Origin of the sequence: Pseudomonas sp. PICF6 (assembly GCF_009831705.1) — a bacterium.
Taxonomy (GTDB): domain Bacteria; phylum Pseudomonadota; class Gammaproteobacteria; order Pseudomonadales; family Pseudomonadaceae; genus Aquipseudomonas; species Aquipseudomonas rhizophila.
On record NZ_WUUD01000032.1, the window covers coordinates 376,074 to 417,284 of the forward strand.

Here is a 41,211-nt window from a genome sequence, read left to right on the forward strand (position 1 = left end):
TGATCTCGACCAGCTCAAGCTGCATCTGCGAGCGCAGCTTCTTGTCCAAGGCACCCATCGGTTCGTCGAGCAGCAACAGCTTGGGCCGTTTGGCCAGGGAACGGGCCAGGGCCACACGTTGACGCTGGCCGCCGGAGAGCTGATGCGGCTTGCGCTTGGCGTACTGGCTCATCTGCACCAGCTTGAGCATTTCGGCCACGCGGGCGTCGATCTCGGCTTTCGGGATTTTGTCCTGCTGCAGGCCGAAAGCAATGTTCTGCGCCACGGTCATGTGGGGGAACAGGGCGTAGGACTGGAACATCATGTTGATCGGCCGCTCATAGGGCGGCATGTCGGTGATGTCTACACCGTCGAGGAAAATGCGCCCCTCCGTGGGCCGTTCGAAACCCGCCAGCATGCGGAGCAAGGTGGATTTGCCCGATCCCGAACCGCCGAGCAGGGCGAAGATTTCGCCTTTCTTGATTTCCAGGGACACATCGTCCACGGCAATCGTCTCGTCGAACTTTTTCGTGACCCGGTCGATTTTGACCAACACCTGCTTGGGTGTCTGGTCGCCCTCGAGGGCTTTCTTATAGGCGCCGGAGGCAACTGCCATTTACGAAACTCCCACAAAATTTGCAGCTCGCCCTGCGCGGACGAGCCTTGGAATAGTTAAAGCGCTTGCGCTATTTGCCTGACTTGACCCTGGTCCAGCTGCGGGTCATGACGCGCTGGATCTTGGGCGGCAGCTCGGAGTTGACGTACAGCTTGTCAACGACCGCTTGCGGTGGGTAAACCGCTTCGTCGGTGCGCACTTGCTGGTCCATCAACTCGCCGGCCTTGGGATTGGGGTTCGCATAGCCGACGGCGTCACTGACTTGGGCGATCACTTCAGGCTTGAGTAAATAGTTGATGAAGGCGTGGGCTTCTTTGACGTTGGAGGAATCGCGCGGGATCGCCAGCATGTCGAACCAGAGGTTGGCGCCTTCCTTGGGAATCACATAAGCGATCTCGATGCCCTTTTTCGCTTCTTCAGCACGTTCGCGGGCCTGGAAGATGTCACCGGAAAAACCGGCAGCCACGCAGATCTCGCCATTGGCCAGATCGGAGATGTATTTGGAAGAGTTGAAGTAGGTGACGTAAGGCCGGATCTTGAGAAGTTGAGCCTCGGCCTTCTTGTAGTCTTCAGGGTTCTGGCTGTTGGGGTCCAGGCCCAGGTAATTGAGCATCGCCGGGATCATCTCGTCGCCCGAATCGAGGAACGAAACGCCACAGCTGGAGAGTTTCTTGATGTTTTCCGGTTCGAACAGCATGGCCCACGAGTCGATCTTGTCGACGCCCAGCGCAGCCTTGACCTTCTCGACGTTGTAGCCGATGCCGTTGGTGCCCCACAGATAAGGCACGGCGTACTGATTGCCCGGATCATTCTTTTCCAGGCGCTTGAGCAGCACCGGGTCCAGGTTGGCGTAGTTGCTCAACTGCGACTTGTCGAGCTTCTGGAACGCCCCGGCCTTGATCTGTTTGCCCAGAAAATGGTTGGACGGCACGACCACGTCGTAGCCGGTACGACCGGCCAGCAGTTTGCCTTCCAGGGTTTCGTTGGAGTCGAAGACGTCGTACACCGGCTTGATCCCCGTGGCCTTTTCAAAGTCCGCCAGGGTGGTCTCGCCGATGTAATCCGACCAGTTATAAATATGCACGGTGGAGGCAGCCTGGACGCTGACCGCAAGCGTCAGTCCGGCACCGATCAGCATGGCATTGCGTAACAAAGAAAAAACAGGCACGTGGAGGTCCTCTTAAATAGTTGGGCCCAAGTTGCCCCCGTTACCTGGCAGCGATGTGCCCTGCAACAAAACCGGCGCGCAACTTACCCTCGATAAACCGATCCAGCAAAACTTTTAGTCATTTAATTATTCCCGTTGCCGCCGCCGCGATGCCGGCGACAACAGGAAGATGCCTCAGACCGGCTTACTTGCCAGACTTGATCTTGGTCCAGCTGCGGGTGATCAGACGCAACGTGCCGGCATCCAGATCACTGATTGCATACAGCTGCTTCTTCACTTCGTCAGACGGGTAGATGCTCGGATCGCTGGTGATGTCCTTGTCCACCAGTGGCGTGGCCGCCTTGTTGCCGTTCGGGAAACGTACGGCGTTGGTGATTTCAGCCATGATCTGCGGCTGCATCAGGAAGTTCATGAACTTGTAGGCAGATTCGACGTTCTCCGCGTCCTTGGGAATGGCGACCATGTCGTAGAAAGTGCCGGCGCCTTCTTTTGGAATGACGTAGCTGAGCTTGACCTTGTCTCCCGCTTCCTTGGCGCGCTCCTTGGACTGCTCCAGGTCGCCGGAGTAGCCCACGGCCACGCAGATGTTGCCGTTGGCCAGGTCCGAGATGTATTTGGAGGAGTGGAAATAGGCAACCGAAGGACGAATCTTCAGGAACAGGTCTTCAGCGGCCTTCAAGTCAGCCTTGTCCTTGCTGTCGGTCGGCTTGCCCAGGTAATGCAGTGCCGCCGGGATCATCTCGGTCGGTGCATCGAGGAAGCTCACGCCGCAGCTCTTGAGCTTGGCCATGTTTTCCGGTTTGAACACCACGTCCCACGAATCGATCTTGTCGATACCCAGTGCAGCCTTGACCTTCTCCGGGTTGTAGCCAATACCGATGGAGCCCCACATGTAGGGGAAGGCATATTTGTTGCCCTTGTCGCTGGCATCGCCCACGGCCTTGAGCAGGTCGGTGTCCAGGTTCTTCCAGTCCGGCAGCTTGGACTTGTCCAGCTCCTGGTAAACACCGGCCTTGATCTGCTTGGCCAGGAAGTTGTTCGACGGCACCACGATGTCATAACCGGACTTGCCCGCCAGCAACTTGGCTTCCAGGGTCTCGTTGCTGTCGAACACGTCGTAGACGACCTTGATCCCCGTCTCTTTCTCGAACTTGGCGACCGTGTCCGGTGCAATGTAATCGGACCAGTTATAGACGTGCAGCACTTTGTCGTCCGCCTGAACAGCACTCGCCATCACGCCCGTCAGGGACATGGCGAGGAGGGTCTTGCCAGCCATCTTCATACCTAATGTCTTCATGCCTAATGCCTTCATGAAAAATGCTCCAGTTATTCTTCTTAGCCGTCGTTCAGTAGCCGGCTCGCGGGCAACTTGAACAGCCGGTAGTCTGGCAAGTTACAGGCCAGCCTTTCAACAAAAGCCCAGCCTTTTGTTTACGCTGGACGAGGCCCGTACGGGCGCCTCGCTCAGAGCCTAGCACTTAGCCTTGCAACGCACTGAGCGTCAGGTCCAGGCAGTGCCGCGCCTTGGTCACCAGTTCATCGATCTCGGCCTTGCTGATCACCAGCGGCGGCGCAATGATCATGGTGTCACCCACGGCGCGCATGATCAGCCCGTTATCAAAACAGAACTGCCGGCAGATCATGCCCACACCCCTGCCTTCGTAGCGCTTGCGCGTGGCCTTGTCCTGTACCAGTTCGATCGCCCCCAGCAAGCCGACACCGCGTACCTCACCCACCAGCGGATGATCGTTCAGTTCCCGCAGGCGCTGTTGCAAATAGGGTGCCGTTTCGCCATGAACACGCTCGACGATCTTTTCGTCGCGCAGAATGCGTATGTTTTCCAAGGCCACCGCAGCGGCTACCGGGTGACCGGAATAGGTAAACCCGTGGTTGAAGTCGCCGCCTTCGTTGAGCACCGCCACCACATCGTCACGCACGATCAGGCCGCCCATGGGGATGTAACCGGAGGTCAGGCCCTTGGCGATGGTCATCATGTGGGGTTTCAACCCGTAATGATCGGTACCGAACCACTCACCGGTGCGACCGAAACCACAGATCACTTCATCGGCCACGAACAGGATGTCGTACTTGGCGAGGATTTCCTTCATGCGCGGCCAGTAGCTGTCCGGCGGCACGATGACTCCGCCCGCGCCCTGGATCGGCTCGGCGATGAAGGCACCGACATTGTCCACGCCGATTTCCAGGATCTTTTCTTCCAGCTGGTTGGCCGCACATACGCCGAACTCTTCCGGGCTCATGTCGCCGCCCTCGCCGAACCAGTACGGTTGGGCGATGTGGACAATGCCGGGGATCGGCAGGTCGCCCTGCTCGTGCATGTACGTCATGCCGCCCAGGCTCGCGCCGGCCACGGTCGAACCGTGATAACCGTTCTTGCGGCTGATGATGACTTTTTTGTTCGGCTGGCCCTTGATCGCCCAGTAGTGGCGGACCATGCGCAGCATGGTGTCGTTGCCTTCGGAGCCGGAGCCGGTGAAGAACACGTGGTTCATGCCTTCAGGGGCGATGTCGGCGATGGCTTTGGACAATTCCAGCACCGGCGGGTGAGCGGTCTGGAAGAACAGATTGTAGTACGGCAGCTCGCGCATCTGCTGACTGGCGGCGTCGGCCAGTTCGTCGCGGCCGTAGCCGACGGCCACACACCAGAGGCCGGCCATGCCATCGAGGATCTTGTTGCCTTCACTGTCCCACAGGTAAACGCCCTTGGCGTGGGTGATGATGCGCGGGCCTTTCTCTTTGAGCTGCTTGAAGTCGCTGAATGGCGCCAGGTGGTGATCGTTGCTCAGGGCCTGCCATTTACGGGTTTGCGGATTGTTGCCGGTCATGCGAATTCTCCTTGTAGATCGGTGGGGACGGAACTGCCTGAAGCAGTCCCGTCCGGCGCTTCAGACGGCAAAGAGCAGGAATTCCCGCTCCCACGAACTGATGACGCGCTTGAAGTTTTCATGCTCGGCCCGCTTGACCGCGACGTAGCCTGTGATGAATTTCTTGCCCAGGTATTTCTCGATGGTGGCGCTGTTTTCCATGCGCTCGAGGGCATCTTCGATGGTCAGTGGCAGGCGCAGGTTGCGACGTTCATACCCTCGCCCCACCACCGGCGCGCTCGGGTTGATGCCTTCGACCATGCCGATGTAGCCGCACAACAGGCTGGCGGCGATCGCCAGGTACGGGTTGGCGTCGGCGCCCGGCAAACGGTTTTCCACCCGACGGTTCTGCGGCCCGGCTTCCGGCACGCGCAGGCCCACGGTGCGGTTCTCTTCACCCCATTCCACGTTCACCGGCGCCGACGTATCCGGCAGGAAGCGGCGGAACGAGTTCACGTTGGGGGCAAACAGCGGCAGCAGCTCGGGGATGAACTTCTGCAGACCTCCAATGTGATTCAGGAACAGCGTGCTCATGGTCCCGTCTTCATTGGAAAAGACGTTCTTGCCGGTGTCTTTGTCGATGATGCTCTGGTGCAGGTGCATCGCACTGCCGGGCTCGCCGGTCATGGGCTTGGCCATGAAAGTGGCGGCTACGTTGTGCTTGAGCGCCGCTTCGCGCATGGTGCGCTTGAACACCAGGATCTGGTCGGCCAGGGACAAGGCGTCGCCGTGACGGAAATTGATCTCCATCTGCGCCGTGCCGTCCTCATGGATCAGCGTGTCGAGGTCCAGCTCCTGCAGTTCGCACCAGTCGTAGACGTCTTCGAACAACGGGTCGAATTCGTTGGCCGCTTCGATCGAGAACGACTGACGGCCGGTTTCCGGGCGACCGGAGCGGCCAATGGGCGGCTGCAACGGGAAGTCCGGGTCGTCGCTGCGCTTGGTCAGGTAGAACTCCATTTCCGGCGCGACGATCGGCTGCCAGCCCTTGTCGGCATAGAGCTTGAGCACTTTCTTGAGCACGTTGCGCGGCGACAGTTCGATGGGATTGCCATGCTTGTCGTAGGAGTCGTGGATAACCTGGGCGGTGGGCTCGATGGCCCAGGGCACAAGGAACACTGCGTTTTCGTCCGGGCGGCACATCATGTCGATGTCGGCAGGGTCGAGCAGTTCGTAATAGATGTCGTCTTCGACATAGTCGCCCGTAACGGTCTGGAGCAGAACGCTCTCGGGCAGGCGCATGCCTTTTTCGGCAATGAACTTGTTGGTCGGCGAAATCTTGCCCCGGGTGATGCCGGTCAGGTCGCCAATCATGCATTCGACTTCTGTGATCTTATGGTCTTTCAACCAATCGGTGAGCTGGTCGAGGTTGTTACTCATAAATGCCTCTAGGCGTGAGTTTCCTGGCTGCTATTTAGTAGTCAGGCGTTGTTTGACGCATCGGCGTCGCGTTGTGTTGCCCTTGCCCGGCAGGCATCGCCAAATGCCTGGAAAATCGCAAGGTAGTACGGGTTGGAGCTTACCTCCCATTCAGGGTGCCATTGCACACCTAAAGCAAAAGCCTTGCCTCCTGGCACCGAAACAGCCTCGATCAGGCCATCCGGCGCCACCGCTTCGGCCTGCAACCCAGGTGCCAGACGCTCGATACCCTGGCTATGGATCGAATTGACCTGAATCGCCAGCGGCAGCCCCAGCCCTGCCAGAATACCGCCAGGCTGGATATGCACAGCGTGGGCAGGACCGTATTGGACATCCACCGCTTGAGTGTCGTCTTCACGATGATCGATGAACGTTCCGACTTCATGAACTTTCTGATGCAGGCTGCCGCCAAAGGCTACGTTCATCTCCTGGAACCCACGGCAGATACCCAGCACCGGGATGCCGGCCGCTACAGCGGCACGGATCAACGGCAGGGTGGTGGCATCCCGTGCAGGATCATGAGCAGTGCCCGGCGCGCTGGCGGGGCCCTGATAGTGAAAAGGTTCTACATTAGAAGGAGAGCCGGTAAAAAGAATGCCGTCCAGGGCGTCCAGAATATCGGACGGCGGGAACAGATCCGCCAGGGACGGAATCAGCACTGGCAAGCCCTTGGCGGCTGTCGCGACAGCCCGGGAATATTTATCGCCACTGACGTGATACGCATGCAGACCCATCTGCCTGGAGCAGGTGGTGACGCCGATTAACGGCAGGCGAGACATGAAGCACCCCGGTATTATTGCTGTTATGGGTTTGAATCGAGCTTAGCCTTGTTCATTTTTTTACACAACACCCCCGTAAAAAATACAACACGGCCCGCTCAAGCCTGCGGGCGCCATCTCCTCCAAAGGGAAAAAAACGCCCCAAATTGCCTCAAAAAAGCCCCGCAGGTGCTTTTTTAGAGCAAAAAAGGCCCAGCTTGACTTCGGCATGCCGTTCGGGTTGACTGGGTTTAGAAGAGATCAATGATTGATATTTTTAACAACAAAGGTGTTGCATCATGTCGGTACCCCCGCGTGCCGTTCAGCTTAACGAAGCGAACGCGTTCCTTAAGGAACATCCTGAGGTTCTGTACGTTGACCTTCTGATTGCGGATATGAATGGTGTGGTGCGCGGCAAGCGCATTGAACGCACCAGCCTCCACAAGGTTTACGAGAAAGGCATCAACCTGCCGGCCTCTTTATTTGCCCTGGATATCAACGGCTCCACGGTGGAAAGCACCGGCCTGGGCCTGGACATCGGCGACGCTGACCGGATCTGTTATCCAATCCCTGACACCCTGTGCAACGAGCCATGGCAGAAGCGCCCTACCGCGCAACTGCTAATGACCATGCACGAACTTGAAGGTGACCCTTTCTTCGCCGACCCTCGCGAAGTCCTGCGCCAGGTCGTGACCAAGTTCGATGAGCTGGGCCTGACCATCTGCGCGGCATTCGAACTGGAGTTCTACCTTATCGACCAGGAGAACGTGAATGGACGCCCACAACCGCCCCGCTCGCCGATCTCCGGCAAACGCCCGCACTCGACACAGGTCTACCTGATCGACGACCTCGACGAATACGTCGATTGCCTCCAGGACATTCTGGAGGGAGCCAAGGAGCAAGGCATTCCCGCCGATGCCATCGTCAAGGAAAGTGCCCCGGCGCAGTTCGAAGTGAACCTGCACCACGTGGCCGACCCGATCAAGGCCTGCGACTACGCGGTACTGCTCAAGCGCCTGATCAAGAACATCGCCTACGACCATGAAATGGACACTACCTTCATGGCCAAGCCGTATCCGGGCCAGGCGGGCAATGGCCTGCACGTCCACATTTCGATCCTGGATAAAGATGGCAAGAATATTTTTGCCAGCGAGGATCCCGAGCAGAACGCCGCACTGCGTCACGCGATCGGCGGTGTGCTCGAGACCCTGCCGGCGCAGATGGCTTTCCTCTGCCCGAACGTGAACTCCTACCGTCGTTTCGGCGCACAGTTCTACGTGCCGAACTCGCCGACCTGGGGCCTGGACAACCGCACCGTGGCCCTGCGCGTACCCACCGGCTCCGCCGATGCGGTGCGTCTGGAACACCGCGTGGCCGGCGCCGACGCCAACCCGTATCTGCTGATGGCCGCCGTACTGGCTGGCGTGCACCATGGCCTGGTCAACAAGATCGAGCCCGGTGCGCCGGTGGAAGGCAACAGCTACGAGCAGAACGAGCAAAGCCTGCCGAACAACCTGCGCGATGCCCTGCGCGAGCTGGACGACAGCGAAGTCATGGCCAAGTACATCGATCCGAAATACATCGATATCTTCGTGGCCTGCAAGGAAAGCGAGCTGGAGGAGTTCGAACACTCCATCTCCGACCTTGAGTACAACTGGTACCTGCATACCGTGTAAGCGGGTTGCAGTAAAAAAACGCCGCAGGCCTTCGAGGCTGCGGCGTTTTTTTATGCCTTGGGGTGGATGGCCGCCTTCGGCGGATCGCGAGCAGGCTCGCTCCCACAGGGAACTGTGGTGAGCATGATTAACTGACCACCAAAGATCCAATGTGGGAGCGAGCCTGCTCGCGATGACGGCCTTGAAGACAACACTGAACCCGGCTCGTACAATGCCCGGCAGCCCCGCAGGAGACACCGATGACGCGCACCGCCACCCCTCGCAAGCCTCGCGCCCGCAGCCAGGCCCGGATCGACTCGATTCTCGATGCCGCCCGCACGCTGCTCGCTGCCGAAGGCGTGGCCAGCCTGTCGATCTACAGCGTCGCCGAACGCGCCGGGATACCGCCCTCCTCGGTGTATCACTTCTTCGCCAGCGTCCCGGCCCTGCTGCAAGGGCTGACCGCCGACGTCCACGCGGCCTTTCGCGCCTGCCTGCAAGTGCCGATCGATCATGCGCGACTGAACCACTGGCACGACCTGTCGCGGCAGGTGGAGCAACGCATGCTGACCATCTACAGCCAGGACGCCGCCGCCCGCCAACTGATCCTGGCCCAACATGGCCTGACTGAAGTCATCCAGGCCGACCGTCAGCACGATCTCGAACTCGGCGAATTGTTGCACAAGCTCTTCGCTCGCCATTTCGAACTGCCGGCACTGCCCCATGACGTTGATGTGTTCGCCCTGGCCATGGAACTGGGCGACCGCGTGTACGCGCGCTCGGTGCAGCAACACGGCCAGATCACCCCGCGCATGGCCGAAGAAGGCATGCGGGTGTTCGATGCTTACCTGGGGTTGTATCTGCCGCCGTATTTGCCCAAGCGCTCTGATTGATCGAACGCGGAGCATCCGCAGAGGCGTTAGCACGCAGAGCGTGGGAACGATAAGCCCCGAAGGGCTCATGCCGTCCGGGGCTGTGGGTGAAACATCGCTCACAACTTGGCGATAGACACCTCCGTGGATTTGACGAAGGCGATCACTTCGCTGCCGATCGCCAGCTCCAGCTCCTTGACGGAACGAGTGGTGATGACCGAGGTGACAATACCCGAGGCAGTCTGGACGTCGATTTCCGACAGCACGTCGCCCTCGACGATTTCCTTGATGGTGCCTTTGAACTGGTTGCGTACGTTGATGGCTTTGATAGTCATGGTGTCGATTCCTGTCTGGATGAAGTTATTGCGCCCAACGCAGTTGCGTGGGCAGGGGTGAAATCGGTTCGGGCTCCGGCGGTTGGCCGGGCAAGGACAGCACGCGGTTGAGGACTTCGGTTTCCAGGCTCGCCAGCCGATGAGAGCCGCGAGCCCGTGGGCGTGGCAGGTCGATGGCCAAGTCGAGGCCGATCCGGCCGTCCTCGATCAGGATCACCCGGTCGGCGATGGCCACCGCCTCGCTGACGTCATGGGTCACCAGCAGCACGGTGAAGCCGTGTTGCTGCCACAGGCGCTCGATCAATTGCTGCATCTCGATCCGGGTCAGGGCGTCCAGCGCCCCCAAGGGTTCGTCGAGCAGCAACAGGCGTGGCTGATGAATCAGCGCGCGGGCCAGGGCCACCCGTTGTTTCTGTCCGCCAGACAGCGCCGCCGGCCACTCATGAGCGCGGTCGGCCAAACCGACGGCTTCCAGTGCTTGCAACGCCTGCGGGCGCCAGTTGCCCTTTAGGCCGAGGCCAACGTTGTCGATGATTTTTTTCCAGGGCAGCAAACGCGCCTCCTGGAACATCAACCGCGTGTCCTGTTGTGCGGCACTCAACGGTGCCGAACCCGCCAGTAATTGGCCGTCAGTGGGTTGATCGAGGCCAGCCAGCAAGCGCAGCAAAGTACTTTTGCCGCAGCCGCTGCGCCCGACCACTGCCACGAACTGCCCGGCCGGTATATGCAGGTCAATGTCACGCAGAACCTGGCGCGAACCGAAGTTTTTTTGCAATTTGCGCACGGCCAGCGGGATACCGCGCAGCAAGCGTGGAGGTTGTTGGGCGGTCATGCGGGACCTCCCTTGCTCACTTGATACGCCGGGTGCCAGCGCAGCCAGACCCGCTCAAGCCCGCGGGCGGCAAGGTCGGCCAGCTTGCCGAGCACGGCGTACAGAAGAATAGCCAGGACCACCACGTCGGTCTGCAGGAATTCCCGGGCATTCATTGCCAGATAACCGATGCCGGCACTGGCTGAAATGGTTTCCGCCACGATCAGCGTCAGCCACATGAAGCCCAACGCAAAGCGCACGCCCACCAGGATCGAAGGCAAGGCGCCGGGCAGGATCACTTGGCGAAACAGGCTGAAGCCGGACAAGCCGTAGCTGCGCGACATTTCCACCAGCGCCGGATCGACGTTACGAATCCCGTGGTAGGTGTTGAGGTAGATGGGGAACAGCGTGCCCAGCGCCACCAGGAAAATTTTCGCTGACTCATCGATGCCGAACCACAGGATCACCAGCGGAATCAGCGCCAGGTGCGGCACGTTACGCACCATCTGCACCGAGCTGTCCAACAGTCGCTCGCCCCATGTCGACAAACCGGTGATGAAACCCAGGGTCAGGCCGATACCGCCGCCGATCAGGAAGCCCACCGCTGCGCGCCAACCGCTGATGGCCAAGTGCGTCCAGATTTCGCCGCTGCGCACCAGGTTGACCCCGGCTTCGATGACGGCCACGGGGGCCGGCAGGATCCGCGTGGACAACCAGCCTGCCGATACCGACAGTTGCCACACCGCCAGCAACAGCAGCGGCACCGCCCAGGGCGCCAGGTTGTGGATAATTTTCTTCATGGCCGCCTCAGCTCTGGGACGCGGCTTTGGGAAGAATGTCGTTGGCGACCATTTCACCAAACGGGCTCACATAGCCCTGGCTCTTCGGCAACTCCGGGCGCTCCACGTCCAGGTGTGGGAACAGCAGTTCCGCCACGCGATAGGACTCTTCCAGGTGTGGATAACCGGAGAAGATAAAGGTGTCGATACCAAGGTCGGCGTACTCCTTGACCCGGGCCGCCACGGTCGGGCCATCGCCCACCAACGCCGTTCCGGCGCCGCCGCGCACCAGGCCGACACCGGCCCACAGGTTGGGGCTGACTTCCAACTTGTCGCGTCGGCCGCCATGCAACGCGGCCATACGTTGCTGGCCCACCGAATCGAAACGCGCCAGGGAGGCCTGGGCACGGGCAATGGTGTCGTCGTCCAGGTGGGAGATCAGCCGGTCGGCCGCTCGCCAGGCTTCGGCGTTGGTTTCACGCACGATCACATGCAGGCGGATGCCGAAGCGCACGGTACGGCCAAGCTTCGCGGCCTTGGCCCGCACTTGTTCGATTTTTTGCGCGACGGCTGCGGGCGGCTCACCCCAGGTCAGCACCATTTCCACCTGTTCGGCCGCAAGATCCTGGGCAGCTTCCGACGAGCCGCCGAAATACAGCGGCGGACGCGGTTGCTGAATTGGCGGATAGAGCAGCTTGGCGCCCTTCACACTGATGTGCTCACCGTCATAATCCACGGTTTCGCCTTCCAGCACCCGGCGCCAGATGCGGGTGAATTCCACCGACGCCTGGTAGCGTTGCTCGTGGTCCAGGAACAGGCCGTCGCCAGCCAGTTCGTCCGGGTCGCCGCCGGTCACCAGGTTGAACAGCGCACGTCCACCGGACAACCGGTCGAGCGTCGCGGCCTGGCGCGCCGCCACCGTCGGGGAAATGATCCCGGGGCGCAGGGCGACGAGGAACTTCAGGCGCTGGGTCACCGGAATCAACGAAGCGGCCACTAGCCAGGAGTCCTCGCAGGAACGCCCGGTAGGAATCAGCACACCGCCGAAACCCAGTCGATCCGCCGCCTGGGCTACCTGCTGCAGGTAGCCGTGATCGACGGCGCGGGCGCCTTCAGCAGTGCCAAGGTAATGGCCATCGCCGTGGGTGGGCAGGAACCAGAAAATATTGAGGCTCATGGAGTGGTCTCCTAAGGGATCGAATTACTGCGCTTTCGCAACGGCCGCCGGCGGCGTCCAGATCACGTCCTTGATGCTCAAGGGTTTGGGGATCAATTTGAGCTGGTAGAAGCGGTCAGCGATTTTCTGCTGCGCCGCCACCACGTCCGGCGTGAGGAACAACGCCCCGTAGCCTTGGCGTTTCACCGCCGTCAGGGTGATGTCCGCCGGCAGGCCGAGCAGCGGCGCTACCTGCTGGGTCACCTCTTCAGGGTTGGCCTTGGACCACTCCCCCACCGCGCGCACTTCTTCCACCAGCGTCGTGATGACCTGGGGATTTTTTTGCGCATAGGGTTTGGTGGCGAGGTAGAACTGGTGGTTATCGACGATGCCTTTGCCGTCACGCAGGGTGCGTGCCTGCAACTGTTGCTCAGCGGCCGCCTGATACGGATCCCAGATCACCCAGGCGTCCACGCTGCCACGTTCGAACGCCGCACGGGCATCGGCCGGTGGTAGGAAAACGGTCTGGATATCGGCGTACTTGAGGCCTGCATCTTCGAGTGCCCGGACCAGCAGGTAGTGGACGTTGGAGCCTTTGTTCAGCGCGACTTTCTTGCCCTTGAGGTCCTGCACCGACTGGATGGGCGAGCCCTTGGGCACCAGGATCGCCTCGCTGTCAGGCGCGGGCGGCTCGTAAGCCACATAAAGCAGGTCAGCGCCGGCCGCCTGGGCGAATACCGGAGGGGTTTCGCCGGTCACACCAAAATCGATGGAGCCGACGTTCAAGCCTTCAAGCAGTTGGGGGCCGCCGGGAAACTCGGTCCATTGCACGTCCACGCCCTGGGCGGCGAGGCGCTTTTCCAAAGTACCCTTGGCCTTGAGCAGCACCAACGTGCCGTATTTTTGGTAACCGATCCGAAGGGTCTCGGCTTGAGCCTGGGTGATGGCGCCGAAGGACACAGCCGCAGCAAACAGAGCGACCAGCCCGCGACGCAAAATGACAGTGCGCATGGCGCCTCTCCTTTTGCTGTGGGGTTTTGGCTGCACCTGCTTGGCCGTTGGCGGCTGAGTAAGGTGGAGTTGAATCAGTGATGTATCGGGTCAGATGCTCCAGCGAGCACTCAATAGGCGTTCATTCAATACGCTGGGGTCCAGCGGCTTTGGCCGGCGAGCCATGGCGCTGTAGAACTGCTCCAGCGCTTCGCTCAGGCGCGCTTGCAGGGCCGGGGCCAACTGCGCCTGGGCACTGCCTTCGCCATAAGCGATCTGGCTGTCTTCGGCGAAAATCCCATGGAGCATTTCCTGGGCCTTGAGCGCCGACAGCACCGGCTTGAGGGCGTAATCCACCGCCAGCATATGGGCGATGCTGCCGCCCGTGGCCATGGGCAATACCACCTTATGGGCCAGGGCACGTTCCGGCAGAAGGTCCAGCACTGTCTTCAATGCACCGGAAAAAGACGCCTTGTAGACCGGCGTGGCGATCAACAGCCCGTCGGCGTTTTCGATCTGGGCGAGCAGGTCCACCACCTTGGGGCTGCCGAAGCGGGCATGGAGCAAATCCTCGGCGGGAAAATCCCGCACCTGATAGCTCACCACTTCCACCCCCTGTTGCTGCAACCAACGTTGTGAGCGCTCCAGCAGCACTCCTGAACGGGAGCGCTGGCTAGGACTGCCGCCGAGCGAGACAACCAACATACCAACCATTCCTTAACTGTCACGTGCGATGCGCAGTGGGCGATCTCGCGGGATGGAGCAAACCATAACAGCCGGTTTATATATCTTTAAATCATATTTTTTCATTTGTTTATTCGATAAAGAGATATAAACATCAAGACGTAAAAAAGGCCGTCGGAACGGCCAAAACCCTTAGTGCACAGAGATCCTCTTTGTGGGAGCGAGCCGCTCGCGATGGCGGCGGATCTGCCGGCGGCGATGTCGACTGATAGACCACTATCGCGAGCAGGCTCGCTCCCACAGGTTCAGGTTTTGCGTCAGCGATTGGGCTGCGGAGTGAGGCGCAGATAAGGTTTTACCGCGCGGTAACCCTTGGGAAAGCGCTGCTTGAGTTCTTCCTCATCCTTGAGCGATGGCACGATTACCACTTCATCGCCATCCTGCCAATTGGCCGGTGTCGCCACCTTGTAGTTGTCGGTCAATTGCAACGAATCGATGACCCGCAGGATTTCATTGAAGTTGCGCCCGGTGCTGGCCGGGTACGTGATGGTCAGGCGAATCTTCTTGTTCGGGTCGATCACGAACAGGGAGCGCACGGTCAGCGTGTCACTTGCGTTGGGGTGGATCAGGTCATACAGGTCTGACACCTTGCGGTCGGCGTCGGCCAGGATCGGGAAATTGACCACCGCATTCTGAGTTTCGTTGATGTCCTCGATCCACTTGTGGTGCGAGTCCACCGGGTCTACCGAGAGAGCAATGGCCTTGACTCCACGTTTGGCGAACTCGTCCTTGAGCTTGGCGGTCAGGCCCAGTTCGGTGGTGCACACCGGTGTGAAATCCGCCGGATGGGAAAACAGCACTCCCCAGCTATCGCCGAGCCACTCGTGGAAGCGAATCTTGCCGGCGCTGGAATCCTGTTCGAAATCGGGGGCGATGTCGCCGAGTCTGAGGCTCATGGTGCGGCTCCTGATGGTTTTTGTGAGTCCAAACTGTGCACCGGTTTTGATTGCTTTAAAAAGAATCAATATCCATTTATCTAGATCAATAGCGAATATAAAAAACTGTTCACTGGCGGCTTCGGGCCTAGCCGCTCATGATTATTTCCGAGGTTTCGAGAAGGCCTCGAGTTGCTGAAAGAGGAGAAGGTTCGGAGAAGGCTACAGGGGTGGGCCTGATCCGAAGACGCAAAAGCCCCGCCCGGCGTGCTGCCGGGCGGGGCTTCTTTACTTCGCTACGTCTTACATGAAGTTGTAAGTGTAGTTGAAGATCACGCGAGTCTGATCCTGATCATCGCCAACACCGCTGCTGCGGTAGGAGCCGTGACGCACGGTGGTACCGAAGCCTTTCAACGCACCCTGCTGGATGACGTAATCCACACGCATGTCGCGTTCCCACTCGGAGTAATCGCTTGAGCCGCTGACGGTTTTAACGTCATCACCACGCAGGTAGGAAACCGAGGCTTTCAGGCCTGGAACGCCCAAGGAAGCGAAGTCGTAGGAGTATTGGCCGAAGGTGGTATTTTCACCGGCACGGACAAACCCGTTGATCATGCTGTCGGTGAACAGGTAGAAGCTCGCACCACCGGCACCTTCGGGGCGACCGTTGCCATCAACTACGTTGCCCTGGTTCAGGTAGACAAAACCACCGTCATCGCCGACTTGCTGGTGACCCAACAGGAAGGCACTGCCGCCGAGGGTGTAAGTGAACATCGCGCTCCAGGTCTTGTTATCGACCTCGCCCGGGTTCTTGGCATAGCCACTGTTGTTGTTGAAGCGATAGCCCGCGTCGCCGTTACGGCCATCCGAGCTGCTGTCGAAATAGCGCAGGTCGGTCTTGAAGGATTGCCCCTCGCTGATCGGGAAAACGTGTACCGCGCCCAGGAAGTGCTGCTTGTAGTAATCCTGCAGGTTGGCGTAGTAGTACTGCAGGGTCAGGTCTTTGGTGACCTTCCAGTCAGCACCGGCGTAACGGAACTGGTTGCTTTCCTCGGTACCGCCCGCCACTGCCAGACCCGTGCTGTTGCTCGATGCACGACCTGTGGCGTGTTCCAACTGACCAGCGTTGAAAGTAACGTTGTCGATTTCCTTGGAGGTGATGGTGCCACCTTCAAAGGTCTGTGGCAGCAGACGGCTGTCGTTGGCAACCAGGATCGGCAGGTTTGGTGCCAGGGCGCCACCCACGTGAGCTTCGGTTTTGGAGAAAAGTGCCTTTACGTTGCCGGACAAACGGCTCCACTCATGCACAGCCGAACCATCAGTATCGGCTGGCATATAGGAGCCGGCGTTACGACCTCTCCCCCCATCGAGACGAATACCAACCAGCGCCTGAGCGTCGATGCCGAAACCAACCACACCCTGCGTGAAGCCAGATTTGTAGTCGAACTTGAGGCCGGTGCCCGTTTCGCGCAGATCTTCAGTGCCCGTTTCACGGTTATCGTTATTGAAATACAACGTACGAGAACTGACAGACGCCTTGCTGTCCTCGATAAAACCCGCGGCGCCTGCCTGCTGCGCCAGAACCCCAACGGCCACAGCCAGGGCCAAGGTGGACTTGTTCATGCTTCGCTCCTCTCGTTTTCTAATTCTTGTGTGTCTTTGGTTCCGGGTCGAACGCCCGGAATCCGCGGATGCGTGATTAGCGCCAGACCGTGACTGGCAAGTCAATCGTAAGCATTTGTGATTACGACCATCGTCTAACCCCGCGACACCGGCCCGCAGAATAATGGTTTGTTTATAAATCTAAAAAGAATTGTTTCATAAGTTTTCAGCTCATTTGGAAATATCACCGCCATCAAAGCGTCATCCAACCGTGACATGGCATATCGGCCAGTCTGTGAATTACTGAATGTTTTTATTGATGGCGGTTCTGCACTGTGGCGATCCTGGGAAACGCAGCAGGCTCCCAAGCATTCCAAATGCAGCACTCATGGACAAAACAGCGTAGCTGCGATCTTGATGGATTCCAGCCTGACGGATCATTGTCTGGAATCAAGAAGGTCGCAGCTACGCGGTTCGCTCCGATGTGCGGCTCCCCCAGGCAGGACGCCTAGAGGGCTTTTTCGAAGATTTTCGAGTTGCGCTGATAGTTGTACAGCGATGCCCGCGCCGCTGGCAGGCGCTCGACACTGCTGGGCTCAAAGCCCCGCTCGCGGAACCAATGGGCCGTACGGGTGGTGAGTACGAACAGCGTCTTGAGCCCTTTGGCCCGAGCCCGGGTTTCGATCCGCTCCAGCAGCTCATCGCCACGACCGCCGTGGCGGTATTCCGGATTCACCGCCAGGCACGCCAGCTCCCCGGCATCCGAATCGGCGATCTGATAAAGCGCCGCGCAGGCGATGATCATGCCTTCGCGTTCGACCACGCTGAACTGCTCAATCTCACGCTCCAGCACTTCGCGGGAACGGCGCACCAGAATCCCCTGTTCTTCCAGCGGGCTGATCAGGTCCAGCAAACCGCCGACATCCTCGATGGCCGCTTCGCGCACCACCTCGAATTGTTCCTGGGCCACCAGCGTACCGCTGCCATCGCGGGTAAACAGTTCGGCCAGCAACGCACCGTCTTCGACGTAGCTGACGATATGACTGCGCGCCACACCGCCGCGACAGGCCTGGGCCGCCGCATCCAGCAGCTCGGCCTGATAGTCGCTGCCCAGCCGTTGCATGTGGGCCGGGACCTGTTGCGGGCGCAACTCGCGCACCAAACGACCGTCTTCGCCGATCAGCCCCTGCTCGGCACCGAACAGCAGCAGTTTGTCGGCTGCCAGGTCGATGGCCGCCCGGGTCGCGACGTCTTCGCAAGCGAGGTTGAAAATCTCCCCGGTCGGCGAATAGCCCAATGGTGACAGCAGGACGATGGAGCGTTCGTCCAGCAGGCGATTGATGCCCTTGCGATCGACCCGACGGACTTCGCCGGTGTGGTGATAATCCACGCCTTCCAGTACGCCGATGGGCCGTGCCGTCACCAGGTTGCCGCTGGCGACCCGCAGGCGCGAACCCTGCATCGGCGAGGACGCCATGTCCATCGACAGGCGCGCTTCAATGGCGATGCGTAGCTGGCCGACAGCGTCGATCACGCACTCCAGGGTTGCAGCGTCGGTGATGCGCATACCGTGGTGGTAATGGGGCGTCAGGCCCCGCGCGGCGAGGCGGGTTTCGATCTGTGGACGCGAACCATGAACCAGCACCAGGCGCACGCCAAGGCTGTGCAGCAGCACCAGGTCGTGGACGATGTTGCCGAAGTTCGGATGTTCCACACCATCGCCGGGCAGCATGACGATGAAGGTGCAATCGCGGTGGGCGTTGATGTAGGGCGAAGCGTGACGAAGCCAATTGACGTATTCGGGCATGAACCTGGGCCTGTAAATAAATAGCAGCCGAAAAAAGACGAAACGGAACGCACAGCGGGCTGATGGTTATCGTCGGAACAGGCTTGGCGACACGCGCGCTCTCCTCATGAATACGGGCCCGGATGTGGGCAATTTAGCCGGCCGTGGCCGGTGTCAGGCAGTAATGTTCGATCAGTTGCCGCAATAGCTGCACGGTAGGTTGCAAACGTGACATTTCAAGGTACTCGCCCGGTTGGTGGGCACAGGCGATATCGCCGGGGCCAAGTACCAGGGTTTCGCAGCCAAGACGCTGAAGATAAGGCGCTTCGGTGCCAAACGCCACTGCTTCGGCACGATGGCCGGTGAGTCGCTCGGCCACTCGCACCAGTTCGCAGTCTTCGGCCTGCTCGAAGGGGGGCACTTCGGGGAACAGCGGTGCGTAGTCGATCTTGACTTTATGACGCTCGGCGATGGGATTGAGCTTCTGCTGGATCGCAGCCCGCAAGACATTCGGGTCCATGCCGGGCAATGGCCGCAGATCGAACTCCATGGAGCACTGGCCGCAAATCCGGTTGGGGTTGTCGCCGCCGTGGATGCAGCCGAAATTCAGGGTTGGCTGTGGCACGGTGAATTGCGGGTTACGAAATTCGCGCTGCCATTGCAGGCGCAGGCCACGCAACTCGCCCATAGCGTCGTGCATCGCTTCAAGGGCGCTGTGACCCAGGCTCGGGTCGGAGGAATGACCACTGCGCCCGAGAATGTCGATGCGCTCCATCATGATGCCTTTGTGCATCCGAATCGGCTTGAGGCCGGTCGGCTCGCCGATCACCGCCGCACGCCCCAACGGTCTTCCGGCATCGGCCAGGGCACGGGCGCCGGCCATGGAGCTTTCTTCGTCGCAAGTGGCCAGGATCAGCAAGGGCTGCTTGAACGGTTGCTCCAGCAAGGGCTTGACCGCTTCGATGGCGAGGGCGAAAAAACCCTTCATGTCGCAACTGCCCAGGCCAACCCAACGGCCATCGACCTCGGTGAGCTTCAGCGGATCGGTCTGCCACAACTGGCCGTCGAACGGCACCGTGTCGCTGTGCCCAGCCAGTACCAGGCCTCCGGGACCGCTGCCGAAACTGGCCAGCAAATTGAACTTGCCGGGGCTGACCTGCTGGATATCGCAGGAGAACCCCAGATCGGCGAGCCAACCCGCCAGCAGCTCGATCACGGCACTGTTGGACTGGTCCAGCCCAGGTTGGGTACAACTGACCGAAGGCGCGGCGATCAGGGCAGCGAACTGATCTTTCAGGGTGGGCAAAGGCATCGCTGGCTCCGGACTTACAAATTGATGTCCATCATAGAACCATCTTGCGCGAGTGTCCTGTCTCACCAAAAAGGAACAGTATTGGTGAGACAGGACACTCCCATAAACCGCCGCGGCGCGTAGAACGGATGAGTCCTGTACACTGCACGGCCTTGGCAGCCACACCTTCCCCCGGCTGCGCACCCGATCCCTGGATTTTCCGGCCATGCAGAAAGAAACCGAAATCAAACTCCGCGTCAGCCGCGAGACCCTGGCAGCCTTGCGCGAGCACCCATTGCTCAAGAAACGCAACAAAAGCGGCTGGGAACGCCACGAACTGATGAACCAGTATTTCGACACGCCAGAGCGTGACCTGGCCGGGGCCAAGGTCGCCCTGCGCCTGCGTCGCGACGGCGAAGAGGTGATCCAGACCCTCAAGACTCGCGGCCAGAGCATCGCCGGCCTGTCCGAGCGCAACGAGTACGACTGGCACCTGCCCAAAGCCAAGCTCGACCTGAAGAAACTCGATGGCGAATGCTGGCCAGAGGCGTTGGCCGAACTGGACAAGAAAACCCTCAAGGCCATCTTCACCACCGATTTCGTGCGTGAACGCGCGGAAATCGCCTGGGGCCGCGGCAAAAGCAAAGTGGTCATCGAGGCCGCGCTGGACCTGGGCCACGTCGTGGTCGGCAAGCAGAAGGAAGAAATCTGCGAGCTGGAGCTGGAATTGCGCGAAGGTGAACCCGCTGCCCTGCTGGAACTGGCCGCCGAGCTGGCCGCGACCCTGCCCTTGATGCCGTGTGATATCAGCAAGGCCGAGCGTGGTTATCGCCTGCATGATGCGAACAGCTATGCCCTGAGCCTGCCGGCCCCGCAATTGACCGCCGAGATGCCACTCGATGATGCCTTTGCCGCGCTGAGCTGGCATTTGCTGGGCAGCAGCCAGCGTCTGGCCGAACAGTATCGTTTCAACGGCCACTGGCGCCTGCTGCAGGATTGGGTGGAAAACCTGGCCGAATTGCGCGCCCTGCTCAGCAGCCTCGGCCAGGCCGCACCACGCCAATCGACGCATGACTTGCGCGTCGCCCTGGACGCACTGCTGGAAGACTGGCGCCCGTTGGTCCAGGCCGGCCTGGATGACGAAGACGTGCGCAAGGCCGCGCCGGAACAGTTCCTTGAAGAGCTGCAAGACCCGCGCTGGGGCCAATTCTCCCTCAACACCTCACGCTGGCTGCTGGCCCGCAGCTGGGCTGCCGAGCGCAACACCCGCGGCAATCGCCAGGGTGCCGCCCAACTGGCTAGCTGGCTGCCGCGCCTGCTGGGCGAAGAGTCCTCGTCGCTGCAACTGCAACGCTATCAGCAACAGCCGGAAGACCTGGCCGAACAGCTGCCGCGCATTGAACGCATCCAGGCCTGGCTGCACCACGCTCGCCATGTGCTGGAAATCCCGGAAATGGACCGCCTCTACGGTGAGCTGAACAAACTGGCACAACTGGCCAACGAACCGATTACCGAAGAAGCCCTGGAGGCGCGCAAGCAACAGGCGATCGCGGTTTATCAGAATCGGGCCTGGAAGACTTTGCTGCGCCTGTAACATCGCCATCGCGAGCAGGCTCGCTCCCACAATGGATCTTCGGCGAACAGAGATCCCATGTGGGAGCGAGCCTGCTCGCGATGGGGGCCAGCACAAACACCGCAAAAACAAGCTCAGCGCACCACCGGCAAACTCGTCGTCGATTTGATCTCCGACAGCGCCACAATCGAGTTCACTTCCTGGATCCCCGGCACCATCGACAGCTTTTCGAAGAAGAAGCGTTCATACGCCTCGATGTCCGCCGTGACGATGCGCAGCAGGAAATCCACCGACCCCATCAGCACGTAGCATTCCAGCACCTCGGGAAAACCGCGAATGGCTTCGGTGAACTCGGTGAAGTTCGAACGTCCGTGCGCGTTGAGTTTGATTTCGGCGAATATCTGCGTGTTGAGGCCGATTTTCTTGCGATCGAGCAAGGTCACCTGACCGCGAATAATCCCCTCCTCCTTCATCCGTTGAATCCGCCGCCAGCAGGGTGATTGGGACAAGCCCACCTGTTCGGCGATCTGCGCGCTGGACAGCGAAGCATCCTCTTGCAACAGCGCCAGGATCCTGCGGTCGTAGCCGTCCAACTCTCCGTGCATAAATAAACCTCTTCTAGGCTGAATCCAGAATCATACGATTCACCGAATCTGAATAATCATTCATATTAGATAAGAAATACCCCGTCGCGCATGTAAACATTTCTCCACATCCCCGGAGACCGTCCATGCCCCCTCTCGAAGCCGTCACCCCCAACCGACCCGATGTCTGGCACGCCCAGAATCGCCATTGTCGCGCCCACTACCATCTGCGGGCCGAAGCCGAACCGGATCTGCTGTGCCGGGCGCTGAATCTATTTGCCCTGCAAGGCCTGACACCCCGGCAGGTCCACGTCGAACGCGACGACGATCTGCTGTCGATGGAGATCCTCATGGACGGGTTGAGCTGGCACCGTGCCCAAGTGCTCGCTGAAAAATTACGTAACCTGATCAGCGTGTGTTCCGTGGACCTGCAAGACGCTGACAGTGCGCGCCTTGAGCCGGCCCAGGCGGCAGGCTGAACGGCTGCCGGCAAGAATTCGAAACGCATTGGTCGGGTAGTGGCCCAACGGTCCATAGTGTCGGGACTATTCTTTTGCAGACCGAGCGAGGACGCCGAAGCGTCTGTATCGCGGCTTTGCTGCAATTGTCCAATAGGAACCCGCATGTCCACCAAACACGCCACTCAGGACCGCTGGCTGGACCTCAATGATCTGCTGCGCCAATTGGTCGCCCAGGGCTTCATCAGCCAGGACTGCGCCGAAACCGCACTCAATGCGCGCCGGCGCCATAGCGCCAGCGCCCAGCTGCACCCACTGGAGTTCATCGCCAACCAGCATCTGGACGATCTCAGCCGCCCCGGCAAGCGCCTGGACCTGGAAAGCCTGACCCTCTGGCTGTCGCAGCAGGCCGGCCAGCCCTACCTGCGCATCGACCCGCTGAAAATCAACGTGGCGGCCGTCACGCCGCTGATGTCCTACGCCTTTGCCCAGCGCCACAAGATTCTCGCGGTGGCTGTAGACCGCGACGCAGTCACGGTGGCCAGCGCCCAGCCTTACGTCAGCAGTTGGGAAGCGGACCTGACCCATGTACTCAAGCTGCCAATTCAGAGGGTCGTTGCCAACCCGGTGGATATCCAGCGCCTGAGCGTGGAGTTCTATCGCCTGGCCAAATCGGTCAGCGGTGCCACTACGGTCGATCAACAACCGAGCAATCTGAGCAACTTCGAACAACTGCTCAACCTGGGCGCCAGCGATCAGGAGCCGGACGCCAACGACGCCCATATCGTCAACATTGTCGACTGGCTGTTCCAATACGCCTTCCAGCAACGTGCCAGCGATATCCACATCGAACCGCGTCGCGAGCAGGGCACGGTGCGCTTTCGCATCGACGGGGTGCTGCACACCGTCTATCAGTTCCCGCCGCAGGTGACGATGGCGATCATCAGTCGCCTCAAGAGCCTGGGGCGGATGAACGTCGCGGAAAAGCGCAAGCCCCAGGACGGTCGGGTCAAGACCAAGACTCCGGACGGTGGCGAAGTGGAATTACGCCTGTCGACGCTGCCCACGGCGTTTGGCGAAAAAATGGTCATGCGGATCTTCGATCCCGAAGTACTGCTCAAGGACTTCGACCAGCTCGGCTTCTCCGCCGATGACCTGCGCCGCTGGCAAGACATGACCCGTCAGCCCAACGGCATCATCCTGGTGACCGGCCCCACCGGTTCGGGCAAGACCACCACCCTCTACACCACCCTCAAGAAGCTGGCGACGCCAGAGGTAAACCTTTGCACCATCGAGGACCCGATTGAAATGGTCGAGGCGTCCTTCAACCAGATGCAGGTGCAGCACAACATCGACCTGACCTTCGCCGCCGGGGTCCGGGCGCTGATGCGGCAAGACCCGGACATCATCATGATCGGCGAGATCCGCGATCTGGAAACCGCTGAAATGGCGATCCAGGCGGCGCTCACCGGACACCTCGTCCTCTCGACCCTGCACACCAACGATGCACCGAGCGCCATCAGTCGCTTGCTGGAGCTAGGCGTGCCCCATTACCTGATCAAGGCCACGGTGCTCGGCGTCATGGCCCAGCGCCTGGTACGCACGCTGTGCCCGCACTGCAAGGCTCCTCTGACCCTGGATGAAGACGATTGGCAGACCCTGACACGCCCCTGGCAGGCCCCGTTGCCGGCCAATGCCCAACAGGCCGTCGGCTGCCTGGAATGCCGTGACACCGGCTATCGCGGCCGCGCCGGGGTCTACGAAATCATGCAACTGACCGACAGCGTCAAAGGCTTGATTCACCCCGACACCGACCTGCTGGCGGTGCGTCGCCAGGCATTCAAGGAAGGGATGCGCAGCTTGCGGTTATCGGGCGCACAAAAAGTCGCCGCAGGGCTGACGACCGTTGAGGAGGTCCTGCGCGTGACCCCGCAGAGTGAGCAGAAGTAGCTGTGGGGAGAGGCTGTGGGAGCAAGGCTTGCCCGCGATGAAAATGACGCGGTCTCCCAGGGAAGCAAGGCGCCTGCATCGCGAGCAAGCTTTGCTCCCACTGAGTGATGACAATGGCCGTTTGCCCTACACTCAGGGCGCGCAAGTCATTTTCAATCAGAACAGGGAACAGTCATGCAGATCGGTAGCGTACTTTTACTTTTTATCGGCCTCGTGGTCGCCATTCTATTCATGGGCTTCAAGGTCGTGCCCCAGGGCTACCAATGGACTGTCGAACGGTTCGGCCGCTACACCAACACCCTCAAGCCCGGCTTGAACATCATCATCCCAGTGATGGATCGCATCGGCCGCAAGATCAATGTCATGGAAAGCGTACTGGACATCCCACCTCAGGAAGTCATTACCGCCGACAACGCCACGGTACAGATCGACGCAGTGTGCTTCTTCCAAGTGGTCAATACCGCCCAGGCTGCGTACGAGGTCAACAACCTCGAGCACGCGATCCGCAATCTGCTGCAAACCAATATCCGCACCGTGTTGGGGTCCATGGAGCTGGACGCGATGCTGAGCCAGCGTGATGGCATCAATGAAAAACTGCTGCGCACTGTCGATGAAGCTACAGCACCGTGGGGCATCAAGATCACCCGGATCGAGATCAAGGACATCAGCCCACCGGCCGACCTGATGGCCGCCATGTCAGGGCAGATGAAAGCCGAACGCATCAAGCGTGCCCAAATCCTGGAAGCCGAGGGCTTGCGAGCGTCGGCGATTCTCACCGCCGAGGGCAAGAAGCAGGCGCAGATCCTCGAGGCAGAGGGCAGCCGCCAGGCCGCGTTCCTGGAGTCCGAGGCCCGCGAGCGTCAAGCGCAAGCCGAAGCGCTGGCCACCCAGGTGGTATCCCAGGCAATCGCAGACGGCAACGTCCAGGCCGTGAACTACTTCGTCGCGCAAAAATACATTGATGCGCTGGGCCGCCTGGCGTCGGCCAACAACAGCAAAGTGATCCTGATGCCTCTGGAAGCCAGTCAGGTCATCGGAGCGGTTGGCGGCATCGGTGAGATCGTCAAGGCCACCTTCGACAGCAAGAAAGCCTGAGGCGCCAATATGTGGGTGTTCCTGCAACAACTATCGTACTGGGACTGGCTGGCGCTGGGCGTCATCCTGCTGATCCTCGAGGTGTTTGGCGCCGGCGGCTACCTGCTGTGGATCGGCATAGCCGCCGCCGCGGTCGGCGTGCTCACGTTCATCCTGCCGCAGATGCCGTGGGAAATGCAGTTCCTGTTGTTCGGCCTTTTCGCCATCGCGACAGCACTGTACTGGTGGCGACGCCAGCGCAGCGCAGTACGCCAAAGCGATCAACCGCTCCTGAACCTGCGCGGGCAGGAACTGATCGGCAAGGTCTTTCAGATTCATGAAGCGATTATCGATGGACGCGGCAAGATCAAGGTGGCGGACAGTGTCTGGCTGGCCAAGGGGCCCGAGTCGCCCGTGGGCACGCGGGTCAGGGTGGTGGCACAGGAAGGCGCGGTGCTGCTGGTAGAACGGGCTGACTGAGACGTCATGGAACTCAATCGAGGGGTTGGTTATCCAAAGTCATAGTTAACCCAGTGGAGTCACCTATCATGCGTCTCAAACTTGCTGTCGCGACCTTGGCCTTGCTTGCTCTTCCTGTCGGCTCGGCAATGGCCGACACGTTTTGGCGTAACGTCATCTCGTCCGGTGCAACCACCGGTTCCACCTACCTGACTTTCAAGGATAACAAGCTGATCGTCGCCGCTCAGGACGACGCCGGCAGCTTCGTTGCCAGCGACGGCGGTATCCGTGGTCCATACCTGGAAGCTGCGATGCAGAAAGTCCGTGCCGACAACCCGGGCTTGCAGGCCACCGACATGGAACTGGCCAACGCGATCCTGGCGAAAAACGCCGTCGCCCAGGACTGATTCCAGACCGATGGAAAATGCCGCTCGATTGAGCGGCATTTTTTTGCCTGGCAATTCTCTCCAAGGCACTTAAACCTGTGGGAGCGAGCCTGCTCGCGATAGCGGTGGATCAGTGGCAGCCATATTGACTGACCCACAGCTATCGCGAGCAGGCTCGCTCCCACAGGTTTGTTGCTTATTCGCCGATAGCGGCCTTGTAGCCTGCTGCATCAAGCAGCTTGTCCAGCTCGGCCTTGTCGCTTGGCTTGAGCTTGAAGATCCATGCACCGTAGGGATCGGAGTTCAGCAGTTCCGGTGAACCGCCCACGTCTTCGTTGATTGCGATCACTTCGCCACTGATCGGCGAGTAGATGTCGGAAGCGGCTTTTACCGACTCCACCACACCGGCCTGGTCACCCGCGGAATAAACCTTACCGACCTCGGTCAGTTCGACAAACACCACATCACCCAGAGCTTCCTGCGCATGATCGCTGATGCCCACGGTGACGGTACCGTCAGCTTCCAGGCGCGCCCACTCGTGGCTTTCGGCAAAATGCAAATCGGTAGGGATAAAACTCATACTCTGTGTCCTCAAGAGAAGTGTCAGCGGCCAGCGGCCCGCCGCAAAAGGTTAGATCAGGGTTTTGCCATGGCGGACGAAGGTCGGCTTGACCACTCGTACCGGGTACCACTTACCACGAATTTCTACCTCGGCACGATCGGCGGTGGCCATCGGAACGCGTGCCAAGGCAATTGACTTGCTAAGCGTAGGAGAAAAACTACCACTGGTGATCTCCCCTTCGCCAACATCGGCGATGCGGACCACCTGATGAGCGCGCAGAACGCCGCGTTCTTCCAGCACCAGGCCCACCAGTTTTTGCTGTACACCGCCGGCCAGCTCGGCTTCCAGAGCACTGCGCCCGATGAACTGACGGCTCGCCGGTTCCCAGGCGATGCTCCAGGCCATGTTCGAGGCCAGCGGAGAAACGTCCTGGTGGATGTCCTGGCCATACAGGTTCATGCCAGCTTCCAGGCGCAAGGTATCGCGAGCGCCAAGGCCGATGGGAGAAATGCCGGCGCCCACCAGATCATTGAAAAAACTTGGGGCTTCGTGGGCAGGCAGGACGATTTCCAGGCCATCTTCGCCAGTGTAGCCGGTACGGGCGATGAACCAGTCACCGTCGGCACGGCCTTCGAAAGGCTTGAGTTGCTGGATCAGTTGGCCGCGCGATTGCGAAACCAGTTCGGCAATCTTGTGCCGGGCCTGGGGGCCCTGGATCGCCAGCATTGCCAGTTCGGGGCGTTCAAGCAGGTGCACATCGTATTCACCAAGCTGTGCCTGCATCCAGGCCAGGTCCTGATCGCGGGTCGAGGCGTTGAAGACCAGCCGATAGCCGTGCTCGACCCGATAAATGATCATGTCGTCGACGATGCCACCGCGCTCGTTAAGCATGGTGCTGTACAAGGCACGTCCCGTGTCCTGCAAGCGATCGACATCGTTGGCCAGCAAGCGCTGCAACCAGACCTTGGCCTGGGGACCGGCGACATCGATAACGGTCATGTGGGATACATCGAACACACCGCAGTCGCGACGCACCTGATGGTGCTCCTCAACCTGCGAGCCGTAATGCAAAGGCATATCCCAACCGCCAAAATCGACCATCTTCGCGCCGAGGGCGAGATGAAGGTCATACAGAGGCGTACGCTGTCCCATGGGTGTCTCCTTCCGGGATTGGCGAAGGTGCGGACGAGCACTGCACAGCGTGAACGCCAAAAACGTTTTCAGACGCTATCAGTTGCCCGGTCCGACAGACGGACCGCACCGAATGCCGCGCATTGTAGCCGCATGATGTAGGACTGACACCTAGCTGTTTCGATGGGCCGAGCGTCGTATCAATCCGATGACCGGCAACAACCCCACCAGCACCAGGGTCAGCGCCGGTAACGCGGCCCGGGCCCACTCCCCTTCACTGGTCATTTCAAAGATCCGTACCGCCAGCGTGTCCCAGCCGAACGGGCGCATCAGCAGGGTCGCCGGCATTTCCTTGAGCACATCGACGAACACCAGCAACGCCGCACTCAAGGTGCCCGGCAACAGCAACGGCAGATACACTTTGAAAAACAGTAGCGGCCCACTGACCCCAAGGCTGCGTGCTGCTTCAGGCAAAGAAGGACGGATTCGCGCGAGGCTGCTTTCCAGTGGACCGTAGGCCACGGCCAAAAAGCGCACCAGATAGGCCAGCAGCAGGGCCGACAGGCTGCCCAACAGCAACGGTTTGCCGGCACCGCCAAGTAGCGTTGACAGGGGGATGACCAGTTCGCGGTCCAGATAGCTGAAGGCAAGCATGATCGATACCGCCAGCACCGAACCGGGCAAGGCGTAGCCCAGGTTCGCCAGGCCAACACCGGCGCGAATGGGACGGGTCGGCGCCAGACGCCGAGCGAAGGCCAACAGCAAGGCGACGCAAACGGTGACCAGTGCCGCCAGCCCACCCAGATAGAGGGTATGGACGATCAGCCCGGCATAACGCTCATCCAGATCGAACCGGCCACGCTGCCAGAACCACACCAGCAGTTGCAGCATCGGAATAACAAATGCGCAGGCAAACACCAGGGCGCACCAGCCGCTGGCCGCCACCGCCTTGAGACCGCGCAAGTGATAAAGCGCCTTGACCCGGGGGCGCTCGTTGCTCGCCCGCTGGGCGCCTCGGGCGCGGCGTTCGCCGTAAAGCACCAGCATCACCGCCAGCAGCAACAGGCTGGCCAGTTGCGCGGCGCTGGAGAGGCTGAAGAAGCCGTACCAGGTTTTATAGATGGCCGTGGTGAAGGTGTCGAAGTTGAACACCGACACCGCGCCGAAATCCGCCAGGGTTTCCATCAGCGCCAGCGCCACGCCGGCACCAATGGCCGGTCGGGCCACCGGCAACGCCACTCGCCAGAATGCCTGCCACGGCGACTGCCCGAGCACCCGGGCCGCTTCCATCAATCCCTTGCCTTGGGCCAGGAACGCACTTCGCGCCAGCAAATAAACGTAAGGGTAAAAGACCAGGACCAGCACCAGGATCACTCCGCCGGTGGAGCGTACCCGGGGCAGGCGCAGGTTGCTGCCGAACCATTCGCGCATCAATGTCTGCACCGGACCGGCAAAGTCCAGCAGGCCCACGAAGACAAACGCCAGCACGTAGGCCGGAATCGCAAACGGCAACATTAACGCCCAGTCGAGCCAGCGTCGCCCGGGGAACTCACACAGGCTGGTGAGCCAGGCAAGGCTGACGCCCAGCAACGTTACACCGACACCCACACCGACGATCAGCGTCAGGGTGTTGCCCAACAAGCGCGGCATCTGGGTATCCCACAGGTGGGACCAGATTTGCTGATCGATGTTTTGCCAGGACAGCAGCAGGACGCTCAAGGGCAACAGCACCAGCGCGGCGATAGCAAAAACCAGAGGGTACCAGCGGCGTTGGACGGGGTGGGTCAAGGGGGAATCTCGGGGCAGTCAGCAAACGCCTATTAAACCGCAAAAAAAAGATCGCAGCCTGCGCCACCTTCTACATTGGAACGCGATCCCCTGTAGAAGCTGTCGCAGGCTGCGATCTTGAGTGCTTTTTTAGTTCCAGCCAGCGCGATCCATCAAGCGGATAGCTTCGGCCTGGCGTTTACCCGCCACTTCAACCGGCAGGGTGTCAGCCTTGAACTTGCCCCAGGCGGCGACTTCCTTGGAAGGCTCCACGTTCGGATTGGCCGGGAACTCCTGGTTCACGTCGGCAAAGATGTTCTGGGCTTCAGGCGTGGTCATCCACTCCACCAGTTTCTTCGCGGCTTCCGGGTGCGGTGCGTACTTGGTCAGGCCGATGCCCGAGAGATTGATGTGCACGCCACGGTCGGCCTGGTTCGGCCAGAACAGCTTGACCTTCAGGTCCGGCTTCTGCTGGTGCAGGCGACCGAAGTAGTAAGTGTTGACGATACCGACGTCGCACTGCCCGGCATTGATGGCTTCAAGCAGTGCCGTGTCATCGGAGAACACATCGGTGGACAGGTTCTTGACCCAGCCCTTGATGATTTCTTCGGTTTTTTCCGCGCCGTGGGTTTCGATCAGGGTGGCGGTCAGGGACTGGTTGTAGACCTTCTTCGAAGTGCGCAGGCACAGGCGGCCTTCCCACTCTTTACCCGCCAGGGCTTCATAGGTGGTCAGTTCGCTCGGTTTGACCCGGTCGGTGGAGTAGACAATGGTCCGCGCCCGCAGGCTCAGGCCGGTCCAGGCGTGGGAAGACGCGCGGTATTGGGCCGGGATGTTGGCGTCGATCACCTTGGAAGTGAACGGTTGGAGAATCCCCATCTGCTCGGCCTGCCAGAGGTTGCCTGCGTCGACGGTCAGCAACAGATCCGCGGTGGCGTTTTCACCCTCGGCCTTGATCCGCTGCATCAATGGCGCTTCCTTGTCGGTGATGAACTTCACCGAGACGCCCGTCTTTTTGGTGTAGGCATCGAAAACCGGCTTGATCAGCTCATCGATACGCGAGGAGTAGACCACTACCTCATCGGCAGCCTGGGCGGCGGTAGCGCCGATCAGGGTCAAGGCGAGGACGGACAGCAGACGCTTGGGTGCCAACATGGGAGCGGTCTCTCGATTGTTAGAAGTGCGCGAATGATAAGGACTCACATTTGCCTTCTCAATCGAACAGTGTCCAGACACGTTTCAAAATGTTGCAGCTATGAGAGGTGCTGTGGTTTTGCGTCCGCCATCGCGGGCAAGCCGTGCTCCCACAAAAGCTCGTCCCACATTGCCCCTGTGGAAGCAAGAGCTTGTGGGAGCAAGGCTTGCCCGCGATAGGGCCATAAGCCCCAACCCATCTCTCAGACCTTGGCCAAATCCGGCAAATCCCCGGTCAACCCCAACGCCTCACGTACGAACAACGCCTTGGCCTCGGGCAAACCGTCCACCAGTTTCAGCCCGGTATTACGCAGCCAACGCACCGGCAACGGATCGGCCTGGAACAGCCGCTCAAACCCTTCCATCGCGGCCATCAGCGCCAGGTTATGGGGCATGCGTCGGCGTTCGTAGCGGCTCAGTACCTTCACGTCCGCCAGCCGTTCACCGCGCCCGGCCGCCTGCAACAGCACTTCGGCCAGGACGGCGGCATCCAGGAAACCCAGGTTCACCCCCTGTCCGGCCAGCGGATGGATGGTGTGGGCCGCATCGCCGATCAGCGCCAGCCCTTCGGCCACGTAGCGCTTGGCATGGCGCTGGCGCAGCGGTACGCACAAGCGCGAATCGGCGCTCAGCACCGTCCCCAGTTGCCCCTCGAAGGCCCGCTCCAGCTCGTTGCAGAAATCCGCTTCCTCAAGCGCCATCAACCGCTGAGCCTCGCCAGGGGTGGTGGACCAGACGATCGAGCACCAGTCGTGCAGGCCGTCGCGCTCCAGTGGCAGGAATGCCAAGGGACCGTTATCGGTAAAGCGCTGCCATGCGGTCATCCGATGAGGCCGGGCGCTGCGCACACTGGTTACGATGGCGTGGTGCAGGTAATCCCATTCCCGGGTCGCAACCCCCGTCAAGCGACGCACGGCGGAGTTCGCACCGTCGGCGGCGATCACCAGCGGTGCCCGCAGGGTGCGGCCATCGGCCAGGGTCAGCAACCAGTCATCGCCGGAGCGGCGCATCTGCTCAAGCCGCGCGTTGGCCAGCAGCCCCAGATCACAGTCATGCAGGCGGTCCAGCAGGGCATCCTGCACGACGCGGTTTTCGACGATGTGCCCCAGGACCTCGGCATGCAGGCTGGCCGCCGAGAAATGGATCTGCCCGGTGCCGCTGCCATCCCAGACGTGCATGTTGGTATATGGACTGGCGCGCCGGGCGATAATGCCGTCCCAGACCCCAAGACGATCAAGGATCCGCTGGCTCGCCGCCGACAAGGCACTGACCCGAGGTTCGAAGGCAGCCTGGGGATCGAAGGGTTTGACGCTCATCGGGCTGCCGTCGAGCAACAGCACTTGCAGGCCACTACCCTGCAACGCCAGCGCCAGGGCGCTGCCGACCATTCCGGCGCCGACAATCAGCAGATCTGCACGCAATTCCATGCTTTAAGCCTGTTGTGCTGGCGACATGAGTCGCCCATGAGAAAAATGATCGAACCAAGCCTCACGCATCGGGACGCGTCCCCAACCCCATGGCCTGGCGGGCGAACCAGCGCTTGGCCGGAGGCAGCAGGTCGAGCCCCAGCAGGCCAAGGTTGCGGCCCAGGGACACCAGCGGCAGGTTGCTGCTGAACAGCCGCGTAACCTGGTCGGAAAACCCGACGGTCAGCGTCTGATCCATCCGCTGACGCTCGCGATAGGCTTGCAGCACGGCGAAATCCCCCGGCGCGCTGTCGCTGTCGAGCAAGGCGTCGGCCAGGGCCTGGGCATCGCGCAGGGACAGATTGAACCCCTGGCCGGCAATCGGATGCAGACTGTGGGCCGCGTTGCCCAGGATCGCCAGATGCGGGCGGACCTGCTCTTCGGCTTCCACCAGCGCCAACGGATAAAGATGCCGAGCGCCAACTTGTTTCAGGGTGCCCAGGCGATAACCGAACACGCCCTGCAATTCGCTGAGAAAGCTGCGCTCATCCAGGGCCGCCAGACGTTGCGCATCCATGCCCTGGCGGGTCCAGACCAACGCGCAACGGTTTTCCGGCAGCGGCAGCAAGGCCATCGGGCCGTCGTCGGTGAAGCGCTCGAAGGCCATGCCGTTGTGGGCTTCGCCGGGTGTGATGTTGGCAATCAGCGCGCTCTGGCCATAAGGTCGATTGCGCACGCCAATACCCAGCTGTTCGCGCAGGCTGGAACGACCACCGTCAGCCAGCACGGCAAGGTCGCATTCCAAGGTGGTTTCGTCATCGAGCGTCAGGCGATAGCCGCCGACCATGGGCTCCATCCGGGTAACTTGTGCCGGACAGTGCCAACTGACCACCTCGGTGTCCAACCCTTGCCACAGGCACTGGCCGAGCCAGGCGTTTTCCACCACATACCCCAGGGCCGGCACCCCTTCTTCCATGGCCGACAACCGCGCCGTGGAAAATCGCCCGCGATCAGACACGTGGATCTGCTTGATCGGCTCGGCGCGACGAGAAACTTCCTGCCAGATACCCAGGCGTTGATAAATCTGCCGGGACCCGAACGACAAGGCCGAGGAACGGGCATCGTAGCTCGGCTGCCAGGCATCGCCGGGGGCGAAGGGTTCGATCAGCATGATCTTCCAACCCCGGGCCTTGGCGCCGGCTTGCAGGGCCAGGGCCAGGCTCGCGCCTACCAGGCCACCGCCGACGATCGCCAGATTGACCCGGCTCATGCCGCATCAGCCCGGGCGGCGGCCATCAGGGCCTCGATTTCGGCGACCGTCTTGGGTACGCCGTGACTCAGGATTTCACAACCGGTTTTGGTCACTACCACGTCATCCTCGATGCGCACGCCAATGCCGCGCCATTTTTTCGCTACGTTGCGGTTGTTCGGGGCGATGTAGATGCCCGGCTCCACGGTCAACGTCATACCGACTTCCAGTACCCGCCATTCGCCGCCGACCCGGTACTCGCCAACGTCGTGCACGTCCATGCCCAGCCAGTGGCCGGCGCGGTGCATGTAGAAGGTCCTGTGGGCTTCGCTGGCGATCAACTCGTCCACTTCGCCCTCCAGCAGGCCCAGGCGCACCAGCCCTTCGGTAATGACTCGCACTGTTGCTTCGTGGGCCTGGTTCCAGTGTTTGTCCGGCGCAATTTCGGCGAACGCCGCTTCCTGGGCGGCCAGCACCACTTCGTAGATCGCCTTCTGCTCGGGCGAAAACTTGCCGCTGACTGGCCAGGTACGGGTGATATCACTGGCGTAGCAGTCGATTTCACAACCGGCGTCGATCAATACCAGGTCGCCGTCCTTGAGCAGTGCGTCGTTCTGCTGGTAATGCAGGATGCAGCTGTTGCGACCCGCCGCGACGATCGACCCGTAGGCCGGCATTTTCGCCCCGCCCTTGCGGAACTCATAATCCAGCTCGGCCTCCAGGCTGTATTCGTACAACCCCGTGCGCGCGGCCTGCATGGCCCGGATGTGCGCCTGGGCGGAAATCCGCGCCGCTTCGCGCATCACCTTCACCTCTGCCGCCGATTTATACAGGCGCATGTCGTGCAGCAGATGATCCAGGGCAACGAATTCGTTCGGCGGCTGGGCACCGAGATGGGCCTTGGAGCGAATCACGTTGATCCACTCCATCAGGTGCCGATCGAATTCCGGGTTGCTGCCCATGGCCGAATACACCCGGTCACGGCCCTCGATCAGGCCCGGCAGGATGTCGTCGATGTCGGTGATGGGAAATGCATCGTCGGCGCCATAGTCACGCATCGCCCCTTCCTGGCCGGCTCGCAGGCCATCCCACAACTCCCGCTCGGCGTTGCGTTCGCGGCAGAACAGGATGTATTCGCCATGGGCCCGGCCGGGCATCAGCACGATCACCGCTTGCGGCTCGGGGAAGCCGCTGAGGTATTGAAAGTCGCTGTCCTGGCGGTAAACGTGCTCGACGTCGCGGTTGCGGATGGCAACGGCGGCGGCGGGCAGGATTGCGATGCTGTTGGGTTCCATCTGCGCCATCAGGGCCTTGCGGCGACGGCTGTATTCCGATTTCGGGATATGAATCATGGGCAGACGGTGTTCCCTTTCAAGCAATCAGTGCAAGGACGGCTTGGCGGCCGGTTCAGCGGTTTTCTTGGTTTCGGTGAACAGCAGCAATGGCGCGACCCGCAGGTACTCCATCACTTCCATGTAGTCGCTTTCACCGTCATCGGATTCTTCCAGGGCGTCCTGGACCTGAGAGATCGCCGCCAGGTCTTGCAATACTTCCTTGGCCTCGTCACTCAACGCATATTCGCGGCGGGTCAGGCCGAAGCCGGCGAGGAAGCCCTGGCACCACTGGCCCAGCGCTGCGGCGCGTTCGGCCAGCGGAGCGTCATCGGTAGGCAGCAGCAGGACGACGGTCATGTCATCGCTGGTCAACTCACCCTTGACCATTTCCTGCAGGCCGATGAGCGCATTGCGCACGTTGTCCGCCGGCTCGCCTTCCAGCAACTCGGCGGCGTCAGCCAGCCAGCCGTCGGCATCGAAGCCGGCGCCGGCGCAACTGCGCCCAAGCAACAGGCCATGCAGTTCAGCAGGCGAGACAGGATGACCGCTGGTGCTCAGCAGGGTGGCAAACGCTTGATACGGGGAATTCTGAATGGGCATGGGCAGCTAGGCGCCAGACGGCGCTATGTCTAGAATGGAGGCCTTGTATCCTACATCGACAGACTCGCCAAGACTATCAGAGGCTGTGCGACCCTATCCCCATCAGACACAATCTTCAGTGGACACAATGGAAGACACCGACCTGCAAGCGCTGATGGCCAGACTCGAATTGCTAATTGAGCGGGTCGAGCAACTTAAGAGCCAAAACGGACTCCTATTAGCTCAGGAAAAGACCTGGCGCGAGGAACGCGCGCACCTCATTGAAAAAAACGAAATCGCCCGGCGTAAGGTCGAATCGATGATTTCGCGCCTCAAGGCCCTGGAGCAAGACTCATGAGTTCAAGCAATAGCGTAACCGTGCAGATCCTCGATAAAGAATATTCGATCATCTGTCCCCAGGAAGAGCGCAGCAACCTGGTAAGCGCCGCCCGTTACCTGGACGGCAAGATGCGCGAGATCCGCAGCAGCGGCAAAGTCATCGGCGCCGACCGCATTGCTGTAATGGCTGCCTTGAACATCACCCACGAGCTGTTGCACCGCCAGGATACGCCGGACGTGCAAGTCAGCGGCTCGACCCGTGAACAGGTGCGCGACCTGCTCGATCGGGTGGATCTGGTACTGGCCACCGACCCGGACGTCAGCAAGGGCTGATTCGCGAGGCTGCCTGGGGTATACTTGCGTCACTCCCTGGGGTGCTTGCCAGTTGGTGATGTCCCTGAGCCGATACGCACAACCACGGGAGTTGCACGTTGGGGCCGGTGTGCATGTCCGCTTGACGGAAAGCCTTAACGCCCCCTGCAACTTCCACCTTGAACTTTCGGGTTCAAGGGCTAAGCCGACAGCGGTTCATCCGGGGAGCCTGATTCTCACAATGCCAGTCATCAAGACTGGCATTGTTGTGTCTGGCGCAGGCATTTCTGAGCGCGCTGTTTTGCGGTTACGCTGTGCTGTCGCCACCGATTGCGTGAATTATCGATATGACCGAACCCGCGCTGCTGCCGCGCCCGCAACTCCGCCGCCTGCTACGCCAAGCCCGTCGCGCCCTGACACCTGCCCAGCAGCGTGAAGCCGCTCGCGGGCTCTATAGGCAACTGGCCCAGCACCCGCTGTTTCGCCGGGCAAGACACATCGCCCTGTACCTGCCCAACGATGGCGAGATCGACCCGCGCCTGTTGCTGCGCGCCGCTCAGCGCCGGGGCAAGGCCACTTATCTGCCGGTACTGAGCCCATGGCCGCAGACCAAGATGGTGTTCCAGCGCATCCGCCCCGGCGAAAAGCTGCGGCCCAATCGTTTTCGTATTCTGGAGCCGCGGATGAACATCGCCCGGCAACGCAAGGTCTGGACTCTGGACCTGGTGCTATTGCCGCTGGTGGGGTTTGACGATGCGGGAGGTCGGCTGGGCATGGGCGGTGGCTTTTATGACCGCAGCCTGGCGTATCTGGCGCGACGCAAGCAATGGCGCAAGCCGACACTGCTGGGACTGGCCCATGAATGTCAGAAAGTCGAACGGTTGGCGCAGGCGAGCTGGGACGTGCCGCTGCAGGGAACGGTCAGCGACCGGCATTGGTATATCGCGGGGTAGACGCCGCAGGGAAACAGCGGCGTCCGCTAGACCGGCTCAGCGTTTGAGCGAAGGCGCGGGCTGGGTGATTTCCATCGGTGTATCGGTCTTGCTGGCCCACAGACTCTGAGCGTATCCCGTGGTAACGACCCCCAGGCCGAACAGAATGACCAAGATCCACAACAAATCCGGTTTGCGTTTCATCGATTGCCCCCCTCAAGGCATATCACACACGATGACAGCAGCGGTTTTCTTATTGGCCGTGCAGCAGCGTAAAGCTTGGAAGGCCGGCATTTTGCGGCAACCTGCTGCAACACGCAAACTCTGGCGTCAACCGACTGTCGGTTTGTCATAAGATCGCTGAACTTTTTTTATCATTACCGCCCAGGAGTAGAAATCATGGCCTATTGGCTGATGAAATCCGAGCCCGACGAATTGTCCATCCAGGGTCTGGAAAAGCTCGGCCAGGCGCGATGGGACGGGGTGCGCAACTACCAGGCGCGCAACTTCCTGCGGGCCATGGCGGTGGGCGATGCGTTCTTTTTCTACCACTCCAGTTGCCCCGAGCCAGGCATTGCCGGGATCGGCCGAATCGTCCGCGCGGCCTACCCTGACCCAACAGCGCTGGAACCCGACAGCCATTACTTCGACCCCAAGGCCGGGCCGGATAAAAACCCCTGGACCGCGATCGACGTGGCCCACGTCGAAACATTCCCCCGCGTGCTGAAGCTCGACTACCTCAAGCAACAGACCGCCCTGGCTGAAATGCCGCTGGTGCAGAAAGGCTCACGGCTGTCGGTGATGCCCGTCACGGCCGAACAATGGGCAGCGGTGATTGCGCTGCGCTGATCGCCGATGAGTTGATGGACATCAAGCGGGGTCGGTCGCTGATCCTGCAGACTTCGATGCTACAGCCGCAGGATGCCGGACATGTCGACGAACCATCGTACCTCTCGCTTTTTTGCCTTCGCCTTGATGGCTCTGTTGCTGGCCGCCGGTGGATTTGGCTATTGGAAGTCACGCCAGGATCGCCTCCCGGAAGGCTTGAGCATGGGCAATGGCCGCCTTGAGGCCACCGAAGTCCAGATCGCCAGCAAGACACCCGGGCGCCTGGCCGACGTTCAGGTCGACGAAGGCGACAACGTCATCAAGGGCCAAGTGCTGGCGCGCATGGACACCCGCACCCTGGAGGCCCAGCGCAACCAGGCCGAAGCCGAAGTCACCCGGGCCCGGCAGAACCTCGCCGCCACCGAAGCCAACGTGCAACTGCGCCAGAGCGAACAATTGCTCGCCCATCAAGAACTCAAGCGGACCCAGGAACTGTTCAAGCGCGGTTACGCCAGCGGCCAGGTCCTCGACCAGCAACAAGCCCGCGTCGACACCGCCAACGCTGCGGTCAACGCCGCCCGGGCCCAGGTATCGGCGGCGAATGCGGCCATCGGCGCGACCCTGGCCCAGGTGGCCCAGCTCACCAGCGAAATAGATGACAGCACCTTGCGGGCCCCCCTCGACGGCGTGATCCAGTTGCGCCTGGCCGAGCCAGGTGAAGTGCTCGGCGCCGGCGGTCGAGTATTGCTGATGATCGATCCGAGCGACCAGTACATGAACCTCTACCTGCCGGCGTCGGTGGCCGGGAAACTGGCGGTGGGCGATGAAGCGCGACTGTTGCTCGACGCCTTGCCCGAGCGGCCGCTACCGGCCAAAGTCAGCTTCGTCGCGGCCAAATCCCAGTTCACCCCCAAGGAAGTCGAAACCCGTGATGAGCGCCAGAAACTGGTGTTCCGCGTCAAAGTGCACCTGACCCGTCCCGGCGAAGTGCCCCAGGCAAAACCGGGTATGCCCGGGGCCGGTTACGTGCGCACGGCGCCCATTGACTGGCCGGCCAACTTGCGATGAGCGCCACCGCCGGCGAGGCATTGCACGCCTCGGGTCTCGAACATCGCTACGGCCAGCATGTGGCGCTGAGCGAAATCGCCTTCAGCCTGCCCGCCGGCACTCGCTGTGGCCTGATCGGCCCGGACGGTGCCGGCAAATCGAGCCTGCTGGGGCTGATTGCCGGGGTGAAGAAGCTCCAGCATGGCCAACTGGATGTGCTCGGCGCCTCGATTGACGATCGACGCCATCGCAAGACTCTCTACCGACGCATTGCCTTCATGCCCCAAGGGTTGGGGGGCAACCTTTACCCGGACCTGTCGATAGGCGAGAACATTCGGTTCTTCGGCACATTGTTCGGGCTATCGCGAGCAGAATGCGAACAACGCATGGGGACCTTGCTGCTGGCCACCGATCTGCAGCGTTTTGCCGACCGTCCAGCAGGCAAACTGTCCGGCGGCATGAAACAAAAGCTCGGCCTGTGTTGTGCGCTGATCCATGAACCGGACCTGCTGATTCTCGACGAACCCACCACGGGCGTGGACCCGCTGTCCCGGCGACGCTTCTGGGAACTGATAGAAAGCGTGCGTCGGCAAAGACCGCAACTGACCCTGCTGGTCGCCACGGCATACATGGAAGAGGCCGAGCAATTCGAGCACTGCCTGATGCTCGACAACGGTCGCTTGATTGCCAAGGGCTTGAGTGCGGAGCTGGCCAAGGTCACCCCGGACGGCAAGCTCGATTCGGCCTTCACCCACTTCCAGGGCGGCAGCGGCCATGACGCCGAACCGCTGGTGATCCCCCCCAGGACCGCCAACACTACCGACATTGCCATCCAAGCCCACGATCTCACCTTGCGCTTCGGCGATTTCACCGCCGTCGATAACGTCAGCTTCGCGATTGGTCGCGGTGAAATCTTTGGCTTCCTGGGTTCCAACGGTTGCGGCAAGACCACCACCATGAAGGTGCTGACCGGACTGATCCCCGCCAGCGAAGGCAGTGCCCGGCTGCTGGGTAACCCGGTCAACGCCAAGGACCTCGCCACCCGCAAGCGGGTGGGTTTCATGTCCCAGAGCTTTTCGCTCTACGGCGAACTGAGCGTGCGCCAAAACCTGGAGCTGCACGCCAAGCTGTTCGATCTGCCCACTACAGACAGCCGCCAGCGCATCGATGAGCTTATCCAGCGCTTCAATCTCCAGGAACTGGCGGACCAAACGTCCGGGGCGCTACCACTGGGCCTGCGGCAGCGCCTGTCCCTGGCGGTGGCGGTTTTGCATCGCCCGGAAGTACTGATCCTCGACGAGCCGACCTCAGGCGTCGATCCGGCCGCGCGGGATGATTTCTGGCGACTGTTGATCGAGTTGTCTCGCGAGCAAGGTGTGACGATTTTTCTTTCCACGCACTTCATGAACGAGGCCCAGCGCTGCGATCGCATTTCGCTGATGCACGCCGGCAAGGTCCTGGCCTGCGACACGCCAGCGGCCTTGCAAGCGCAGTTCAGCGGTCAGACGCTGGAAGCCGCGTTCGTCACCTGCCTGGAAAACGCCCAGGGCGAAACGCAGCAAGACGCAGCCCCAGTGACCCTTGAGAACGCCGGCGCGCCCCGGGACCGGCGCGGCCTGAGCCTCGGTCGCCTGTGGGCCGTCGCCAGCCGGGAGGGCAAGGAGTTGCTGCGCGACAAAGTGCGGATGGCATTCGCCCTGCTGGGGGCATTGTTCATGATGGTGGTCTTCGGCTTCGGTATTTCCCTCGACGTGGAGAAACTGGCCTTCGCCGTGTATGACCAGGATCAGAGCCCGCAAAGCCGTGCCTACCTGGAGGCGTTCCGCAGCTCGCGCTACTTCGAAGAACGACCGATAATCCGCGATGCAAAGGAGCTACACCGACGCTTGCAGCGCTCGGAGATCAAGCTGGCCCTGGAAATCCCCCCCGGCTTCGGTCGAGACCTCTACGCCGGCCGCCAACCGACAGTGGGCGCCTGGTTGGATGGCGGCATACCGTTTCGGGCCGAGACCAGTCGCAACTACGTCCAGGCGGTGCACCAGGGCAACCTTGAGCAACTGGCTGAATCCAGCAGTCGCGCGCCCACCCGGCAACCCAGCGCGAAGCTGGAGACACGCTTTCGTTATAACCAGGACGTGGTCAGCGTCAACGCCATCGGCCCAGGGGTCATGGCGCTGATCCTCGCATTCATTCCGGCCATGTTGACGGCGCTGGGCATCGTGCGGGAAAAGGAACTGGGCTCGATCACCAACTTCTACGCTACGCCGCTGACCCGCCTGGAGTTCCTGCTGGGCAAACAAGTGCCCTACCTGGCGGTAAGCCTGATCAA

At 60.9% G+C, this 41,211-nt stretch carries 40 protein-coding genes and 1 other RNA gene; 15 read left to right on the forward strand and 26 right to left on the reverse strand.

Features of this window, described 5'->3' with window-relative positions; translation table 11 throughout:
• The 6 genes from GSM73_RS27795 to GSM73_RS22300 form a co-directional block, all read right to left on the reverse strand.
• A partial coding sequence (locus GSM73_RS27795; protein ID WP_256677050.1) for an ABC transporter ATP-binding protein occupies positions 1-595 on the reverse strand: 595 nt, incomplete at its 3' end.
• 70 nt (positions 596-665) lie between these two features.
• Entirely contained in the window at positions 666-1,733 is a 1,068-nt protein-coding gene (locus GSM73_RS22280) for a polyamine ABC transporter substrate-binding protein (RefSeq protein WP_076386497.1), read from the reverse strand.
• A 214-nt stretch (positions 1,734-1,947) separates the two neighbouring features.
• Complete coding sequence (locus GSM73_RS22285) at positions 1,948-3,060, reverse strand: polyamine ABC transporter substrate-binding protein (RefSeq protein WP_076386499.1); 1,113 nt, start codon at positions 3,058-3,060, stop codon at positions 1,948-1,950.
• Positions 3,061-3,241: 181 nt separating this feature from the next.
• A complete protein-coding gene (locus GSM73_RS22290; protein ID WP_160893854.1) occupies positions 3,242-4,606 on the reverse strand; it encodes an aspartate aminotransferase family protein in 1,365 nt (454 codons plus the stop codon).
• A 60-nt stretch (positions 4,607-4,666) separates the two neighbouring features.
• The gene (locus tag GSM73_RS22295) at positions 4,667-6,025 is read right to left on the reverse strand and encodes a glutamine synthetase family protein (RefSeq protein ID WP_047226056.1); all 1,359 of its coding nucleotides are present in this window, start codon (positions 6,023-6,025) and stop codon (positions 4,667-4,669) included.
• A gap of 41 nt (positions 6,026-6,066) precedes the next feature.
• Positions 6,067-6,843 (reverse strand): gamma-glutamyl-gamma-aminobutyrate hydrolase family protein, encoded by a 777-nt coding sequence (locus tag GSM73_RS22300; protein WP_076383050.1) that lies wholly within the window; start codon positions 6,841-6,843, stop codon positions 6,067-6,069.
• A gap of 278 nt (positions 6,844-7,121) precedes the next feature.
• On the opposite strand from GSM73_RS22300, the gene GSM73_RS22305 reads away from it, so the two are divergent.
• Both GSM73_RS22305 and GSM73_RS22310 read left to right on the forward strand, forming a co-directional pair.
• Positions 7,122-8,498 (forward strand): glutamine synthetase family protein, encoded by a 1,377-nt coding sequence (locus GSM73_RS22305; protein WP_047226058.1) that lies wholly within the window; start codon positions 7,122-7,124, stop codon positions 8,496-8,498.
• Between the two features lie 239 nt (positions 8,499-8,737).
• Positions 8,738-9,370 carry a TetR/AcrR family transcriptional regulator gene (locus tag GSM73_RS22310; RefSeq protein WP_047226059.1) on the forward strand — a complete coding sequence of 211 codons (633 nt, stop codon included), beginning with the start codon at positions 8,738-8,740 and terminating at the stop codon, positions 9,368-9,370.
• Positions 9,371-9,468: 98 nt separating this feature from the next.
• Here the strand turns inward: GSM73_RS22310 and GSM73_RS22315 are convergent, their stop codons facing one another.
• From GSM73_RS22315 to argE, 10 genes are all read right to left on the reverse strand, one after another.
• Positions 9,469-9,684, reverse strand: coding sequence for a molybdopterin-binding protein (locus GSM73_RS22315; RefSeq protein ID WP_003177394.1), 216 nt, complete (start codon positions 9,682-9,684; stop codon positions 9,469-9,471).
• A 25-nt stretch (positions 9,685-9,709) separates the two neighbouring features.
• Complete coding sequence (gene ssuB, locus GSM73_RS22320) at positions 9,710-10,516, reverse strand: aliphatic sulfonates ABC transporter ATP-binding protein (protein ID WP_107321383.1); 807 nt, start codon at positions 10,514-10,516, stop codon at positions 9,710-9,712.
• Positions 10,513-11,295, reverse strand: coding sequence for an aliphatic sulfonate ABC transporter permease SsuC (gene ssuC, locus GSM73_RS22325; RefSeq protein WP_107321382.1), 783 nt, complete (start codon positions 11,293-11,295; stop codon positions 10,513-10,515). The genes ssuB and ssuC overlap by 4 nt, the downstream gene beginning before the upstream one ends.
• A 7-nt stretch (positions 11,296-11,302) precedes the next feature.
• Complete coding sequence (gene ssuD, locus GSM73_RS22330; RefSeq protein ID WP_160893856.1) at positions 11,303-12,451, reverse strand: FMNH2-dependent alkanesulfonate monooxygenase; 1,149 nt, start codon at positions 12,449-12,451, stop codon at positions 11,303-11,305.
• Between the two features lie 24 nt (positions 12,452-12,475).
• Positions 12,476-13,441 carry a sulfonate ABC transporter substrate-binding protein gene (locus GSM73_RS22335; RefSeq protein WP_047226063.1) on the reverse strand — a complete coding sequence of 322 codons (966 nt, stop codon included), beginning with the start codon at positions 13,439-13,441 and terminating at the stop codon, positions 12,476-12,478.
• A gap of 90 nt (positions 13,442-13,531) precedes the next feature.
• Positions 13,532-14,125 carry an NADPH-dependent FMN reductase gene (gene ssuE, locus GSM73_RS22340; RefSeq protein ID WP_047226064.1) on the reverse strand — a complete coding sequence of 198 codons (594 nt, stop codon included), beginning with the start codon at positions 14,123-14,125 and terminating at the stop codon, positions 13,532-13,534.
• Positions 14,126-14,421: 296 nt separating this feature from the next.
• Positions 14,422-15,060 carry a peroxiredoxin gene (locus GSM73_RS22345; protein WP_003206652.1) on the reverse strand — a complete coding sequence of 213 codons (639 nt, stop codon included), beginning with the start codon at positions 15,058-15,060 and terminating at the stop codon, positions 14,422-14,424.
• A 282-nt stretch (positions 15,061-15,342) separates the two neighbouring features.
• Positions 15,343-16,662, reverse strand: a complete 1,320-nt coding sequence (locus tag GSM73_RS22350; RefSeq protein WP_047226066.1) for an OprD family outer membrane porin — start codon at positions 16,660-16,662, stop codon at positions 15,343-15,345.
• A gap of 487 nt (positions 16,663-17,149) precedes the next feature.
• Positions 17,150-18,448 carry an amino-acid N-acetyltransferase gene (argA, locus tag GSM73_RS22355; RefSeq protein WP_047226067.1) on the reverse strand — a complete coding sequence of 433 codons (1,299 nt, stop codon included), beginning with the start codon at positions 18,446-18,448 and terminating at the stop codon, positions 17,150-17,152.
• 133 nt (positions 18,449-18,581) lie between these two features.
• A complete protein-coding gene (gene argE / locus GSM73_RS22360; RefSeq protein ID WP_047226068.1) occupies positions 18,582-19,739 on the reverse strand; it encodes an acetylornithine deacetylase in 1,158 nt (385 codons plus the stop codon).
• A 205-nt stretch (positions 19,740-19,944) separates the two neighbouring features.
• Between argE and GSM73_RS22365 the strand changes: the two genes are divergently transcribed.
• On the forward strand, positions 19,945-21,312 hold the full coding sequence (locus tag GSM73_RS22365; protein WP_076383052.1) for an inorganic triphosphatase: 1,368 nt from the start codon (positions 19,945-19,947) through the stop codon (positions 21,310-21,312).
• A 113-nt stretch (positions 21,313-21,425) separates the two neighbouring features.
• Here the strand turns inward: GSM73_RS22365 and GSM73_RS22370 are convergent, their stop codons facing one another.
• Positions 21,426-21,896, reverse strand: a complete 471-nt coding sequence (locus tag GSM73_RS22370; RefSeq protein WP_047226070.1) for an Lrp/AsnC family transcriptional regulator — start codon at positions 21,894-21,896, stop codon at positions 21,426-21,428.
• A 125-nt stretch (positions 21,897-22,021) separates the two neighbouring features.
• Between GSM73_RS22370 and GSM73_RS22375 the strand changes: the two genes are divergently transcribed.
• From GSM73_RS22375 to GSM73_RS22395, 5 genes are all read left to right on the forward strand, one after another.
• Positions 22,022-22,354 carry a hypothetical protein gene (locus GSM73_RS22375; RefSeq protein WP_076383053.1) on the forward strand — a complete coding sequence of 111 codons (333 nt, stop codon included), beginning with the start codon at positions 22,022-22,024 and terminating at the stop codon, positions 22,352-22,354.
• 144 nt (positions 22,355-22,498) lie between these two features.
• Positions 22,499-24,283: a GspE/PulE family protein gene (locus GSM73_RS22380; protein WP_047226072.1), complete on the forward strand. Its 1,785-nt coding sequence runs from the start codon at positions 22,499-22,501 to the stop codon at positions 24,281-24,283.
• A 174-nt stretch (positions 24,284-24,457) separates the two neighbouring features.
• Positions 24,458-25,378 carry an SPFH domain-containing protein gene (locus GSM73_RS22385; RefSeq protein ID WP_047226073.1) on the forward strand — a complete coding sequence of 307 codons (921 nt, stop codon included), beginning with the start codon at positions 24,458-24,460 and terminating at the stop codon, positions 25,376-25,378.
• 9 nt (positions 25,379-25,387) lie between these two features.
• Positions 25,388-25,837, forward strand: coding sequence for an NfeD family protein (locus GSM73_RS22390; protein ID WP_047226074.1), 450 nt, complete (start codon positions 25,388-25,390; stop codon positions 25,835-25,837).
• A 65-nt stretch (positions 25,838-25,902) separates the two neighbouring features.
• Entirely contained in the window at positions 25,903-26,223 is a 321-nt protein-coding gene (locus GSM73_RS22395) for a DUF2388 domain-containing protein (protein WP_171061308.1), read from the forward strand.
• Positions 26,224-26,398: 175 nt separating this feature from the next.
• Here GSM73_RS22395 and gcvH read toward each other — a convergent pair whose 3' ends face one another.
• The 8 genes from gcvH to GSM73_RS22435 form a co-directional block, all read right to left on the reverse strand.
• Entirely contained in the window at positions 26,399-26,782 is a 384-nt protein-coding gene (gene gcvH, locus GSM73_RS22400; RefSeq protein ID WP_047226076.1) for a glycine cleavage system protein GcvH, read from the reverse strand.
• A gap of 51 nt (positions 26,783-26,833) precedes the next feature.
• The gene (gene gcvT, locus GSM73_RS22405; protein WP_047226077.1) at positions 26,834-27,916 is read right to left on the reverse strand and encodes a glycine cleavage system aminomethyltransferase GcvT; all 1,083 of its coding nucleotides are present in this window, start codon (positions 27,914-27,916) and stop codon (positions 26,834-26,836) included.
• A gap of 150 nt (positions 27,917-28,066) precedes the next feature.
• Positions 28,067-29,683, reverse strand: coding sequence for an iron ABC transporter permease (locus GSM73_RS22410; protein ID WP_160893858.1), 1,617 nt, complete (start codon positions 29,681-29,683; stop codon positions 28,067-28,069).
• 129 nt (positions 29,684-29,812) lie between these two features.
• Positions 29,813-30,817, reverse strand: coding sequence for an extracellular solute-binding protein (locus tag GSM73_RS22415; protein WP_076383055.1), 1,005 nt, complete (start codon positions 30,815-30,817; stop codon positions 29,813-29,815).
• Positions 30,818-31,059: 242 nt separating this feature from the next.
• On the reverse strand, positions 31,060-32,277 hold the full coding sequence (locus GSM73_RS22420; protein WP_171061307.1) for a 2-octaprenyl-3-methyl-6-methoxy-1,4-benzoquinol hydroxylase: 1,218 nt from the start codon (positions 32,275-32,277) through the stop codon (positions 31,060-31,062).
• Positions 32,278-32,344: 67 nt separating this feature from the next.
• On the reverse strand, positions 32,345-33,532 hold the full coding sequence (ubiH, locus tag GSM73_RS22425) for a 2-octaprenyl-6-methoxyphenyl hydroxylase (RefSeq protein WP_160893860.1): 1,188 nt from the start codon (positions 33,530-33,532) through the stop codon (positions 32,345-32,347).
• On the reverse strand, positions 33,529-34,863 hold the full coding sequence (gene pepP / locus GSM73_RS22430) for a Xaa-Pro aminopeptidase (RefSeq protein ID WP_160893862.1): 1,335 nt from the start codon (positions 34,861-34,863) through the stop codon (positions 33,529-33,531). The genes ubiH and pepP overlap by 4 nt, the downstream gene beginning before the upstream one ends.
• Positions 34,864-34,890: 27 nt before the next feature.
• The gene (locus tag GSM73_RS22435; protein ID WP_047226083.1) at positions 34,891-35,445 is read right to left on the reverse strand and encodes a YecA family protein; all 555 of its coding nucleotides are present in this window, start codon (positions 35,443-35,445) and stop codon (positions 34,891-34,893) included.
• Between the two features lie 127 nt (positions 35,446-35,572).
• Here GSM73_RS22435 and GSM73_RS22440 point away from each other — a divergent pair, with 127 nt between their 5' ends.
• The 4 genes from GSM73_RS22440 (at position 35,573) to GSM73_RS22455 (ending at position 37,028) form a co-directional block, all read left to right on the forward strand.
• Positions 35,573-35,782, forward strand: coding sequence for a TIGR02449 family protein (locus GSM73_RS22440; protein ID WP_030138125.1), 210 nt, complete (start codon positions 35,573-35,575; stop codon positions 35,780-35,782).
• The gene (locus tag GSM73_RS22445; RefSeq protein WP_047226084.1) at positions 35,779-36,096 is read left to right on the forward strand and encodes a cell division protein ZapA; all 318 of its coding nucleotides are present in this window, start codon (positions 35,779-35,781) and stop codon (positions 36,094-36,096) included. Before GSM73_RS22440 ends, GSM73_RS22445 begins: the two co-directional genes overlap by 4 nt.
• A gap of 30 nt (positions 36,097-36,126) precedes the next feature.
• Positions 36,127-36,306, forward strand: a non-coding RNA gene (ssrS, locus tag GSM73_RS22450) — 6S RNA.
• A gap of 116 nt (positions 36,307-36,422) precedes the next feature.
• Positions 36,423-37,028 carry a 5-formyltetrahydrofolate cyclo-ligase gene (locus tag GSM73_RS22455; RefSeq protein WP_047226085.1) on the forward strand — a complete coding sequence of 202 codons (606 nt, stop codon included), beginning with the start codon at positions 36,423-36,425 and terminating at the stop codon, positions 37,026-37,028.
• Between the two features lie 36 nt (positions 37,029-37,064).
• Here GSM73_RS22455 and GSM73_RS26470 read toward each other — a convergent pair whose 3' ends face one another.
• A complete protein-coding gene (locus GSM73_RS26470) occupies positions 37,065-37,211 on the reverse strand; it encodes a hypothetical protein (RefSeq protein WP_092395219.1) in 147 nt (48 codons plus the stop codon).
• 195 nt (positions 37,212-37,406) lie between these two features.
• Here GSM73_RS26470 and GSM73_RS22460 point away from each other — a divergent pair, with 195 nt between their 5' ends.
• The 3 genes from GSM73_RS22460 to rbbA form a co-directional block, all read left to right on the forward strand.
• On the forward strand, positions 37,407-37,856 hold the full coding sequence (locus GSM73_RS22460) for an EVE domain-containing protein (protein ID WP_047226086.1): 450 nt from the start codon (positions 37,407-37,409) through the stop codon (positions 37,854-37,856).
• A gap of 81 nt (positions 37,857-37,937) precedes the next feature.
• Positions 37,938-38,903: an HlyD family secretion protein gene (locus GSM73_RS22465; protein WP_047226087.1), complete on the forward strand. Its 966-nt coding sequence runs from the start codon at positions 37,938-37,940 to the stop codon at positions 38,901-38,903.
• Positions 38,900-41,211 (forward strand): ribosome-associated ATPase/putative transporter RbbA (rbbA, locus tag GSM73_RS22470; RefSeq protein ID WP_256677051.1); only part of this gene is annotated, 2,312 nt, incomplete at its 3' end. The genes GSM73_RS22465 and rbbA, both read left to right, overlap by 4 nt.

Coding starts and splice junctions, on each gene's coding strand:
- GSM73_RS22280 (WP_076386497.1), bottom strand. CDS start 1,733: ATGCTGATCGGTGCCGGACTGACGCTTGCGGTCAGCGTCCAGGCTGCC.
- GSM73_RS22285 (WP_076386499.1), bottom strand. CDS start 3,060: ATGAAGACATTAGGTATGAAGATGGCTGGCAAGACCCTCCTCGCCATG.
- GSM73_RS22290 (WP_160893854.1), bottom strand. CDS start 4,606: ATGACCGGCAACAATCCGCAAACCCGTAAATGGCAGGCCCTGAGCAAC.
- GSM73_RS22295 (WP_047226056.1), bottom strand. CDS start 6,025: ATGAGTAACAACCTCGACCAGCTCACCGATTGGTTGAAAGACCATAAG.
- GSM73_RS22300 (WP_076383050.1), bottom strand. CDS start 6,843: ATGTCTCGCCTGCCGTTAATCGGCGTCACCACCTGCTCCAGGCAGATG.
- GSM73_RS22305 (WP_047226058.1), top strand. CDS start 7,122: ATGTCGGTACCCCCGCGTGCCGTTCAGCTTAACGAAGCGAACGCGTTC.
- GSM73_RS22310 (WP_047226059.1), top strand. CDS start 8,738: ATGACGCGCACCGCCACCCCTCGCAAGCCTCGCGCCCGCAGCCAGGCC.
- GSM73_RS22315 (WP_003177394.1), bottom strand. CDS start 9,684: ATGACTATCAAAGCCATCAACGTACGCAACCAGTTCAAAGGCACCATC.
- ssuB (WP_107321383.1), bottom strand. CDS start 10,516: ATGACCGCCCAACAACCTCCACGCTTGCTGCGCGGTATCCCGCTGGCC.
- ssuC (WP_107321382.1), bottom strand. CDS start 11,295: ATGAAGAAAATTATCCACAACCTGGCGCCCTGGGCGGTGCCGCTGCTG.
- ssuD (WP_160893856.1), bottom strand. CDS start 12,451: ATGAGCCTCAATATTTTCTGGTTCCTGCCCACCCACGGCGATGGCCAT.
- GSM73_RS22335 (WP_047226063.1), bottom strand. CDS start 13,441: ATGCGCACTGTCATTTTGCGTCGCGGGCTGGTCGCTCTGTTTGCTGCG.
- ssuE (WP_047226064.1), bottom strand. CDS start 14,125: ATGTTGGTTGTCTCGCTCGGCGGCAGTCCTAGCCAGCGCTCCCGTTCA.
- GSM73_RS22345 (WP_003206652.1), bottom strand. CDS start 15,060: ATGAGCCTCAGACTCGGCGACATCGCCCCCGATTTCGAACAGGATTCC.
- GSM73_RS22350 (WP_047226066.1), bottom strand. CDS start 16,662: ATGAACAAGTCCACCTTGGCCCTGGCTGTGGCCGTTGGGGTTCTGGCG.
- argA (WP_047226067.1), bottom strand. CDS start 18,448: ATGCCCGAATACGTCAATTGGCTTCGTCACGCTTCGCCCTACATCAAC.
- argE (WP_047226068.1), bottom strand. CDS start 19,739: ATGCCTTTGCCCACCCTGAAAGATCAGTTCGCTGCCCTGATCGCCGCG.
- GSM73_RS22365 (WP_076383052.1), top strand. CDS start 19,945: ATGCAGAAAGAAACCGAAATCAAACTCCGCGTCAGCCGCGAGACCCTG.
- GSM73_RS22370 (WP_047226070.1), bottom strand. CDS start 21,896: ATGCACGGAGAGTTGGACGGCTACGACCGCAGGATCCTGGCGCTGTTG.
- GSM73_RS22375 (WP_076383053.1), top strand. CDS start 22,022: ATGCCCCCTCTCGAAGCCGTCACCCCCAACCGACCCGATGTCTGGCAC.
- GSM73_RS22380 (WP_047226072.1), top strand. CDS start 22,499: ATGTCCACCAAACACGCCACTCAGGACCGCTGGCTGGACCTCAATGAT.
- GSM73_RS22385 (WP_047226073.1), top strand. CDS start 24,458: ATGCAGATCGGTAGCGTACTTTTACTTTTTATCGGCCTCGTGGTCGCC.
- GSM73_RS22390 (WP_047226074.1), top strand. CDS start 25,388: ATGTGGGTGTTCCTGCAACAACTATCGTACTGGGACTGGCTGGCGCTG.
- gcvH (WP_047226076.1), bottom strand. CDS start 26,782: ATGAGTTTTATCCCTACCGATTTGCATTTTGCCGAAAGCCACGAGTGG.
- gcvT (WP_047226077.1), bottom strand. CDS start 27,916: ATGGGACAGCGTACGCCTCTGTATGACCTTCATCTCGCCCTCGGCGCG.
- GSM73_RS22415 (WP_076383055.1), bottom strand. CDS start 30,817: ATGTTGGCACCCAAGCGTCTGCTGTCCGTCCTCGCCTTGACCCTGATC.
- ubiH (WP_160893860.1), bottom strand. CDS start 33,532: ATGAGCCGGGTCAATCTGGCGATCGTCGGCGGTGGCCTGGTAGGCGCG.
- pepP (WP_160893862.1), bottom strand. CDS start 34,863: ATGATTCATATCCCGAAATCGGAATACAGCCGTCGCCGCAAGGCCCTG.
- GSM73_RS22435 (WP_047226083.1), bottom strand. CDS start 35,445: ATGCCCATTCAGAATTCCCCGTATCAAGCGTTTGCCACCCTGCTGAGC.
- GSM73_RS22440 (WP_030138125.1), top strand. CDS start 35,573: ATGGAAGACACCGACCTGCAAGCGCTGATGGCCAGACTCGAATTGCTA.
- GSM73_RS22445 (WP_047226084.1), top strand. CDS start 35,779: ATGAGTTCAAGCAATAGCGTAACCGTGCAGATCCTCGATAAAGAATAT.
- GSM73_RS22455 (WP_047226085.1), top strand. CDS start 36,423: ATGACCGAACCCGCGCTGCTGCCGCGCCCGCAACTCCGCCGCCTGCTA.
- GSM73_RS26470 (WP_092395219.1), bottom strand. CDS start 37,211: ATGAAACGCAAACCGGATTTGTTGTGGATCTTGGTCATTCTGTTCGGC.
- GSM73_RS22460 (WP_047226086.1), top strand. CDS start 37,407: ATGGCCTATTGGCTGATGAAATCCGAGCCCGACGAATTGTCCATCCAG.
- GSM73_RS22465 (WP_047226087.1), top strand. CDS start 37,938: ATGTCGACGAACCATCGTACCTCTCGCTTTTTTGCCTTCGCCTTGATG.